This window comes from Paenibacillus sp. MCAF9, from assembly GCF_052114265.1.
GTDB lineage: Bacteria > Bacillota > Bacilli > Paenibacillales > Paenibacillaceae > Pristimantibacillus.
The window spans coordinates 461,374-519,044 of record NZ_JBFREL010000001.1 but is presented as its reverse complement, the minus strand read 5'-3'; the positions used below and the strand labels follow the sequence as shown (position 1 = coordinate 519,044).

Here is a 57,671-nt window from a genome sequence, read left to right as displayed (position 1 = left end):
AGCCCGTATTGTTCTCCATAGTGAAGTCTAATTCGGCCATGAATATTATTTAACCCGATTCTTTTCCTTTTCACTTCCACATCACTCGGTTCTGAAACTAAAATACGCTTTATTTTATCAGGTGGAATTCCCTCGCCTTGATCAATGACTTCGATGATGACGATGCTGCCCTCCCTGTACGCATGAATCGTTATCGGGCCTTCGATCCCTCCTCCGTTATAGCCATGGAAGATGCTATTCTCCACAAGGGGCTGCAGCAGCATTCGAAAAACGGGGAAATCTATTAACCCTGCTTCGATATTTTCAATCAAGTGGAAGTTTCTGTTATAGCGGATGTTCTGGATTTCGATATAGTCCGCTACATTTCGTAACTCCTGGTGTAGCGAAACCTTCTCTGAAGCGTCATCAATCCCGTATTCCAATAATGAAATGAGCGATCCGATCACCACATCTACTTTCTCTATTTGTCCGAGACGAATAACATTGCTGATCGAACCAAGCGTGTTATACAGAAAATGAGGGTTGATTTGAGACTGCAGCACTTGAATCTCCAATTTCCTCTCAAGCTCATTATGAACCTCCGCTCGTCGTATCAATTCCACAATTTGCTGCAGCATACGGTCGAAGGCTCGGGAGAGATCTCCGAACTCATCGTTTCGGTTAATCGTTATTGTCGTTGTAAGGATGCCTTGTTCCACTCGTTTCATTTTTGATTTGAGCGCAAAGAGCGGAGTCCTTATATACTTGGCAATAAAAAAAGAAACGAACAAACTTAAGAGAAGACCTGCGGCTAGAAGCTCGATATAATAGGTTTCCAATCTGGACAAGGCGGCTTTCAAGCGTGATTCATCATTGATCGAGATAATGGTCCAATTGAATTTCTCCGTCGGTTTTTTCAATAGGGAGACCGGCAGGCCATCCTTGGTATGCAGTTGAAGGGTTGTTTCTGCCGTATCCAGAATTTGTTCTGCTGACGTTTCCCCGATTGAAAAAGTATGATCTTGAACATTCAGCGGTCCTCTATTTTCCGAAAATCCGGCAATGATCTTACCCGATGCGGTGATCAGAGCCAAATTCATTTGTTCCTGCTTATTAATCTTGAACAAGGTTTCTTCAATAGCATTTAGATCCAAATCTACGGCAATGGCCATCGGAAATGGAGCGCCATTCAGATATCGAACCATCGTAACTGTCCAGCCGGAATACTTTGATTTGTAAGGATCACTGACGAAGGTCGTCCTTCTGTTCTTGTCGGCCGCATGAAATAAAGGCTCTCTTTCCGCTAACGGTTCATCAAAAATACGGGTAGGCGTGCTTCCGCCTACAATGGATAAATCGCTTTTGATCAAATAAATATTACTGACGTAATTGCTGTTGAGTTCATATAGCTCTCTTAATTGCTTTTTGATTACTTCCGTATTGTCTATGTTGGCTTTCACCGATGTTTCGACCGAGAACAGGATCGTCTGGAAGGAGGAAAAATTAACGGTGAAATACTGATCGACCTTGTCAAGTATTTGGTTGGTGTAGAAGATGTCATTGGTTCTTATTTCCTTTTGGACATAGCGATAGGACAATTGGCTTATCAAGATTATGCAGCCTAATACAAACGCAAACACGATAAAAAATAATTTTAAAGGCAAGCTGATTCTTCTTCGCATTGCGCATCTTCCTTTTTGAGTCTGTATTAAAATGACAATAAAGAGAGGGGCTGCGAATAGCCACTCTCTTCGTTCATTTACTTGATTAAGCCTGCTTCTTTAAATTGCTTGATTGCTGTTTCCTTATATTTCTTCATGTCAAACTTGGTATCCAACGTTTGGAGGAAATTGTCCCAATTGGATAGGGGATCTTTGCCTGTCATAAATTTGACTAAGCTTTCATTAATGAAACGCGAACGGTCAGTTGCCAAGGTATCGCTAGGGTCTGCGGTCAATAAGTTTCCAGGCAACGTTGGCCCCACATATTGCTGATTGTTCACGAAAGCTTCTGCCGTCTTAGGATTCTGGAAACTGAAGTACTCGGCATCGTCACCACGGCGCGGCATTCTGTAATGATCGACCCATAAGTACTTTTCTTTCATTTCCTTCGATAATTCGGACGTTTTATTTTTGATCTTGCCGTCCACTACATCCCAATGAATTCCTTTGATTCCGTATGCAAAATTCGGATAGGCTTCTTCGTCCGTAAAGAGATAATTCAGCATGGACAAGATCCGAATGATTTTGTCCTTATCCGCTTTCTTGGAGATGGCCCATGAATTGCCTTGGAACGATTTTCTCTCTACGATTTGATCGCCGTAAGGACCTACCATTGGAGGAATTACGATCCATTCCGGCACCTCTCCGCTGATTTCTTTCATTTTCTGCTGATAATCCGGCTCCAGCCTGCGCGGATCCCTGATCATGAAGCCGACTTTCCCTTTAAATAGCTTTTGGTCCAACAAATCAGGCGAGGTCATCGTCACCCAATCGGGGTCTACCACATTGGCTGCCATCATTTTATTAATGTAAGCAAGCGCTTCTTTCATTTTGGGATCGATAAATAGAAATACCGGTTCATTATCTTTTACTTCAATGGCTGATGGAGGATTGACGCCAAACATCCACATCAAGCTATCAAAGCCGTAAGTTTGCAAACTGCCCTCTTTATTCATGCCGCCGATGAATCCGTACGTATCGTTTTTGCCGTTTCCGTCCGGGTCTTTCTCTGTAAAGGCTTTCATGACTTCAAACAGCTCGTCAGGTGTCGTTGGCACTTCCATATTCAGCTTTTTCAACCAATCATTGCGGATGAAGAAGCTTCGGCTGATACCGTTTACATTATCATAACCTGGAACTCCAATGGTTTTCCCTTGATAGGACATCGCCTCCCAGGAGTCGCTGCTAAAACGTTTCTGAAGTTCAGGGAATTGATCCAGATACGGTGTCAAATCCGCAAGAACGCCTTGGTCATAATATTGCGCGAGATCGGACCGACTCTTCAAGAAAAGCAAATCCGGGATATCACCGCCTGCAATAAGCGTATTTAGTTTGGTTGTTGATTGCCCAGCCTGAGGAATCGTCATATCCAAGTCGATGTTCATTGCCTTCTCCAGCATTTGCCGTTGAATGTCTTCATCGCGTGGAGGAATCGGAGCGGCAGCGTTGAACGTGCCTTGGTTAAACATCGTGATTTTCATTTTTTTCGCAAACGGGTTATCCGTAGATGGTGAACTGCTCGAAGCTGTAGGCTTAACCTCCTCTTCTTGATCCCCACATCCCGACAATAGCGTTCCGAGCCCTACAATAGCAGCCAGAATGGCAAATGATATCTTTGTTCTTTGCATATTGACCTCTCCTTTGCTTGTATATTATCACGGTTTCCCGTAACAACCTAGATAAGATTTGCTTTTTAACCTTTAATCGATCCCATGAGCATACCCTTGGTAAAATGCTTTTGCATAAATGGATACACGATCAAAATGGGGACCGTAGTCACGACAACAGCAGCCATTTGAACAGCGAACTGGCTAACCGTTCCGGTATTGGCCATCGACTCAGCACTTTGATTTGCAATGTTAAGCAGAATGTTGCGCAAGACAACTTGAAGCGGCATTAAATTCGCATCATTGATATACACAATCGCATCGAAATAACTATTCCAATGCCCTACTGCGTAAAATAGGGAAATCGTGGCGAGGACAGGCATGGAAAGCGGTAAAATGATTTTCCATAGCGACTGAAGTTCACTTGCGCCGTCAACTCTCGCCGATTCCTCAATTTCAGCAGGCAATTGTTCAAAAAAGCCTTTAATGATCACCAGATTAAATGCACTAATGAGATGTGGAATAATTAAAACCCATGGACTATTTAACATCCCCAAAGAGCGGATTAACAAATAAGTCGGAATTAACCCCCCGCTAAACATCATGGTAAACACAATGAATAATAAAAACGGACTGCGTCCCGGCAAATATTTTTTGGATAACGGGTACGCCGCGATTACCGTAAAAAACACATTTAACGCCGTGCCTACAATCGTTCGGAACAGCGTTATTTTATACGCCTGCCCTATACCATTAGAAATGAATACTTCCTTATAGGCTGCAAAGGTAAAGGATTCTGGTATAATCACAATCCCTCTTCTTAAAACTTCCGATTCCGGTGTTACCGAAACAGCGACCACATATAAAAAGGGAAGCAAGCAAAGCAGCGATAGCACAATAAGAATAAAATAAACGGTTGATTGCCATGCCTTTTCCCCGATCGTCAGCTTAACCATATCTCATACCACCTCACCAAATTTGACCATCGAATTTTTTGGCAATCTTGTTTGCAGCCAATACTAAAATAAATCCGATGACAGCTTTAAACAATCCCACAGCAGTTGCGAGGCCAATCTTAAGACGCTCCAGCCCCTCGCGGTATACCCATGTGTCGATAATATCGATTTTTTCCTGGTTAAAAGTATTGGCAAACATGAAGATTTGGTCAAAACCAGCGTCCAGAATATGGCTTAATTTAAGAATGAGCATCAGAATAATGACTCCTCGAATGCCGGGCAACGTTACATGCCAGAGCTGTCTCGATTTGGAAGCGCCATCCATTCGAGCTGCTTCATATAAGCTTGGGTCAATCCCTGATAATGCGGCAAGGTATAGTATCGCTCCCCAACCGATGTCCTTCCATATTTCAGACGAGATGACCAGCAGTCTTCCCCAAGCAGGCTCCGTTAAGAAGGAGATGGGATCAAAACCGTTTTCCTTCAAAATCATATTGAAAAGGCCATCACCCGGAGCCAATAATGCAACCATCAATCCATAAACAATGACCCAAGACAGAAAATGGGGTAAATAAGTGATGGTTTGTACGATTTTCTTAAACCATTGGGTATGAACTTCATTAAGAAGCAAAGCAAGTGCGATGGGAGCGGAGAAACCGAACAATAGCTTATACAACGATATAATTATCGTGTTTCTCATGATGTCCCAGAAATAAACGCCGTTAATAAAATCTGTAAAATTTTTAAATCCGACCCACGGGCTATCCCATAACCCCAAAGCCAGATTGTAGTTTTTAAAAGCAATAATGATTCCGGCTAATGGGATGTATTTGAATACGGCAAAGTAAACCAATGCCGGAATTAATAGAAGGTACATCACTTTATACTTTTGTATGGTCCTTAACCACGAATTCCGCTTTTTGGAGAGGGGAATAGCTTCCGCTGCCAATTTCGATTGCATGTCATCACCTCTTCTTTATTTATATTAGTATAATAGCACCCCCCTATCTGATAAATTTCTGTCATTTCAAGAATTTCTTATAAGATATTAAGTAAGTTGGCTTTCGATAGTTCTAAGTAAAAGATTTCTACTGAGATCTGCCAAATAAAGTAATTCTCTACTGTGCTTTACAACGAAGGTGAAGGCGCCAATCGATTATTTATCCCTTAAAAATAAAAAAAACCGCCTTATAGGYGGCAAAACTTCTATTTGCACTATTCATCTGTTCGTATCAGATCAGAGGTGTTTATCAAATTCCACATCGTATTTATTGAAGATGGCCTTATATTTATTTTCGAATATAGTCCATCGCTTTTCTGTTCCGTACTTTTCCTGCAATGCCTTCAAATAATGTTTAGCCGCTGCTATATCATTGGATTGTAACAGTAAATGAAAGCTCTCTTCACCCAGATGTAAAAATCAGTATTTGGCCTCTTCGTCGACCATAAGCTCGGCTTCACACCGAAGGATATTGCTTTCATTTTCACCTTTGCATCCATTGGAGGCGCACTCATTCAGTTATCCATTTTCGGCTGGCTCATCAACCGTTTCGGCGATAAGCAAGTCATTACACTTTGTCTGCTCGCTTCAGGGGTGTTCGTCCAGCTGACGTTGTTCGTTCATTAATATTGGCTGATTTTTGCAGTTACTTTTGTTATATTTTTGTCCATTGATATTTTACGCCCCACTATTAGCACGCAAATGTCCATGGTTGCGAATGAACAGCAGGGATATGTGGCAGGACTTAACTCTGCCTTTACGAGCCTGGGCAATATTATCGGACCGATATCAGCCGGAATAGGCAAAACTAAACGGCCTCAGTCCAATGGAGTTTAGGACTAAGACCGTTTAACAGGTTTTATTATTTGTAATGTCTACTTGACGGGGTGCAGTTCATAATATCGGCAGCCTCGTTTTGTTGATTCTTACGCTATAGTATTGTTCGATTGTGGAACCAATGATTACATAAGCTTATACAACTTCCTCTTGGCGTTGAATATGCAATAAAGCGCCTTTTAATGTAAGGTTATTTCGTCAGAACCAGCGGCAAACGATTGACCCCGAACATCATCCAGCTGTCCAGCCGCTCCAGCGTGTGCGAACGATCTCTTGTATAGTCAGGAAACCTGCTAAGTAGTGTTTGAATGGCGATCTTGCTCTCCAAGCGGGCAAGCTGAGAGCCCAAGCAGAAGTGAATGCCGTGTCCCAATGCCAGATGCGGATTCGGGTTGCGATGGATATCGAATTGTTCTGGAGTATCAAATTGGTCTCCATCATGATTGGCCGACCCGATCCAGAGGTTGACCATTTGTCCGGGCGAAAGCGTTTGGCCGTGAAGAACAGTCGTCTTTTTAACGATTCGAATCATCGTTTGAACGGGAGAGCAATACCGTAGCACCTCTTCGATGGCTTGCGGAATCATGGAAGGTTCCTCGATTAGACTTTTCCTTGCCTCTCTGTCGCTATCTAGGCACAGTAAGGCTGACGTTATAAGATTGGTCGTCGTTTCATTCCCCGCCACCAGCAGCAGAATGCAGAATCCGATGATCTCCAAGTCACTTAATTGTTCGCCTTCGACCTTTGCATGAACGAGATTGCTGATGAGATCATCCTGCGGGTCAAGCCGTCTTCGATTCATGATGTCGGAGAAATAGTCGCTCATTTCCTTCTGGCATTGAAAATAACGTTCTCCGTCATTCCCAACTAGCGAATCCGACCATTCCTTGAACCGGTCACGATCCACGGACGGAATGCCCAGCATTTCGACGATGACGATGATCGGCAGAGGGCTCGCATAATCGAGAAGGGCATCCATCTCCCCCGTCTCTTCTGCTTGATCGCACAATTGCTGCGCAATCGATTCAATTTTCGGTGCGAGCGCTTCGATAGCCCGAGGCGTGAAAGCTTGTGAAACGAGCATACGCAGCTGTCGGTGTTTAGGTGGATCCTGCCTAAGAATGCTTGAGTTGATCGGCTCCATGGCGCTTTCCGTCCCTTTTGAAGAATAATGCTCATGATCGGCAAATATCTTCTTTACATCTTCGTACTTGTACACGTCCCAAGTATTTTTCTCCGAATTGAACACGACAGGGGAAGAGATTCGCATTTCTTTAAACCAAGACAAAGGTATCAGTTCGCTGTCAGTTTTCCAATTCATACGTCGCATCGCCGCTTTCCGCTTAGAATGAAATCAGTTCAACATACCATCTGGCTTGCCGCCGGGTGTCAAAAACAACCCGGTCGTAATAATCTGATAAAGAAAATGTTCAAGATCGTCGCGGTTCATACTACTGCCATAGGTTAGGAAGTAATCGCAGGAACTGTTGAGCAATCCGACAATCCCTGCAGCAGCTAAACTGCAATTGACATTGATCATTAGCCCCTCTTCCCGGCTTCCTTCTAGCACCTCTGCTATAAAACGAATATAGCCGAGCTTCAACTCATTCAATTCCTCTAGTACTTCCTGATCGATTCCGTTCGACAATTCGTTGAACACGATATGTGCGAATCCGCTGGAATCCAGAAACAAGTCGAGATTGTGCTGGATGATTCGCCTGATTTGTTCTTCCAACGAAAGATCAGTTCGCAGCTCATTCCGTATTCGATCGGTAATTACCTGCAGTCCATCCATTACGATCGTCTTAAACAGCTGTGCTTTTCCTGGAAAATGATAATACAACGTCCCTTTGGCAACCTTTGCTCTAAGTGCGATATCGTCCATACTAGCTCGGTGGTATCCATTCTCCGAGAAAACGTCTATAGCTGCTGACATGATTTTCGTTTTGCTCAATGCGAACTGTCTCTCCTTTTCGTAATAAACTGACTAGTCAGTACAACTGATATACTAATGGTAACACTTGGTAAAATGATTGTCAATCATAATTGCCTTTTTCGTTATTCGGTACAAATTCTTGACATAGCACATTGCTAAGTATATGTACCGAAAAAACAAAAAAACCACGATATACGCGGTTTTTAATAGCTTTTCTCCTATTTAGGCATGCTCAAGAATTCCCTTTAGATTTCTATTTTTTCAAGCTTATCAAAAACACTATCAACCCATTCTTGGTCATCCCATCGTTTTGAATCATGAAGTTTTCTAACAGCGGGGTGTCCAGTTACAATCGTATCTACACCGTCTTTGTTTCCAAAGTACAAATCAACGATTTTTAATATTTTATTTTCTGTTTGAACTAACATCTTAAAGCTCATACCAGATCCTTGGTTCGAAAAAGGTAAATTTACGTAGTAAAGATTTTTATCAAGTTGTTTGAATTCTGCTTCCGTAAATTCATTTTCCAGACCGAAAATAACACTAAACTCTCCCTTTAATTCTTTTCTTTGTTCTAGCTCTAGCATTTTATTTGTGTATTTTAGAAGATTATCGTTAGATATGTAATTTCTAAATGTGACTGCTTTTTGTTCTGCGATAGCACCGGTATACAAATTCACAAAAGCTTTTCCAAATGTGACAACGGTTTCTCGATCGTCATCACTAATTTGATCTCTTTTAATTGAAAATTGCAGATTGGATAGGTCACTTAATATTTCCGCTGCTGATGTCTCTGGTAGTTCCAAAGAAGCTTCTTCACTTAATGGTATATTATTTGAGTCAGCAATTTGTCCTAATGCATCTTTCCCCTTTATTACAGGATTTGATAGCAATCCAATCCCAACTGCTATCATAATGACAATTGAGAAAAAAAGTAACCAAAACCTCGGTTTTCTGTAATTCAACACGTTTTTAATCCTCCCTTTTACATTCCCCTCACCAAATGCAAGCGGACTTCCATTCAAAATATGTCTATCAGTAGCAAGCGATAATAATGATGACGCATAAGATTTTTTTATATCCATATCAGAATTCATCTTTTTCAGTACATGTTCATCACAGGAGAATTCCATATCCCTACTCATTAACATGAATGCTACCCATACAAGAGGATTAAACCAGTGCAGGGATAATATCAAGAAGGCTGCTGGCTTAATAATATGATCATATCGTTTAATATGAGTCTGTTCGTGCAACAGAATATAGCTGCGCTCCTCATCATGTAGCCCATTAGGTAAAAAAATCTTTGGTCGTAAAAAGCCAAGTACAAAAGGTGTTTTCAAATTCTAAACCTCGTAAATATTCTGCTCTGTCCATTGTGCATTTTGAGCTGTTTTTTAAGAGAAATACAGATGCCAGGCTATAAATAAGCAATGCCATCATACAGATGAACCAAAGATATGATCCAATTTGTATGTAAATCTGCAATGGATTCACACTTTCCCCATTCAGAGCAGTCAGTGCTGGAAATGTCCCGCCTACAAATGAATCGACCACTTCTATCCCACTATTAATCTCTAGGAATAGCTACTCCTATTATTTCTTGTGCTTCAGCTTTCTTTTAATGTGAACACCAATTAAACCGATAATTATAAAGCAACCTCCCGTAAATATCATGCCTAGAAAATTAGTCAAAATTAAATCAGGATTGGGACCATTTCCTACTGGACCAACTTTAGGTTTATAAGCATCAAAATAATAAAAAACAGCCATTATTGTCATTATCGCACCTATAAATATATTAAATACTGATATCCATAGTTTATATTTTTCCGGTTGTATAATGAGAAAATAAATATTTTGGATGATTACGTAAGCCAAGAATATCCCTTTGTAGATCACCTTTATATCACCTTTCCTCAAAATGGAATCGTACCTAATAAAACCTTTTATTAGTCACTATTGTTCGACTGTCTTGCCTGTTAGCTTAACGGGCTGCCGTAGAGTTATATATAAAGTTCAATGAATCCGCCCATCCAATATCCAGATGAGTGTGTTTTACAATACTATACTACCTATCCTGTTCCTTTATCACCTGCTCAATCCCCTTCAGAATCAGCTGCATGCCGAATTCAAACGCTCCATCGGTCCCTATCAGATTGAATAGCCCATTTTTGTACATCCCTCGAAACATTCCCGCATCTGTCTCGCTCATGGAGTCCAGAAGACTGGTTATCTCTCCATCGCGTAGCCCTCCCTGCTCCTCTAGCATAGTGGATACAACGCGCTCATGCTGATAATTGTCCAAAACGAAGTAGAAGACATAGTTTACCAGCGTAAGCACGGCTTGTAATTTTTGCTCTTGCTCAAGTGGCGTCGATTCCATGCAGAGCAGCATTCGGTTGGTGAACCGGATCATGTCTGGTTCGTGTGGCAGCGTCAGCATCATGAGCTGCGTGGAGCAGGGATATCGTCTGAGCACACTCCGTACGGTTACCGCAAATTCTACTAGCTGCTCCCTCCAATCCCCCTCAGAGTGAAACTCCTCCAAAATGATCTTCGATACATAGTTGGCCAGGCGCTGATAGAGATTCTGCTTGCTCTTGAAATACCAGTACAGAGAGGGAGCCTGAATGCCCAGACGATCGGCCAAGCGTCTCATGCTGAATTTCTCAATGCCTTCCTCTCCAAGAAGCTCCCACGAGGTTTCCAAAATTTTATCCTCCGAAATCTGAGGCTGCTTTTTTTTCATCGGTATCCGTCCTTTTTATCTAACAGTGTAAGTTTTTGCTTTACAGGTTTATAGGTTCATGATATCATCTAACACTGTAAGACACAAACTAACACTGTTAGATTGAAGATCGAAATAAATAAAGAAAGTAGTGATACACATGGATACAGAAAACCTCCATTATTTTGAAAAAGCACCCGTCTCAAAAGCTGTAGCTCACTTCGCTGTACCGATGATGCTAGGCATGTCAATGAGTGTCTTATACTCCATCTTGAATGCCTATTTCCTTGGTACACTCCACAATACAGCTATGTTGACTGCACTCGCACTCACCTTGCCGTTATTCGCGGCCATTATGGCACTAGGTAACTTGATTGGCATCGGTAGCGGTGCATTCATCTCTCGATTGCTGGGAGAGAAAAAATATGATGATGTTAAGCATGTGTCTTCATTCGCCTTTTACAGCAGTTTAGTTCTCGGTTTTATCGTGATGGCCGTTAGCCTCCCGTTGATTGATCAAATCGTTCATGGCCTCGGGGCAACGCCTGACTCCTTTGGATTTACAAAAGACTATGTCACGATTATGCTTATTGGTTCACCTATCGTCGTATTATTTTTCACGCTGGAGAATATTGTGCGCTCGGAAGGATCAGCTACCACGTCGATGATCGGTATGATTATCAGTGTTGTCGTAAATATTATTCTAGATGCCCTAGTCATCTTCGTTTTCCATTGGGACGTAATCGGCGTTGCGTCTGCTACAGTCATTTCTAATTTGGTTGCGAGTATATACTACGCCTTTCATATTAGATATAAAAGCCAATTTTTGACCATTTCGATAAAATGGTTTAAGGCTACCAAGGACATTCTAAGCAATGTATTCAAAATCGGAGTTCCCGTTTTTGTTATGAGTATCTTCATGGGTGCAATGTCGCTCATCTTTAACCATTTTCTTGTCGAATATGGGGAGCAAGCTATAGCGGGGTTCGGTATTTCATCGCGATTGCTGCAATTTCCAGAGTTTATTCTGATGGGATTATGTGAGGGAGTAGTGCCGATGATTGCTTTCTCTTTTACAGCGAATAAATTACGCATGAAGCATACCATTACATTCACAATTAAAGTGGTTGTTGCGTTAGCAGTCGTGTTCGGTGTTATCGTCTATCTGATTTCCGACCATTTAATTGGTATATTTACGAATGACCCGCAATTAATTGAAATGGGCAGCTACATTCTGCATGTGACGTTCTTATCCTTGTTTATTACAGGAATGACCTCGTTGTTTACGGGAATTTTCCAAGCAACAGCGCAAGGAACCGCCGCGTTTATTATGTCAATTATTCAAGGAATTACTCTGATTCCTGTGTTGTTTATAGCTAATCGCTTGAATGGCTTTCATGGGGTGGTCTGGTCGCTTGTTATAGCGGATGCCGTCGCGTTCCTTGTTGGAGCCATCATGCTGTATGTCTTACGGAATAAATTGCAGCCGGATTTGGAAAGTCTAGTGCACTAGTAACGAATAATACGCATGAGGCAGGATAAGGGCACTCCTTGATCTTGCCTTTCTTCGAGTCAAATCGTAAATTAAACCCAGTACCGATACAGTACTGGGTCGCACTTCTTCATTTAAAACCGTTTTTTATAAACCCTCATCGCAAAGAAGTAAGCTACAAACAAGATCCCAACGCACCATGCAAGCGCAATCCACAGATCATTGCCCACCGGCTGGTTTGACAGCAACGCTCGAATGGCTTCAACGATGGAAGTTACCGGCTGGTTTTCGGCAAAGGCACGAACGACCGAAGGCATCGATTCGGTAGGCACAAATGCCGAGCTAATAAACGGAAGGAAGATGATCGGGTAGGAAAAAGCGCTTGCCCCATCCACCGATTTTGCCAACAATCCTGCAATGGCAGCGACCCAGGTTAATGCCAGCGTAAACAGCATGAGTATGCCAGCTACTGCTAGCCAGTCTAGTATCCCGGCCGAAGAACGAAAACCCATAATCAACGCTACGAGAATGATAACGACAACCGAGATAGCATTGGATACCAGTGAGGTCAGCACATGCCCCCATAGTAAGGTAGAACGCGATATCGGCATGGAATGAAACCGCTCGAAAATACCTCGCTGCACATCGGTAAACAGACGAAAAGCCGTGTAGGATATCCCGCTAGCAATCGCAATGAGCAGTATTCCGGGCAATAGATAATTTACGTAGTTATCCGTACCAGTTTGAATTGCACCGCCAAACACATAGACAAACAGCAGCATCATCGCAATCGGAGTGATGCAGACCGTGACGATGGTGTCCATACTGCGGGAAATATGGCGCATGGAACGTCCGAGCATAACACCCAAATCGTTTAAAAAATGTTTTTTTACCGTCTCCATTTATGCTCCCTCCTTCTTGCCAATAATGGAGAGGAATATCTCTTCCAATGTCGGCTGCTTCTCAATATACTCCACTTTCGTTGATGGAAACATCTTTTTTAGCTCCAAAAGCGTACCGCTGGCGATGATTTTACCCTTGTGCAGAATAGCTATTCGGTCAGCGAGCTGTTCTGCCTCTTCCAAATACTGCGTAGTTAGAAATACCGTAGTGCCGCTGTCTGCAAGCTCCTTCACGATCTTCCAAACCTCGATGCGTGCCTCGGGATCAAGGCCAGTGGTCGGCTCGTCGAGGAAAATAACCTGCGGTTTCCCTACAAAGCTCAATGCGATGTCGAGCCTGCGGCGCATCCCACCCGAATAAGTAGATACCCTGCGGTTGGCGGCTTCTGTCAGGCCAAAGCGTTTAAGCAAGTCGTCCGCAACTTGCCGCGGATTACTCAGGTATCGTAGTTTGGCAATCATGATTAGGTTTTCTCGTCCGGTCATTAGTTCGTCTACGGAGGCAAATTGTCCGGTTAAACTAATCGCCTGCCTCACATGATCAGGTTTGGACGCCACATCGAACCCCTCAACGACGGCGGTTCCACTGTCTTGTTTGAGCAGCGTGGTGAGGATTTTGACAACCGTCGTTTTACCTGCACCGTTTGAACCGAGCAGTGCAAATATACTGCCCTGTTCCACTTCGAAATCTACTCCCTGAAGGACGGCAAGCTCTTTGTAAGACTTTTGCAGACCTATAACTTGAATTGATTTCTTTTTCATGTTTTTTCCCCTCCTTATCGAACTGTAACCTTAGACAATTCGGCTCCCATACCTTTAAGCGCAGCATAGGTAAGTTTATCCATGACTGCATCGTCAAAGCAGATGGTTTTAATGGAGCGGTAATACTTATTAGTCAAGGAAAAAAATGCTTGAAAAGAAACATTCTTGAGTGTAGCGCCCTTAAATGAAACTTCATTTATAGCAGACTTATCAAACTTAACGCCGATAAAGGTTTGCCCGTCAAGACATAGCCCACTCAGGTCACAATATTTGAAGTCCACGCCGTCAAAGATACAACCTTCAAAAATTGTTTTTTTAAGGTCGATCTTGTTTAGCGTAACGTCGGTTAGTTTTACACCTGTAAATTTTACTCCTTCCATCCCCGAAATGCTGAAGTTGGTACGTACAAGGATCGATTTATTGAAGCTCGCATTGGAAAGATCATTGACAGATAGGGTACAGTCGGTTAGATTTGCACCGTTAAAATTGGCTTCACGTATGTCGCTGCTCTTAAATGTGCTTCCGGTCAAATCTGCACCTGCAAAGTCAGAGCCGTGTAATGCACTCGAGGTGAAATTTCCTTTATGCGCAATAACACCTGCAAAGTCACTCTTTGGCAAATTGCTCGCGCTAAAGTTTGTCAGTACTTGCCTCTCCAGGGAGCGGGAGAGATTGGCGACTTCCAGTATCGTTTCCTCGATGTCGCCGATGCTCTCAATGGTCATATTAAACGCTGTTTCATCGTCTTTGCCCTCGGCTTTAAGTTCACGGTACCTCTCCTGTAAATCGGAGAGCAGGTCTGCTTTTAATTCGGTGACGCTTTTCACCCCATCGTATGGTGTAAAAACGTCGTTCAAATAATTCGTCAATTTCTGATTCATCACATCAAACCTCCTATAATAAGTTTTCAAGCACGCGTTTTGCATACTCCCAGTTGCTGTTGTTGCGGGCATATGTTTCCTTGCCCTTCTCGGTAATTCTAAAATATTTGCGCCGTCCGCCCTGTGATTCATCGCCCCAATACCACTCGATATCACCGTCTGTCTCAAGACGTCTGACACTGGAATACATGGTCGCTTCTTTTAGTTCATACTCCCCGCCTGAGCGCTCCGCAATCAATTTGACAATTTCGTATCCATAGCGATCAGCTTCGGATAATAGTCGCAATATCATCGTATCGGTATGTCCGCGCAGCAGGTCGGATGTAATTTTGTTCTCACTCATTTAATCACCCCGCAACTGTATAATACGATATACTACTGTGACTGTCAAGGTACTATTTTAATCAAAATACTGTTTCTGTGATTTGGGAAGTTTGGAGAGGGAATATTGTGTGTTCTTAAGATAATGAATGCCTCTAGCCATATCGATAGCAGTTGTAAAATGAAAAATGAACCCAAGGCTCCCCTTGGGTTCACGCGATTAGTTACCTTGTGTGTCTTTGCAGCATGGCATGTGACATGGTACCCCCCACAACTTAACTGTGAGAAAGTATCTTATTTCAATTCATTCTCATTCAAGCCGGTGGAATACTTTGAGGATTGTTGAACACATTATTTGGATCATACTTAGCTTTTACTCTACGCAGCCTAGGAAAGTTTTTACCATAATAAACAGGACCAGAACATTTGATGCCTTGGTCAGGCACATTGATATACGAGCCTACGATATATGGCTGCAGCTTATGCCTCGTGTTCCGTGCTAAGGCAATATTTTTAGCGGCATGAGATGGCTTAACCCATGAGCTGTTCCATTCGACATAAAATTGAGCTTTACGCCAGTAGAACGCTGTGGCTTTAGGTGCGATACGGCTTATAGCACCACCCCAGTTAAGGAAGAAGAAGCCGGCCGGAGTCCCTCCCTCAGCGTTTTCTAGAAACTCGCGCATAACTTTATAGGCTTTATCTGGAAAAGGACGTCTGCCGAAGCCGCTGGAAAACTGGTTGCTGAACTTTTGTGTCAGCACTGGATCGGGAGCTAACAAAAACTTTGTAGCTTCAATATATGGCAACAATCGGATGGTTTTTTTCGTAGGCGTCCCCACGCTTAGAATAGGCTCTAATTGACGCAGGGCTTCCGTTTTAGATCCAAGAAATAGACCGAGCATGCTAACATTTCCACCTTTTTTTGGACCGACACTTAGTTCGCTGCCCAATCTGGTGCTGGCATGAGGAGCCCAGACTTGCCATTTCTTTACGACTTTTTCGAACTGCTCCCATGGCCACGTTACGCTGAAGACGGTAGCTGTGGCTGGAGCACGCAGTACTTTGAACTTGTATTTTGTGTATACGCCAAAGTTACCGCCTCCTCCACCGCGGGAAGCCCATAGGAGATCGGAATTGCGTTTTTTGTTTGCACGGATTACTCTTCCCTTAGCGTCAACCATTTCTAGTCCGATTAGATTGTCGCTAATGAGGCCAGTCGTTCTTTGGAGCGGACCAATCCCTCCACCAAGTGTAATTCCGCCGATACCAACCGAGGGACTATCACCAAACGGTGCAATAAATCCTTGCTGTGCCAGTTTGTTTACGACTCTTCCTACCCGATTGCCCGACTCAACCACAACAGTTCTGCATTTTTTATTTAATTTAATTTTCTTCATTTCGCTAACATCGATGACAATGCCTCCGTTAACTTGAGAAAGATTGGTCTCCAAGGCGTGACGTCCACTTCTCGGGCGAATCGGAACATTATTTTTGCGAGCCCATCTTATAGCGTTTGCAACATCCTGTGTTCTTTGGGCAAAAACAAAAACTTTTGGAAATCTGTCGGTATGAGGATCCCAATTCTTACGAGCCGCTTCATAACCAGGGTTTCCCTTGAAAATCACTCGCCCCGTAAGTTTCGTTATTGATTTCATGTATCCAACTCCTTTGTTCATTTCTCCCGCAATTTAGACAGTTGCCATGTATCGTATGATGGGTTTAACCGGTTGGTATAGACTACAGCTGATAAAGTATATATAAAGCAGATCTCGAATGATCATTGTTTTCATTATTTGTTACTTTACAAGTTGTTGCTGTTCTTGTTACTGTTCCAAACTAAAAACAGTGACAGTCATGGACCTATAAATAATGTCCTAGACTGTCACTGTTTGATTGAAAATACAAGATTATCATTACGATGTTTTCTTGCACTTTATAATTAAAAAATGGATTGGAGGTGCATTTTTTGTGTTCTTATTTGGCTCGTCAATTTCTGAAATCTCTACCAGTCCATATTTTTCAAAATCCTGTTTTATGGAGTCAGCATCATAAAAATACATTTTCACGCCTTCCATTATCTCGAAATAGTCTTTAGCCAATTGTTTGCCCTTTCCAAACATTGGGGCTTTTTGTGAAACCGTTGTAAAAACCAAATATCCATTTGGCTTTAACTGATCATAACAATCTTGAATAAATTTTTCTCTCTCTCGATTATCCAATAAGTGAATAAGCGCATGACTGAATATACCATCATAGAGCTTGTTATCAAAGGGCATATCCGTTACTGAGCCATGTAAAATACTAATATCAAGCCCGTTTTCCTTCGCCAAATCAATCGCTGTTTTTGAAATTTCTATACCTGTTACATTTATTCCATTATCAATAAAAACCCTTGCATTTCTGCCATAACCAATACCTGGTATCAGTATGTCCTTAACATTCTTTTCAAGGAAAAAGTCCTTTGTTACGATTGCGGAGTCTGTAGGTTCAAATCCCCACATCGTTTGTTTTTCTATAAAACTTGATTCCCAAAATTCCGTCATATCTCTATCTCCTTAATGTYTTAAATTAAATGTTATCTTGATAGTCATTACAATATTTCGATATACCCTTCTGTTCCATGCACGCGTATTCGTTGTCCATCTTTTATCAAAGTGGTAGCATTCTCAACTCCAACCACTGCTGGTAAGCCATACTCACGCGCGATAACTGCCCCATGAGTCATCAGCCCACCAACTTCGGTAACTAGACCTTTAATGGATACAAACAAAGGTGTCCAGCCAGGGTCAGTAAAGGAAGTGACTAAAATATCTCCATCTTCTAAGTCAGCATCCTCCATACTTAAGATAACACGTGCTCGTCCCTCGATTACTCCAGAAGAAACAGGCAGACCTGCAATAGCGTCGGTTGGGAGATTTTCCCGTTCATACTTCCCTGCAATGATTTCGCCATCAGATGTAATAACACGTGGGGGAGTCAGTTTTTCATATCGTTTATATTCGTCTTTTCGATTGTTGATGATCTGGTAATCCAGTATATTTGTGGCTACGACATCGCGAAATTCTTCAAAAGTAAGATAGTATACATCATCTTTTTCATGAATAATGCCCGCTTGTACGAGCTGTTCGGCTTCTTTCAATAAAGCTTGCTTATATACGAAGTATCGACTAATCATGCCGTACTTCGGATATTCACGATATCCGCTGAAATTTTGGATTAAGCTGATCATTTGTTTGGTCTCTGCGGCTTTTTGATTACCATCCGGTAATTGTTTTAATCGGTCTAATAACTCTTGTTCTTTTTCCAAAGCTTCCTGTCGCCTTTGTTCGAATTTTCGCTTGCCGGCATTAGGCTCAAAGTTTTTGATGTTGCCTAGAATCATCGGGACAAGTGTAATTGGTTTTTCACTCCAACGAGTTTTAGTCATATCGATTTCACCGGCACATCGCATCCCATATTTGTCGAGATAAGCATAGATAGCGTCTTGGGTGTCCTTCCCACCGTTAAGCTTAACCAGATCATCCAAAAAGTTATCTTCTTTTACATGTTGCAAATAATCAATTATTTCTGGATAAGGACGAATCACATCAGCGACATCCAATAGCGCCAGACCCATTGTCGAAGTAATATTGTTTGGTACAGATTGCGAAAGCGTATCTGCTGCATTTTTTTCACCTAACCACTTGTTCATTTTTTCATTAATCCATGATGAAGCATCCATCCCAGTCATAATTACAGCAGAACTTTGTGGGTTAAATAGAATTTTCTTTAATTGCTGGATATCTTCTAAAATATAATCAAATAAATCTGATCTTGATTTCGTTTGGATGTTTTGTTTTAACTCTTCTATCGATGTTTGACTACTTTTAATTAAATCAGAAACGATTGTCGGGTTATTTTCGATTTGTGCTTGAATATCGGAAAACGTCTTACCTTTACTGCTTTTAATGGGACTAGGTACTTGTTTAACATCAGGAGTTGATTTTATAAAATCTTCTCGCTCTACGATAGTCATAAGCGCGTCTTTTATGAGGGGATCGGATTTTCCCAAGGCATCTATTACAATACTGCTACTGACAGGGGAAGCCAGGCTATGTGTGATATCAACAAACAATCTTCCACCAGCTGTTCGCATGGTTGCAGGGGTCGTTAACAGGTAGAAAGACAGTCCTAGTGGTTTCATGGGGTCGGTCATCATTTGTTGATGACCAACTGAAACATAGACATGATTTTCTTTATCCTTCGCTTCAGGGATCGGGTATAAAGTTGTGATTGGACGACTCTGTACAATATAAAATGTATCATGGGCCAAACACCATTCGATATCTTGTGGACAACCAAAATAAGCTTCGATCTTTCTTCCGATGAGTGCCAATCGTAAAATTTGTTGTTCAGTAAGTGTTTGTGTCTTCTGTAGTTCAGGATCGATTTGCTTTGTCTCTGTTCCTCCTTCTTTTAATCCATAGATAGCCACTTTTTTGGTTGCTATCCTTTTGTTGACGATTTCCCCTCCCTGTACGATATAACAATCGGCAGAAACTAGGCCAGAAACCAACGCTTCTCCAAGTCCAAAGCTGGCATCGATAGATAGCAGCTTTCGGTTAGAGGTGATCGGATCAGCGGTAAATAATATTCCCGAAACCTTTGGGAAAACCATTCTTTGAACGATAACGGATAAATAAACTTGACTGTGGTCTAATCCATTTTGCATACGGTAGATTACCGCGCGATCCGTAAATAGAGATGCCCAACATTTACTGATATGCTGAATGATTGCTTCTTTGCCGATGATATTTAAATAGGTGTCATGCTGACCAGCAAAAGAAGCATGTGGTAAATCTTCAGCAGTCGCACTAGAACGTACGGCATAAGCATGTTCATCACCAAATGGTGAGAGATAGTGTGTGATTGCTTTCACAACTTCAGAAGGAATTTCTAACTCCATAATGATTTGTCGAATCTTCCTGCTGATTTCACCAATCTGGTCTCGATCTACTACTTTTAACGTTGTCAGTTGATCCAACAATGCATGGTACGTTTCGTTATGTTCAAAGGCTTTTTGATAAACTTCAGTTGTAACGCAAAATCCCTCGGGTACTTGAATTTCTTCGATTTTTGATAATTCCCCTAAATTCAACCCTTTTCCTCCAACGAGTGAAAATTGCGTTTTTTCCATTTCCTGAAAACCGAGAACTAAATTACTCATTCAATATCTCCCCTATCCAATAAACTGAGAAAAACATTTGACAAGAGCTTACCTGCATGATACAATAAAATTGTAAGATGTAACATTTATGTTCACATTTATTTTGAAAGACGTGCAATGATTATATCATCGTGTTTGTTTATATGCAAATGTTTAGAACCTGATAATATTATCCAGGTTCTTTTTTGATTTCCCTCTAACATTATCGTATTAAAAAGCAGAGTTCGTGCCGAGCTCCGTCACTTCATATCACCTTCTTGTCCTAATAGGATATGAATTGTTCTCTTCCACTCTATCGCCACAATAATAAAAAAGTTATTGTAAAATTACCGATGATAGCCCTCTTAAAGTTAAACTCCGTTAACAGGCAGTGTACAAGCAACCAAGTGTATTGCTTCCTACGATAGGATCAAAATCATTCTATGTTATGGAAAAAGCCTACCATCTCAGAAAAGGCCTTTTGTGCTGATTGTTCATTGTATTTGCTAGAATACGGGTCACTGAAGCCGTGTTGTCCGCTGAATTTATGGATTTCATTCGCATCGTTTTTGCTTAAAATCGAAATTAAATCATCTACATGAAACGACAATTCTTCTTGTGGGAAAAATAGTATCGTTGGACATTTAGGCAATAATTCCGTGTAGTTTCTAATGCGTGAACCATAGTATGCTGCTATCCCATCAACCTCTGGTTCCTCTGAACATAACCATGCAGTTGTTGCTCCTACGCTAAATCCGGCAAGAAAAACTTTTTTATAATTAGCCCTCTTGTCGGATACGAGATGCTTAATTTGGTTCGAAGCCTTAATGAAGCCTACATTTTCTACGAAATGACGATATGCAGTTTCCTCTTCGGCATAGTCGTAAGGTACTTCTTGTTCCAAAAGATTTGGACAAATAACATCAAAACCATGATTCGCTAGTGATTGACAAATATTTTGCATATGACGGTTAATGCCATAGATTTCATGAATGACTATGATTAAAGTTTCAGAACCGTTAATTATACTAAACATTATTTCAGCCGCCTTTGTTAATTGTTTTTGTTTGGAGTGTCAACATATTGTTGAAGCTTCGAATAGTCATAAATATCAACGATAGCACCATGTTCAAAATGCTCTGTAAACAAAAACGCTATTATTTGTTGTGCGGTTTCTTCTGGTGTCGTCAGCATGCCGGCATCTTTGGCCATTCCGAATAGTTGTGCAGACGGGAAGGTTGCTTGGTCTTGAGTTCTTGTCCAATTCCTCTTGATGTGCCGGTTATTATAAAATAATTCAAAAATACACGCCTCCAATATTAAAGTTTTGAATTAGGAATTCAAAGATACCTTTCAATCAACTTCATCTAAACTAATATTTAATTCTATGGTCTTACTTTCACCATTAATGGAAAATATGGTTTGAGTGTAAAGAATTTGATCTTCAGGTGTAATACTAATCATTTTGTCCTTATCGAAATTGTATACTTCTTTCTTAGCTAATGACTTTGAGATACCAACAAAACTATAAATAATATCTGGGCGATTAGATCGCTCTCCGACGACTGCTCCAGTCAAAGGGTCACCATGGATGATCCCAATGGAATTATCGCCTGTATTCTCCAATTCGGTATGAATTTTAATTTTCGATGCTTCTTCTCTTTCTATTTTGACTCGAACTGTAATGGAATCGGACGAAACCTCCTTAATTATTGACTTGTCCTCTTTGCTTTGACATCCCATTATGAACAGAAGAAATATACATAATATGATCATAGGCTTCATGTAGTTCAATCCTTTCTGCAAAATCAAGAAATGAGACTCTAATTCCAACGCTCCATTACTGGGAACAGAAAGCCGCTTAGAATTCCGGGTACGCAGTAGAAGTAATTCCATTCTAATTTGCCGACACAGAGGGAATAAATCATCGTGGAAATCATCAACCCGGTAAATGCGTGAGCAAGCATGGACGAAATTAATCTCCTTTTTTTAATTCTGAGTAACAGATCAATTAAATAAAAAGCAGGGCATAAGCACAAAAGAATTAATATCCACAGTGACAATATCAAAAATGGCAGCACGTACACAAAGAACATTATATGGACCTCAATTAAGAAGCTCAACGGATAAATACACATAAGGATTAACGAAACAACCACTGCAACCCAGAAACTATGTAATGCAGCATCATGAACTCTCTCCAACTGTACTCCCCCTTTCATCCCAATTGAAATTTTCAATATGAAAAATTTACTTTGTGTTATTTGTTAGCCTCATGAATTATTCTAATTCTTAAGGACAAGAAGCGAAAATTGCTAAAAAAGTGTTATTGTTTCCTGAATTATATCCCCATTCCCATCGTAATGAATAGTTCTATCATTAATAGTACCCTGTCATTTTTCTCTCTCTATTCTTTAAAAATAAAAAAATAAGCAGCCCGCCGAAGCGTCTGCTCATCTACAATTATCATTGTTTTAGCTTTCCGTTTGTTCAATAAGAATCGATTTTCGAATCTCTGTCTTCTTCTATGGTGTAACACAGAAAAAGCCAGGATAATCTCCTGACTTTATCATGGTCAATGTAAGTTCTAATCGAGTATCTATTCTTCCTCTTGGTCAAGGAAGGACTGGAGATCGTCAAGCTTGCTGGACCAGAAATGACGATATGACTCCAGCCACTTATCGACTTCTTGAAGCGGCTCTGGGCGTAAGGAATAGATGTTTTTTTGGGATACAGATCGTACCTCAACCAATCCAGCTTCTCGCAATACTCTTAGATGCTTAGAAACGCCCGGTTGACTCAATTGACACTTATCTACAAGCTCCCCAACTGATCGCTCGCGAATGCGCAATAGATCCAGCATAGACCGTCTGTGCGGTTCCGACAAAACTTCAAATATATTATTACTCATCATTTGGTCCTCTCCACTCGAATGCGCAACCGACAATGGATTTTAATTTGATGTTCTAATCGCTCCAAAAGCATTAGCATTGTCTTCCTCTACAACTCAATTCATTATCGAAGCATATTTCTCGCGCAACTCTTTAAAAAGATCCGAAGAGAAGTCGACATGCTTTACATGAAGAATCATATCAATCATGTCTAGATGCACATGCCAGCCTGCCAGAAAATCAGCAACTTCAGCGGACTCGTAAAACGTATGAGTCAGGTGAAGATGGCATCCTTTATCATCGTCATGCAGCTCCCATCGAACAACTGATTCTCCTGAAGATTTCTCTATCCAAGTGTACTCGAGCTCATTTGGGGGATTGACCATAGTGAACTTTCCATGAACCAGATCCCCATTCTCCCAACGAAATGTAATCTTTCCGTTAACAATCAGATCAAATTCAGCATGCGCAGTTAACCAATTGGCAATCTGATTAGGACTTGTTATCGCCCTCCATACTTTTTCTATCGGATGATTCAGAAAACGCTCGAACCGAACTACACTTCTTCCTTCATATTGTAGAAGTTTACCGTCCATTCAATCCCCTCCAGAGCTATAATTTACATATTATATTATATACATTACCATATGGTTATATAACTGTAAAGGAATTAATATTTCTCCATAATGTAGTTTTTCAAGAAGTCGTTGCAAAACTTTCCTTGAGGATCGTTTTGAAGTAGTAATTGCCGAAAGTCAGGCAACTTCTCATATAGTGATTGAAGATGGGCTGGCGGCGTGGCAAACAGCTTTGCCCAATGTGGACGAGCATGGTAAGGCGCAATCTGTTCCTCGATCATCGGTAGAATTTGTCTGACTGCCTCCCAATCCGCCTTCCATGTAAAGTGAAAAGCAACGGATTCCTGCTTATAACAAGGACTCATCCACAAATTGTCTTCCGCAATCGTACGGACCTCTGACACATAAAGATGTGGCGATATGAAATCACGTATCCGGTCAATCGCACATAGTGCTTGATAGGCATCTTTGCGCGGCACAAAATATTCACTCTGTAGTTCCTCACCAGCACTTGGCGTGAAATCCATGCGGAAGTGCGGTAGCCTTTCATGCCATGGCCCGGGAATACCAAGCTGCTCACTGCAATTCTCTGCAGAATAACCTGGCACTGGATGTCGTGGTACTCTTGCGAGCTTGGCGCCAAAAAATTCAGATTCCACTTCAGCGTGTTCAAAACCTAGTAACTTATGCTTTTGCCAGACTTGATTGAATGTAGAAGTTTTCCAATCCGTAAAAAGACTAACACTATAAGCGCTAGAGAATATTTCGTCAAAATGGTCTTTAAGATGAACTAAAGGCAAATGATCAAATACATATTGACTCATCTGGAATGTGGGGATTATATCTAGAGTGATTTTCGTAATCACCCCGAGCCCTCCAAGCCCCACTACCGCCCCGGCAAAGAATCCATCTTGTTGTTCACGGGAGAATACGACCTTATTCCCATCCGCTTTGACAACTTCCATGGATTGAATCGCCGAAGCAAGATTAGCGTTCTGGTCACCGGAACCATGTGTGGCCGTTTGGCATGCGCCTGCAATAGTAATATGGGGCAACGACGCCAAGTTGTGCAAAGCATAACCGAATTCATACAGATATTGACACAGATCTCCGTATCTAATACCTCCCTCGACTGTAACCTTATTGTGTTTAGTGTCTAATGCAAGGATTCGGTTAAACTTTTGAAGAGAGATGAGGTTCTCGTTACAATCAGCGATTCCATTGAACGAATGACGAGTGCCAAGTGTCTTAATTCGATTGCTACGTGCTACTAACTCTTGTATTTGCTCCAATGTTTCCGGAACATGGAGTTCCGATGCGCTATACCTATAGTTACCTGCCCAATTTTGATTATTTTCCATAAACATATACCCCCACTACATCTGATGAAAGATTTGTCAAAAATATCGATATGTTATAAAAACATTCTATACATTTTGGAAGTATCCTGCACGGAGAGTAGTTCTGGTGAACATTACATCAAATACCACTGCAATGACCCTTAGGTCTCTTATGCTGTCTCTTATGCTTAAAAGCAGCTATAGAAAAAACTAAAGGTACAACTCCTCATATTTTTAGAGGGGCTATACCTTTTCTCAGAATAATTTGAGCATTAAGCTTTGGTGTACCGTTTGCAACATGAAGTATGCTAAATGCTAACACCATAATTAATTAAGCCAATGTATCTTAACATTCGTAATTCCAAATTGTGGAATTTCGTGTCTCTTATCAGAAACCAATCATTTTAAGAATAAATGGCACCTGAATGTCATCGGCCTTATAACAATTTTCAAACTTGCCTTTTAACAATAGACTTCGACAAGCAGCTCCAGATTCTTCATAAATATCGGACTTCACATTCATCTCTATATTCCGATGGTCATTATATTCCGGACTTTCATTTTTAATTTTAAGTACTTCTGCGGATTTCCAATTCATAGAAAAAATGTCTTTATGATTGCTTGAATAAATCGTTTTTTTCTTGCCCGTTTGGGTTTCTTCAACCTCGACAAGATACAAAACGCCACCTGCTGCGCCACCATAAGGGATATAATATGCACTTGCATTATATTCACCGTTCGGAGATTTGGTCGGACCACTAAATATGACAGCATTATTATTAAGAGCTTGAAAACTATAAAAGTATCTATTATAACCTATTAATAATAAAATACTGATTGCTAAAAATAGCAAGAAAGCATATCTTTTTTTCATAAATCCTCCGATCTATTTCGATTCCCGTGTAAGTTGAAGCCTTTAAAGGTTGGCAGTAACATTATTTTTCACACTCGTACTTTGATACTTTGCAATCGCCCAGTCGATAAAAAAACCTGCGCTCATAAAGAAAAGAAACACATTCGGGTAACCATACCTATTGAATGCGACAAAGGGAATATAGATCACAGTAAAGTAAGCCAATGAAAGCAATAAAAATAAATAGGCAATTTTCTTTTGCCGGAAAGCTCGTTTAAGTGTAAGCAGTAAACCTGCTGCTCCAAATAGAATAAATACGACATGATAGATGCCCGCGATCCAAATATTCACACCAAATACCGTTTTCCAATAATAAGGAGCCGCATATAATCCAAATACTTTATCAATCGTATACCATTTCAAGTATTTTAATGGTTGATTTTTAAAGCCGAAGCTTACAATCTTTTGTGCTGTTTCGGCTTGAGCAGTGTCAGAGCCTGCAAATAAATTTTTACTGATGCCCTCGTATTCTAGATGGGTGTCGAAGAAGGCCTTTGAAGGTGCCTTGTTGTTAATAAGTGCCCCTAATAACATCGGATTGCCTGCTGACTGCGTGAATGGAATGAATTTATCAAAAGTGACGTAATTCCGTATCCACCATGGTGATAGCAAAAGGATCATCGTTAGCGAAATAACTCCTGTATACTTCACTATAATTTTCCAAGATATCTTTTGCACAAGCCATAAAATGAACCAGACAACGGGAAAAAGTACCGCATGTGGTTTGAAATAACATGCTAGCCCAACAATAACGGCTGAAATAACGTAATACCTCGTTTCCTGTCTCCTTAAGGCAAGAAGGCTAAAGCAAATAAGCAATATGAACAGCGTGCGGAACATTGTCTCAGACAAAATGGCGCCAGAAGAAAAATAATCGGGCAAATAAAGCGCGGATGCGATGCTGGCTATTATTGCGGCTCTACTATTAAACAGTTGATTAGCCGCTATAAAAATCAAATAGATCGAGAACGCCTGCAGGGCTGCCATTAGGACTCGGAATGCCACAACCCCTCCATCTCCTTGTCCGAAGATGAGCATGAGACCACCCAGTACAACTGGCATTCCTGGCATGATGAAAGCAGACGGCTCATCGCCGCTGTTATAAGCAATCGTGTGCTTATTCAATAAAATTTTAGCGCTATTTACATATTTGACGTCGTCATTATTTTGTTTATCATATGACCCAATGAGAAAGTGATCGCCATACAACAAAACAGATGCGGTGCTAAACGAAAAAACGAGAATGATAATAATGAATAAAGTAGTGCGCATAGGACGAGAGACATGATTAAGCTTAAACAGGATTTACACACCTTTCTCTTACAAATACGAGTGGTACAGACCTTCTTCATCATACATCACTATGACCAAGTATTAGAGCCATACGGTCCTTTATTTTAAAAATAATAAGGAGCAGCTGCCATGGCAAACTGCTCCAGAACTAAAGTATAACTATCGATTACCCGTAATTCAAATAGTAACTATTGATATTTCTATCTCACAAAAGAAATATAATCAATGTTGACGGGTTCAAAAGCATTTGCTCGAATTTGTAAATTAATTTGTCCTCGATGATACTGACCATGTAGTGCTACATGAGTTAAAATATCTCTTGTGGAAGTTATAAACTCTTTACCTTTACTGTTTGAATATGATACTAAGTTATCTAAGTCAGCGTTTGTGATTTTAGTGAGAATATTTTTGAAGCTTTCTTCATTCTGTTTAATAAGTGTTGCACAGGTTTCTAGATCACCATCTGACCAGATAGGCATTTGTGAACTGTCCATTCCTTGTATTCTAGCAATCCAAACTTGTTCGGCATATAAAATATGAGAAAATAACCGCACGAGTTGATCCTCGACTTCTACATTTTGCAAAGTTTCTAGAATACGTTGATTTGCCCAGTTTAGATGTTCATACATCTTTTGGATTGTTTTCATTGATTCCATCCTTTCATTAACTTCACTTTATCAAAGAGTAAATGTTTGTATCATGGGCAATACCATTTTGATACATATAGTTTTTCAGAATCCCTTCTTTTTCAAAACCTAGTTTTGTTAATAATTGATTGGATTTTTTATTTTCAATAAAAACAATTGCGCCAATTCTTGTTAACCCAAGCTCGCTAAAACCATATGCTATAACTTTTGAAATGGCTTCTGTTGCATATCCATTTCCCCAATAATCAGGATGAAGCTCATAGCCTATCTCAGCTCTTTTATGTTTTAAAGACAAAACATTAAAACCGATGGTCCCGATCATTTCTTTTTTACCTTTTATTTCTATTCCCCATCGAATGCCTCGATTTTCTTGGTAGCTTTTCGCGAAAAACGCAATGAACTGTTCTGCTTGTTCGATATTTGTTAACGTATCTTGTCCATAATATCGTGTCACATCATGATTGGAAAAGCAATGAAAGATGCTGTGAGCATCTTCTTTAACGATTTCTCTCAATTGCAATCTTTCTGACTCTAGAATCGGAAACACTCTATCACTCCATTTTTATAATATTAATATGTATTCCTATTAGATGGTTAGCGCAGCAGTGATTGCTCATGCTTTGGATAATATTTAAAAAACAAATATTTCCAATCACTCATGAAGTCACTTTGATAAATTCTATTGTAAAAGCAAATCTGTTCATTCCAGAAATCTACAGAGTTGCATTTGTATTTACCTAAAATGAATGATGGATAATTATACATCTTCTCAAAAATGATAATCACCTGCTTAGTAGGAATTCTATAATTTCGAGTCCTTTGAGAAAGGCCGAAACTTCACAAAATGAGCCTATCCAGACCAATTGCACTAATTAAAAGCCGCTCTTTCCTGCTGCCTAACATATTTTGTGTCCAATCTACAAAACCGCCATCGCCAATAAAATACTCCGTTTCGCCGATTACTGTCTTTAATGTGAATTGTAATCCTTTGTAATACTGGTTTTCCATATTCGGCTCACCTGTACTTACCGACACATTCATTGACAGTTCATTTCCGTGTTTTATAATCCTTGAGACTAAGCCAGCCGAATCTTTGTAACCACTGCGTTCACTTAAAATGATCTCAATGTCAGATCCAAACAGCGTTTTAAATATACTTTGGTATACTTTTATATGCTCCCATAATGATTGTTTTTCGAAGCTATAGGAACCTTCATCTAATCCAGACGACACCATACAAAATAAATGGAAATGAGGCAGCATCCCTGGAGCATCTCCAAAGAATTGCGTTCGGACATGCCTATGGGTGGTACAGAAGCGAATAAAATTATCTCTCTTATCATTTGAATCAATTGTTTTAAGTAAATTACTGATATGCAGGGCTAAGAGGTTGGTTGCATCTGATACAACCTCCGTTCCTCTTAACGCGGAAATTGCTTTGTTTTGATCAACTGTTCCTAGCACAGAAGCACAGCCCAATGGTGCTACGGGAGATAGTTGAATTAATGAAAAAGAATGTTTTGAAGCAATATCTAAAACATCCAACTCCATCCTCTTAAGCAATAGCACATCGACGTCAGCTGGGTGTACAAAACGGTTATTCTTGTATCTTTTAAAAAGATCATTTGGAGAAGATTTTTTTGTTTTCTCGCTGAATACTTTTAAGAGAAGTGAATTCAAGTCACTGGAGGATATCCGATCAACTAAAAGATTAATTAAATCAGCTTGATCAAGTTTTCGCAGTATTCTTTCAAGATCGGCTGTAAGGGTAGGTTCCATTAACTTCACTCTCCTTGACCTCATTCTATTGGTTATTAATGGATAATTATATGGGGTGACATTACTTTAGGTCAAGAACTAAACCAATATGATAAATGATCAATCTTTTAACTTGAAAAATGACGATAAGTTTTCTTCAGTTTTTTCAACAGGGCTACTCACAAAAATCCCGACGGAGAAGATCCCGCCGGGATTTAGTGGAACATACGATTTGAATTTAAATCAATAACTAAATCGTATCCTTTACTGGTTCGAGTTATTTACTGAATTTCCAAATAATCAATGTAAACATCCCATGTCCCGTTATCGGAGGTGCAAACGAGCTCAATTTCTTGATTACCGGTTCCATGGCTGACATTGCTTAGGGTATAGACCGCGGGACTACTGCCTCCGAAGTAGAAGGTCCCTTTCGTCACCCCGCCTATTTTCAAGTCAACTCTGGCCATATTGGAGTTATTTGAAGCACCACGGAGTGAGAAGCTATGAGTTCCGCTCGTGAAATTCTGTGTGTATTTGACCAAATCATTGTTGGCGTATAAAACAACACCAGAGAACGGCGAGCTGATATTCCCGGTGTACTGACCAGCTTTGGTCATGCTTTCGGCTTCCTTTTTTGTACTTGTGCTTGGAGGAGTAGTTGTACCGCCACCGTCAGGCGCAACCGCTCGGCCGGTGCTTGTTGAAATCATTCCAGGGCAAAGTCCTCGGCTCTTAAGGTTCTGAGCAATCTGGGGGATCGCTTGAAGCGTAGTCTGGTATTGATCATGCATCAGGATGACATCGCCGTTCTGCAGTCTGCCCGCAGCGGCTACGATCTGTGCGGTGGTGGCGCCATTCCAGTCTTGTGAGTCAACGTTCCACAGCACCTCGGTTAGACCATTTTGACTCTCGATTGACTTCAAAGTTGCGTTAGTCTCGCCGTACGGCGGGCGGAACAATTTTGGTGCAGCTCCGGTAGCTGACTGGATCGCTTGTTGTGTCCGAGTAATTTCTGATGACATCTGCGAGCTGCTCAATGTGGTCATGTGAGGATGTGTATAAGAGTGGTTTCCGACCCACATGCCCGCATTCACTTGGTCCCGCACGAGTGAAGGGTTATTTTGGGCGTTTTGCCCAAGGTTGAACATCGTTGCACGCAAACCAGCCTGCTTCAGAGCATTGAGCAGAGATGTAGTGTTACTGGCATTTGGGCCATCGTCGTATGTCAGACCTACATATCCATTCGGGCAGTTGGCATCGGCAGCACTGGCAATAGGCATTATCGGGATGGAGAACAACGAACTGAAGAGTGCTAGGGCCGCTGCCCCTTTTATTAGTTTTGCTTTGAACATGGTAGTACCTCCTCGTATTAAAATACGAGTATGGTTGTTCGCGCCACTCCGTTCTGCTTAACTCTCTCTACTAGATTCGAGGTTTTTACTGAATTTCTAAATAGTCTAGGTAAGCGTCCCATGTCCCGTCATCGGAGGTTACAATTATTTCATCTGTATTCCTCCTTTTTTAAAAATTGCAATTAGTCTCACATGATGCTGTACAGCCTACAATAGGCTACTCAAGCCTCACGCCCTTCCATAAATTAAATTGAAAGCGATTACAATAATTATCTTAACAAAACGTTTCTTAATCGTTTACCTGTAAGAATTTAGTTCCTACTGTAAAAAAATTAGTTTTTTTGATCGGTCTTTTTTTGATTTATGATCGTCTATTTTATGTAATGCAGCTTGCAAAAAACCGCATCCATAGGAGGATGCGGTTAGTATGCTAACAGCAGCTAGATCAAAAATTATTGAAAATGACGTCGGCTGTTACCTTACCGCTCGTGACGTCTCCCGAGGTGAAGCCAGATACCGTGTTGCCCACTTTAAATTCCTTGCTTACCAGCTGCTCTGAAATATCAGGAGCTGTTGGGCCTGTTATGCCGTAAGTCGTTTGTTCCGTAACTGTCACCCACAATTCGCCAATTCGAAAGCTTTGGCCGTCGGTACTTACCTCATCAATCACACCATCAATGTTTACCCTGTGTTTTGCTGAGGTCGCCGGTCCAGGACCTTTATTCTCAATGGTGCCGCTTGGATTTTTCGTGACCGCACCAGGAGTAGTACTGCCTGCGTCTTGGTTTACTGCATAAATGCTTAGAGTCAATACCGCACAAGCCGCAATGCTGGTTGCCCAGATCATCACTTTGTTTTTCTTTACTTTAGAATTAATTGTTTTCATAGGAATCTCTCCATTTCGTATGCTGTTATTATTGTTGTCAATTTGTTTGTGCTTCTCCTGGCTTAAGCGTTCAAGTGTACGTTCTTGAAAGTCTTCACTTATTTTCACTTTGGACATGGCCGATTTATAACTTGATTTTTTCATTCTCACAAATCACCGCCTATCACTTCTTTAAGCTGTTTACGCCCTCGAGCGAGCCAAGTACCTACCGTCGCAGGTTTGGCATGAAGTATATCCGCTATTTCTTCCAAGGAATAACCTTCGTAATAATGCAAATGGATCGGGACCCGATATTTTTTATCCAATGATAATACAGCCTGCATGACCATGTATTCATCCTTCGGCAGGTTAGACAGGTTGTCCGGTATGGGGTTTCGACTCTTAAACCACCCCGTCTTGAGCAAGTTTTTACATTTATTGATCGTTGTACGGATTAACCAGGCTTTCTCATGTTCACCACTATCAAAGACGGGGGATTTTTGGAGATAGGCTAGAAATACTTCTTGCGCTACTTCCTCCGCGTCAGCAATATTTTTGAGATAAGCAAAAGCTATCTTGACCAGGCTGTCGGAATAGTTGACCACGGCTTTGCGGACGGATTCATTGAGCTCATATGAATCGTTCACTTGATGTCCCCCTTTCACTAGTAATACAATCGAGCAGCCCGTTATTTTTCAAGCTGTAAAAAAAATTTGGGACAATTGCTTTAAAAGGGAGCAACAAGGTTTTTATTAGTATGTCCTCTCACCAAAAACGGTAACATGCAAGCAATATTAACTGCAGCACCTATAAATTCAATAAAAAAAGAACCTTCAATCTATAACTAGATCAAAGGTTCAATATTTATTTTAATGATATTAAATAATTCACATCAGAAAAACTAACTAAAAGCCAGCTCTTTTTCACTCAGGCCTAGCGAGTCAGCTGTAGAAGTATGAATTTCGTGCAGAAGCTCTGGATTTTGCATTAGTGAAACGCCATAAGAAGGAATCATTTCTTTAATTTTGGGTTCCCACTCCTTGATATGTTGAGGGAAACATTTTTTAAATACTTCAAGCATAACGTGAACAGCAGTTGAAGCACCTGGCGATGCGCCTAGCAATGCTGCAATCGAACCATCAGCAGCCGTTATAACTTCCGTACCAAATTGAAGTGTTCCTCTGCCGCCAGCTTCAGTATCTTTGATAACTTGCACACGCTGACCAGCTGCTACTAAATCCCAGTCTTCCGTTTTGGCGTTAGGGATAAACTCGCGCAACTCATCCATGCGCTTTTCTTTGGATAGCATAACTTGTTCAATTAGGTATTTTGTCAATGACATGTTTTTTGCACCTGCGGATAACATTGTGATGAGATTATCCGGTTTTACGGAAGTAACCAAATCAAACATTGAACCGGTTTTCAAAAACTTAGGTGAGAATCCGGCAAATGGACCAAACAGCAAAGATTTTTTATTGTCGATAAATCTTGTATCCAGATGTGGGACCGACATCGGAGGAGCTCCAACTTTGGCTTTGCCGTAAACTTTTGCATGATGTTGTGCCACAACATTCGGATTATTACAAACCATAAATATTCCGCTTACTGGGAATCCGCCAATATGTTTACCTTCAGGAATACCGGATTTTTGCAATAAATGCAGGCTTCCGCCTCCGCCTCCGATAAAAACAAATTTTGCAGTATGCCGTTCGACGTTGCCGCTGCCAGTACGTACTTTCAATTCCCACGAGCCGTCGCTAGCACGTTTAATATTGTCAACGCTATGTTTATATTTGAGATCAACGTTTTTACTTTTTAAATGGTCAAACAGAATGCGCGTTAAAGCACCAAAGTTGACATCCGTACCAGAGTCAATTTTGGTTGCTGCTATAGCTTCATTTGATTTACGATCTTTTATAATAAGTGGGATCCATTCCATCAATTTTGCAGGGTCATCGGAAAATTCCATCCCTTTAAACAATGGATTAGTAGACATGGCTTCAAAACGTTTCTTTAGAAACGTTACATTTTGTTCTCCTTGGACCATACTCATATGAGGTAATGGCATAATAAAGTCTTGCGGATTACGAATTAGCTTGCTATTTACAAGGTAAGACCAAAACTGCATGGAAAGCTGGAACTGTTCATTAATTTGAATAGCTTTGCTAATATCTACAGATCCGTCTGGCTTATTTACAGTGTAGTTAAGCTCGCACAGTGCTGCATGCCCTGTTCCTGCATTATTCCACTCGTTAGAGCTTTCTTCTCCAGCACTTTCGAGCTTTTCAAACACGGTAATTTTCCATTCCGGTACCAATTCTTTCAGAAGTGTCCCTAAAGTCGCACTCATGATTCCGGCACCAATCAAGATGACGTCTGTTTTATTTTCTCCGTTGCTCATTTTTACCATCCTTATATCCTAAAATTTGCATAAAGCATGTAGGCGCTTCTGTATAGGCGTTACACTAAGCCAATGCTCGACCCAGTCACACACCTTTTCTGTTTCAATTAAAACCATATCATATTGTTTTGTAATTGATTATAGATTAAATGATCTGCGATTATCAGATAATTATAAGCTATTTGAAAGCTGGTGAAAAGTGAAAAGTCCGTTTACAAGGCTCTAGGAACACATAAAGCAAAGGCAATAACAAAGCTTAATGGATCGATTGAAGCTTTTGTTTGCCGCCATGTGTTACTAGCATCATTACATTTTTTCCGATACTTGCGGTATGGTTCACTGTATTTGATGTTAAACTAATCTTCTATTAGTTTCAATCTAAACGTTGCTACTTCTCTGCTTCTGAGATTTTCAAGTATACAAATTGTGAATAATCTGCAACGTTTATATGAAGGAGTAGATATATTTCACAAAGTTGTTCAGCTTACCCATTAAATTCCTTTAGAATTTCAACAATTTATATTCATATCTTATTGAGGCAGGAGCCTTTTTGACAACAGTTAAGGTAATTTTCTGTTTTTTTGCCTGTCGGCCGTATTCTGTATGTATCGTATATGTATTTAAGAAGAAATCATCTCTTGTATCAGTTAAAGTAATCTTGAAAACAAGCGAAAGACCCGTAAGGCGACCGCTTCATTTGCGAAGCGTTGGTACTTACGGGTCTTTTTTAATATTTAAGGACTATTTTTTGGAACGTTTTTTGGAAGATATTTTAGCACGTTTTCTGCGTTTTAAGCCTGAAACCATGACATTTTTTTCTGATTGCGTGTAATAATGCTGATAGACAGGACAACAATGATGCTTCTTCACCGTTTCAATATTTTGAATAACATTTACAAGCTGCGGATGGTAGATGTCCTCATATTGCGTAATTGGAGGATCATAAATCGTTTGCGTCGGACAATCCGGACAAAAGTTAGCCGAATTCGCACCTTCTACCATACCCATGTTACTACCCATGTTACTACCCATATTACTACCCATGTTCATGTTATTACTCATGTTATTATAATCGTTACGGTTCACAGAATTATCTCCTTCCTGTTTTGGAATACACCATATTGTATTCTCAAGAAGACAAAACGACCTGTACGATTGACATGGAAGACGATGGCCTATGCTGTTCCTGCAGGATGTAGAGCATGATATTTACCTTGTACTGATAATGTTTGAAAAAAGTGTTTCATTATGAATGAGAAGTTAATGGAAACAAAATATGTTCTGCTCTATCTTCAAATGAAGGACGAACAAACAATGTGTCCTCACTCTGTGCTAATAACTCGACATGAATGTTTTCATTATCGTAATCGGGTATAAAGTAAAAATGAATAATCTCCGTATCGGCAGTAACAAGGCTGTTCAAAATAACATCATAATCAACTTTTTGAACGCTGATGATATCATAAAGATGAAGTTGTTTATCCTCGTGCTTAAAAATAACAATGGCATCAACTTCCTCGACATAATAAATCGCATCATTGAATGCTAAGATAAAATAAAACAGCAATAGATGTTCATTGTTTTTCACACCCATTACAGGGGATACAGATATTCTTTCCTTAGCAAACTGCTCCATCAACCGATAATCATTGGCGTTATTCGTATGTAGCTTGCGGTAGGAACGGATTGCTTCTGGTTTTAATTCTAAACCTGAAATGTTTAGCGTAAAACTACTTTCTTGCGTTTTTCTAAACCCAAATCTAGGATAATAGTCTAGAACCGAATCATTAGCGAACAAGTAGATAAAGTCATATTCTTGTTCATATTTCTCGATAATATGGTTCATCAGTTTGCCTGATAATCCTTGATTTCGATAGTCGGGATGCGTCATAACGGTACCGATTTGAATGGCTTTGTACTCTTCACTGTTACATATAACCGTCATTTTGCTTGCTGAGGCATTGGCAATGACTTTACCTTTATCGATAAAGGAATAACACATATAATTTTCGTTCCAGCCCCCTTTTTCATACCATTTTTCGAAATCAAGTCCAAATACCATTTTAGCCAATTCATTAAAGCTTTCTTTGTAGGTTGAAATATCTTTATAGTCATTTATGAATTGGTAATTAGTCATATTAACCTCGCTCACTTTACTTCTCCCCTTCATTCTCATCAACTTTTGCAGACTGCTTCAAACACCATTAAAAAGTAAAAGCAGTCTCACAGTGACCATATGTCACCGATGGACTGCTGTTTGCTTATTCAAATTGTCTCATTATCTAACATGATCGCTCGAGTCTTCCTCAAGGCGTTCGAATGTAATTTAAAAATCCCGACTTATAATATAATTCAGCAGTTGCTTTAGAAAAGCTGGACTACGTGGCATCTCCTTTAATGCTTCCATTGCAAGGCAGAAGTGTTCCCACATCTCTTTTCTAGCTCCATCTAGACCAAGGATGGTCACAAAAGTCGAGTTGTTGTTCTCCACATCCTGGCCAATAGGTTTACCGAGTAAATGTAAATCTCCTTCCGAATCGAGTAAATCATCTTTAATTTGAAAGGCTATGCCTGCATGATAGGCGTACTTTTTCAGAATCGCAATCTCAGAAGGCTTAACCTGAGCGAGAATAGCAGGCATTACAAGTGAAGCTTCAAATGCAATTCCGGTTTTGTAAAAGCACATCATATTTAGCTGCTCCAATGTTAATGCTTTTCCTTTGGAATGCAAATCCATCGCCTGCCCCATGCACATATCTCCAGCTCTTTGGGACGAATATTGCATTAAAGCAAGCACGATTTTAGGGTCAAACTGTTCAAGGGATGATTGCTCTTCAATCGCCTTCTGGGTAAGGAATAGGCCGGTTAATTCCGCGGTGGCACTATTATGCACCTCGTGCAGCGTAGGACGGCCTCTGCGAGTAGAGGCATTATCCTGCGTTGGGAGATCATCGAAGATTAAAGACGCGGTATGCATGTACTCTAATGATTTTAGAAGCGGCACGATCGTCGAAGCATGCAGTCCATACTCATTAATACCCATGACCCAAGCCAATATTGGCCGTAATCGTTTGCCATCTCCTTCAAGACTGTAGTTTGCAGCATCAATAAGCAGCTCTCTCATTGGAGGTATTTCATTACTTTTGTGAATCGGCAATAGATTGTTGATTTGCTCGCGAGCAGTTTTGACAGTTGAAAGGAATTGTTCCTTTTCACTGCGATTGCTTTTTAAAACCGTTACCATCTGATCCCGAAGCAGTTTATCGAAGAAATCCACGTCATCCGCTTTTTGAACCACATGTTGGATAAGGCGATTAAAATCTGGATCTCCTGAAGCAAACACCGCCATAATTTGGTTATATTTCTCAGTACCTATACGTTCTTTCAACCTTTTTAGACCATTGAAGGCACGATCAAGAATCACTTCTCGGGTTTTGGCATCGGAGTCGTATACGTTGTGAATTAAATAAGAAATGATGGACCAGTATAACTCAAAGGGATTGATTAGATCTGAGCGCTGCTCATGGTATTTTAAATAATAGGTATAGGGCGTTACCGCCCCGTCTTCCATATCATCAAACATATCTGCTAAATCATCTGCCAGCTGGTTATAAATTCCATAATAAAATATTCGAATATCAAAGCCTTCGTCCAAAGGAGCACTAATGACGGAACGGACGATAAGCCTTGAAGATGAGGATTTTAAAATGATAGGCAGGTAAAGTTCTTTGTTAGTGTAATTTACATTCGTTAGGTCCTTGACACGGTCCAAATCCTGAGAATGAAAAAATACGTAGGATTGCTCGAAAAAGGTTTGTTGCGTCTCAGGTCGCTGGTATTTTTTAATATACTCAAAAGCGTCACTAAGCTCCGCATGTACGTATTGGACAAATTCAAAGTTATTGCCGGACCATTCACCTAATTGTGGAACAGATCCGCTTAGAAGTGAGGTACGGATCATATTGGAATATTGTTCTTTCTCGTCAGCCTTTAGGACACCAGAATCAAGCAGATCGTCAATAAAAGGATAGGTTAGTCCATAGGAGTAACCAAGTCTGATGGCTTCGTCTAATCTCCTGGCACGTTCAACAGGCAATACTTGATCATCCATTTCTTCAATTACATGCAGCATTACGCCAATTATTATTTTGATCAGCTTGCGCACCGCATGCTCGGAACTCATTTCCTTTGGGATATTAGAGGATACGGATTTTAGTTTATTTATTACCCAAATTATGCCGTTTTCTATGCCTTCCTTCTGAGCCCACCGATACAGCCCCGCCAAGGTCATAAAATCAGGCTGCTCTCCCCCGTTTGTTGATGAGGGTTGAATAAAGTGGCTTTTAACGTCAGCAATCACTCGTTGAATTCTCATTTGTGTCTCTGGAGCATCCAAAGCTTTTCCTAAATCCCTCATATAAATATAGGAAACGCTTCGATCCAAATAATCATCCAGTTTTCCTGAATAATTCAGCCACCATATATATCTATGATAATCCCGAGAATCCGGTTTTTTCTTTCCTCTCGAAAAAAAGGATAACAATGAATAATGTTGGATATGGTTCTTTTTCCACAATTGAATATCTTCGGTTAGTGTGGTTACATAAGTTTTATTCTTCACTTGTTCGTTCAATGTTTCAAAATATTGGGCTGCCTTTTGCTCTGCAAGCTGGTACCAAGTATCTGCTTGAGCTGTATACTTATCATTCATACGACGCATAACCTCGACTTATAGTTAAAATAAAATGACTGGGAAATGTAACAAAATAACTGATTTGAAGCCTTAGTATAGTTCCTGAAGTACATAAGACTAAAATATTATGTTTACTCACTTCCTCCGAGGAATTTGGAACGATATGCGTCGAGCAAATAAGTTATATTTTACACGATTGCTGGTGGTTCAACAATTTTTTGGTAAAAATATGTAGCGAGAATATCAAGCTGGACATGAAGTACAAAGTTCTGAGATACATTACGCAAAAAGGCTCGACCCCGTTCCATTTGAGACCTTCTAATAAAAAACAACAAAGGTTAGGCTGATCATCAACAATGTGAGATCAAACTAACCTTTGTCGTTAAAGTGACTGAAAATTCAAGAGGCCAATTAGCGTCAAAGGGAGCACGCACGGTATTACCTTCCTCATCAGAAAAGGAATTGGTATACACTATTTTCTCAGGGGAATTAACTTCATGATAGATAAACTTGACCCACATCTCGGTTCCGTCTGGTGCAGTCTGTTTGTAAAGAAATAAACCACCTGGGCGGAGATCGAATCTGAATCCTCCATTGCGATGATATTAACCTTTTGATACGTGTGTACTACACATCTTTTCCTCTATCATGAACGATCAAGCCTATAATGCGGGTTATTAATTATTATGACCAGAAATAAATTTTTCCAAGCCTTCTACTGATAGGACTCCGCTCCTTTTGTCAACAGGTATTCCATCTTTAAAGAGGATGGTAGTAGGTATACTCATAATTCCAAATTGTGAAGCCATCTCTTCACTAACATCCACATTTACTTTCACAATTTTTACATTATGGCTTCCTGCCGAACGAAATGTTTCAAGAATGGGCGCAAACATAAGACATGGCCCACACCAAGGTGCCCAGAAATTAACTATGGTTAGCCCCTTCTTTTGAATTTCATTTTTTAGTGTTGTATCCGTTGCATGTATAATTGTCATGGTTATGTCTTCCTCTCCAGTTGGATATTAGTTTTGTCTAATTTGAATTGCTTAAGCTGCTTATCATGTCAGTTGCTTTAATTTCCTTTAAGTATGAAATGGTACATTCATCAACTTCTAGCATCAATTTCGCTAAGTTTTCATTTATAGATGTTGTCCAATGACAGAATGTAACGGTTTGGCTTTTCTTTACCTCTCTTACTGCATCGTAAACATCAGCCAGTGTTATATCTGATTCAGGATGCTTTAGTTTATATCCGCCGTCTTGTCCTTCCTTAGCTTCAACCATCCCAGCTTTCAGCAATGTGGACATGATTTTTCGTAAATAAGCCGCATGGACATTCAGCTGTTGCGCCATTTCTGAGCTAGTCAACGTTCCACCATGCTCTGTAAGAAGCAAGATGACACATAAAGCTGCCCGAAATTTTGAAGACCCAATCAAATGATTTTTTATTTGCAAATAGCGCTCAGGCCTTCCGTATTGTGATTTCATTTATGTTTCGTTAAATGAAGTCTTCCTCTGCCAACTCCAAATTTACGCTCATCGCTATTCGACTGCCGTCTGCCGCAGCAAAAACCAATTGGGATGGCATAAAATAGGAAGCATCACCAGCGATATAAAGACCGGGTATTGAGGTTTTCCCCTTTCCATCCGTTTGAATTCCTCCCAACTCCGTTTTATCACAGCCCAATTGTTCTCCGAACCGCGTGCTTGAAATAAACTTAGGAGAAACGAAACCACCAGCTCTTTCAATGGTTGTTCCATCTGAGAAACGAATATGCTCAAGCTGCCCATTTTGTCCGACGAATGCTTCAATGGGCTGCTCCATGATTGCGACCCCCTTTCGTTGGAGCTGTTTTTTTTGTTCGTTCGACAGGTTTTCATTCCCGTTTGTACAGACAACTAAATCCTTGCTCCAATTGAGAAGCAGCTTCGCTGTATGAAAAACAGTCGGATATTCCGAAACAACGACAAGGGGCTGATCGCGCAGCTCCCAGCCGTCGCAATATGGACAATTAAACAAGCTTTTTCCATAAAGCGGGTAAAAGCCTTCGATATCGGGAAATATTTCTTTTACTCCTGTTGCCAAGATCAATTTACGTGTATGAATGCGAAATCCAGATGAATCAATAAGCTCAAATCCGGCTTCAATTTTGCTGACCGAAATCACCTCAGCTTGCATATGATCGACTGTTGGATAACTCAGCACCTCTTCATAAGCAATGCGGCGAAACTCAGCTGGTTTAACGCCATCCCTTGTTATAAAGCCATGCGATGAATGAGTAACAGCATTTCTTGGACGATTGTTGTCGATCAAAGCAACGCTTCTCCTTGCCCTGCCAAGCATAAGTGCAGCATTTAACCCTGCTGGTCCTCCGCCAATAATGGCACAATCATAATTCATGCAGCTCATCTCCTACTAATGGGATATTAAAGACTCTTTATATCTGTAATTAATTCGAAAAAAGGATTTAATACGATGTTAATTGTACTTCTCCTTTTTCAGAAAAAATGTTCTTAACTTTCAAGTTTGGTTTGTTTTTTTGCAATGTCAGCTAATTTCGTTTGTTTCAGATGTTGTTCCATCTTCTCTTCCGCTTCTTTCATTGCAGCTTGAATCAAGCATTCTTCACCATGAACAAAATCACATTCAAATAATGATGTTGTTCCTTCAATAGCGTGGATAATATCCAAAAACGTAATGTCGTCCTTTTTGCGTGATAGCCGGTAACCTCCGTTTGCCCCAGAAACGGATTCAATCATCCCAGCTTTGACGAGTCTCGTTAAAATTTTGGAAAGATAAGTAGGTGAAACGTTTTGGGATTCCGCCAGCTGCTTGACGCCTATGGGCTTCAAATTTGAAGCTTCTACAAGCATGAGCATGGTGTGAAGTGCATAATTGGTTGCTTTGGAAAATTTCATGTTCTCACCTCAATTACAGACTTATTGTGTCTATAATACCTACGAAGTCGCTAATATGTCAAGTTGTGAAATATTATTATGTAACTAAGTAGACTCTTGGTTATTACACTTTATGATTATCATTTTCTAAATGTATTTAATTATAATGCTTCAAAAAATGCTGCTAATTCTTATAAAAAAACGAATGAGTCTAACGCAAACGTCATAGAGATTTATTTGCCAAAGTTTAATGTACATAAGAAAAACCTCGCTACGAATAGCGAGGTTTATTTTTTAATGAGATGCTGAATATTCTTCTAGCTCGGAAGTTGGATCAAACTTCTCCTTGCTCATAGCAAAGGCAGCTAAAAGAGCAATGACGGATGGAATGATGGCCCAAGCAAAAGTATGAACGAGTGACGAGGAAAGAGCTTCCGTTATTTTATCAAGAATCTGAGAAGGAATGCTCTCCCTTGTATCTGGTGTCAAAATTTTACTTGGATCACTTAGATCAATGAACTCCGACGTTTGACCGCCGCTGCCGAACGATGAAGAAAGCTTATTTGCAAATAAGTGACTTTGAATAATACCAAATACCGTAATTCCAAGCGTCATTCCCAGTTCCCGAGTGAAGCTAAGTGTAGAGCTTGCAGAGCCTCGCTGCCTAGCAGTAAATCCATGTATGGCAGAATTGCTTAGAACAGAAAACGATGAGCCGATGCCAAGACCAACTAAAATCATAAAGATTGTAACCGTAAATCGGGATGAATCGGGTGTTAAAGTAGTCAGTAAAGCCATGCCGCCCACTAGCAGAAACAACGTCGAAATCATGATGGAGCGATAACTAAACTTGGAGAGCAGAATACCGCCGCCAGCAGCGGTGACAACAGATCCGACCATCATAGGAAGCAACACGAGCCCCGAGTTTGTAGCTGAGCCTCCAAGTACCCCTTGAACGTAGATTGGGATGTAAACGGAAGCTGTTATAAATGCTGCACCGCTAAAAATAGCCATTAAATTGCTCGTGGAATAAAGCCGATTTTTGAACATGCTGAAGGTGATGATCGGTTCTTCTGCGCGGCGTTCAATAAATATAAAAGTGACCAATAATACGACAAAAGCTAAAAACAAACCTATAATCGTGAAGGAGTCCCAATCGTATTTTTTTCCTCCTAGCTCCAGCGCGAACATGAGACAAAGAATTGAGGTTACGAGCGTTATTGCGCCCATGTAGTCGATTTTTTGTTTAGAATGCTCAACAGACTCTTTGTAAAAATATGCGATCATTACAAATGCAATGATTCCTATTGGCAAATTGATGTAGAATATCCATGACCAATGAACATAATCTGCAATATAAGCGCCAATTAGAGGTCCAAATATGCTGGAAATACCATATGCAGCGCCAAATAATCCGCCTATCTTCCCCCGTTTTTCAGGTGCTACCACATCGAACATAATTGTAAATGCAATAGGTACTAGAGCTCCGCCGCCAATACCCTGTATCGCGCGATAAATACTCAGCTGTACAATAGATTCCGCTGTACCGCATAAAGCTGAACCGATCATAAATACGATAATTCCGAAAATAAAGAAACGCTTGCGACCATACATATCCGATAATTTACCGAATATTGGCATACCAGCCATCTCTGCAATCATATAAGCAGACGTTACCCACATTAATTTGTCAAACCCGCCAAGATCCCCAACGATTGTCCCCATCGCCGTTGCTAATATGGTGTTATCCATCGATGCCATAAGTGTAGCCAGCAGAAGTGCTGCAATGATTACACCTACTTTATTTCCTTTTGCCATTTCCATTGTTTCTTGTTCCCTCCACTTTGTTCAATTGACAATGTAATTGCCACTCCCTTTTTTTATCTCGACGATCGATTGTCTTGAATAAATATAGTTATATTTATAAGTATCTTGATGATCGAGATAATATTATAGTAAGAGGAGCTTTATTTTTTGTCAAGCTAACAATAACTACCGTCAGTTGAATTTTATTGGATGGGAGATATCAGATTGGATTGGAGGGTCACAAGGTTTGAGGGTCACTGTACGATTGATGTAATCACGATTAGAAAGGATGACAACATATGATTTCCTTCTTAACTTTATGTGCGTGCTTCGTTGGCGGCATTATTTATATTTTATACGCAGGAGTAGGTATCATTAGAGATGACGAAATTCAGCAAGATCAAATAATTAGCAATTTTAAATGATAAAGAAGCAAGCCCTGAGGGCTTGCTTCTTTTGTATTATAGCTATAAATGGCATAAAAACAGTTCCTAAATCCTCGAATATATTCGAAAGAACATAATTATTACTGTTTGTTACTTCCCTTCCTTCACAAACAACTCAACTCGATTTTTTATCGAATCACGGACCTCTGCGAATGCAGTATTGATTTCTTCTTCTGTACCTGTCGCTTTTGCGGGGTCGTCGAAGCCCCAATGCCATCTTTGCGCTTTGTCGTTACTTACAACCGGACAGTTATCGTTAGCATGACCGCAAAGCGTGATGATATAATCTGCTTGTTTTAAAATTTCAGGATCAATGACATCCGAAGTATGATTGGAGATATCAATGCCTGCTTCTTTCATGGTTTGAACCGCACGGGGATTTAAGCCATGAGCTTCTAGACCGGCACTCCTCACTTCATATTTGCCGCTGCCCAGTGCCTTCAAAAATCCATCGGCGATCTGGCTTCTGCAAGAGTTTCCAGTACACAAAAAATAAACGAGTGGTTTGTTGTTCATTATTATCGGTCTCCTATATTCTCGAGTTAACTTTTACGATCTCTTCTTGAAATTTCGTTTTGCCCATTTTCGAGCTAATCCAAGCATTTATCCATATGGCGATTAGAACCAATATTGCGGTAATTACGGCAATCAACACCCATACATTAATGCTTGTTGAATGGATGAAATGCAGCCACAAATACAACCCTGTTAACGTGATAAAGAGTGTTGGGATCGTGAGAATGATACCCGTTTTAAAATAATTTCCCCATGTGATTTTTACACCCTTACGTGATAATACGTGCAGCCACAAAAGTGTCGCGAGTGAGCCTATTGGTGTCATCTTAGGTCCCAAATTACTGCCTATAACGTTGGCATACACCAAAGATTCACGAATGACGCCTTGCGTTGCTGTTCCTTTTATGGCTAATGCATCGATCATCACAGTTGGCATATTGTTCATGATCGAAGACAATATCGCAGCAAGGAATCCCATACCGATAGTGGAGATGAATAGCCCCTTGTCGGCGATGGCTTGAATGACTTTTCCTAGTTCATCTGTCAGTCCCACATTACGAAGTCCGTAAACAACCACGTACATGCCAATGGAGAAGATGACAACTGCCCAAGGAGCGCCCTTGACCAGCTTCCAAGTTTGAATAGCCGGGCTGCGGCGAGCAGCTAAAATAAACAAGATTGCAGCGACGCCTGCTATGACGGAAATTGGAACATGAATGTATTGAATTACAAGATATGCGAGAAGTAACAAGGCTAAGATTACCCACGAAATTTGGAACATCTTCTTATCTTTTATGGCTTCAGACGGCTTCTTGAGCTGTTTTAAATCGTAGTGACCTGGAATGCTTTTATGGAAGAACATATACAAGACCAGAAGGCTCGCCAGCAGCGAAAAAAAGTTCGGAATAATCATCCGGCTAGCATATTCGATAAAGCCGATTCCAAAAAAATCAACAGAAACGATATTAACGAGGTTACTGATTACAAACGGGAGTGAAGTCGTGTCTGCGATAAAACCGCTGGCCATAATGAATGGTAAAATCATTTTCTGATCAAATTTAAGTGCACGCACCATCGCAAGCACAATAGGTGTTAGAATAAGCGCGGCGCCGTCATTGGCAAAGAATGCCGATACTGCTGCACCAAGAAGAACAACATAAACAAACATAAGCTTTCCATTGCCTTGTGCGAGCCGCGCCATGTGAAGCGCCGCCCATTCAAAAAAGCCGATTTCATCTAAAAGAAGCGATATTACGATAATGGCTACAAAGGCAAGCGTAGCATTCCAAACAATACCCGTAACCGTACCAACATCAGCAAAGGTTACGACTCCAAACAGAAGTGCCAGAATAGCTCCGGCAGCTGCCGACCAACCAATACTAAGTCCTTTTGGTTGCCAGATTACAAACGTGAGCGTAAGTAAAAAGATTAAAATGGCAATAAGTGTCATGCTTCCCCCTGTGTATCACAGCTGTTATTTTTTAAGCCTGCTATTTTTTCTTTCATGGAAGGCAGATATGGATACACGCACTGAACATAGGCTTCCGCATCCGGATTAAGGGAGTAATATACCCACTGCCCTTTTTTCTTTTCATTTAGAAGTCCGGCTGATTTTAGCTTTCGTAGATGCTGGCTGGCATTTGGCTGAGACATCCCGATAATATCAGTGATATCACATACACATAGTTCCTTTTCTTTGAGCAGTGCTACGATGGTTAACCTCGTTTTATCGGCTAATAATTTATAAGCCTCGGCCATTTCCTGTATCTTTTGCTCCATATGTAGTACCTCCATCTGTTTTCTCCCGTTGGCTTCTTTCAATTTCATAATTATATAACCAATTACTTATATAATCAATGGCGAATATGATGGACCGAACAGGATTTCGAATACCTGCAACAATGCAAGCAGATGAACACAAAAAAACCAGTAACAACAAGGATTTTGTCATCACTGATTTCCACTTCCTGTGCTATTTGTTGTTTTAACTCAGACTTTTTCGTTTAATTATTTAGGTTGCTGTCATCATGATCTTCCCAACGTCTTGAATACGCTTTGTTCGTGATCCAAAATGTAATCCATGAAAGAATGGCTACGATTATAAAAGATACGATCCATACGCCGATAGGTACTTGCATATGATTTCCCCCTATATGTTAGCAGTATATTTTTGATTTCGAATACGAGCAGTTCATTGAAATGTGAATTAACGTTTATCATAAAATAAAAAGCGAAAAAACGAACCATCCAAATCGGATGAATTACTACCATCCAATTCGATTGGTTTTCATTTAACTGTCATAGTTAGGTTGAAAACAGCCTCTTTCAGTTTGAAAATCAGTGTTATGATAATCATGACTATAATGTTTTATTTACAAGCAAGGATGTGAACTTGATGTGGGAACTTGAGAGGAAAAGTAAAATTCCTATTTATAAACAAATTACCGATCATCTAGAAAGACGGATTTCCTACGGTGAATTCCCTCCTGGCAGCTTGCTTCCATCTGAGAGAAAATTGGCTGAACAACTGGGCGTAAACCGCAGTACTGTCATTTTGGCGTTTGCCGAGCTTCGATCGATGGGGATTATTGAAAGTCAGACAGGCAGTGGAACGCGTGTATCCAAAACAAAATGGGGAGCCACTCCCAAGCACACGCCAAATTGGAGCCGGTACGCTGAAGGCGGAAGCTTTCTACCTAACTTGCCCTTTATGCGAAGAATTCGTGAAGCGCTCAATCAAAACCCCTCTCTCATCGATTTTGCTAGCGGTGAGCTGTCGGCTGATTTGGCTCCTAATGATGAAATTACAACGTTGATGAGCGAAAATAAATACACTTCATATTTGGGTTATGATAATCCTCAAGGGTATATTCCGCTTAGACAAGCGTTGGTATCCTATCTTGATCAACATCGGGGTATTAAGACAACGGAATCATCAATTTTAATCACATCGGGATCTCAGCAATCATTATATTTAATAACCCAGTGTTTGTTGTCGCCTGGCGACGCGGTTGCGATTGAAGATCCTTCCTACTGCTATTCTCTGCCTATGTTTCAATCAGCGGGGCTTAGGTTGTTCCGACTTCCTGTTGACAACCAAGGGGTATGTCCAGAGGATATTCGAGCCTTATACAAAAAACATCGGATCAAAATGGTGTTCATGAACCCCAACTATCAGAACCCAACAGGTACAGTGTTGGGTACTGAACGTCGCAAACAGCTGCTTAATGTTGCAAGCGAGTTGGCGCTGCCGATTGTCGAGGATGATCCATTTAGCTTAACGGACTATGAAGGTTCACCGCCTTCTCCGCTGAAATCAATGGATTCAATTGGGTCTGTCCTCTATATCGGTTCTTTTTCCAAAATAGCTGCTTCTGGCATGCGAATTGGTTGGATGGTTGCCCCTAACTCCATTGTGGAGAGACTTGCTGACGCAAGGCAGCAAATGGATTTTGGACTTAGCGTTATACCGCAGCAGGTAGCGGCACAATTTTTGAAGTCCAATTACTTTGAACCTCATCTAGACCGCTTGCGTATGCAGCTTCAATATAAACGAGATTTACTTATTGAAGCATTGCAGAAGGAACTTCCAGGATTGATTACGTTCACTGCTCCACAAGGTGGACTTCATCTATGGTGTAAGCTAGTTCCGGATGTTCACGATGGAAAGCTCCTGGAGGAGTCCATTAAAAGAGGGATTGTTTTTGTTCCTGGTAGTGTGTATGGATCGGATTCTGGTTTCGTAAGATTTACTTTTGCTCGAGCAAAAGAAGCTGAAATTGGTTTAGGAATCTCCAAATTTGCAGATGCGCTGCGTGAGCTTATGAATAGCAAATAGCCATATAGTAATTAGAAATAACCGCCGAGGTCTATGCCTCCGCGGTTATTATCAACTCGTTAACATGATTTGGCAAGGCGAAACCCAAGGTCGTCAATACAAAATGACGGATGACTGCGACGACGACAAGTAGCTCCGCAGCCTCTCGCTTCTTCAGCCCAGCTGCCGCCTCGAAAAATGCGATATGAGCCATATACCTGCTCATCATATAAATCCCAGCACCATTCCCAGACATTTCCTAACATATCATATAAACCCCATGCGTTGGGTTCTTTTTTACCTACTTCATGAATGCTGTCTCCCGAATTTCCATTGTACCAAGCGATTTTATCAATTTCTCCGTATTGATAGCCAGCTGTTCCTGCTTTACACGCATATTGCCACTCTGCCTCTGTCGGAAGGCGATAGCCATCAGATTCCCAATCACATTCAATATGATCTCCATCCTGACTGAATGAGTAACACTCTTTTAGTCCTGCATTCAGGGACAGTAAATTACAAAAATAAATAGCTTCATTCCAAGAGATATTGACCACTGGTCTTTGATCATCACTCAAAGAAAGAGGAGATTTTCTGGTTACAGCTAAATACAACTCCATCGTTACGGGATAAGGTGAAAGATAGAAGGGTTTAATATCAGACTTCCATTTTCGCTTCGTCCGGTCATCTCTTAATTCAATTACTCCAGCTGGAATGCTTACCATTGGGTATTCATTATGTTTATTTAGAGCATTAGAAACGGTGATCTCCTCCTTTGATTTAAATGTTGCACTACTGTAATTTACCATAAATTAGTGATTCCTTATAATAGTAATTGAATTTTCCTCTCCATTTGGAATAGTTAACAAAAAAAAGGTACTGTCAGCATGACAGTACGTGCACTACGTATTGATTTAGCAATAGATTGGCAAGCTATAATTACTGCCTTTTAGCCAACATTTCCTTTAAGAACATACCCGTATACGACTCTGCCACTTCCGCTACACGCTCAGGCGTGCCTTCTGCTACTAATTTTCCGCCAGCTGCGCCCCCTTCTGGGCCGATATCGATAACCCAATCGGATTCTCGTATCAGTTCCAGACTATGCTCAACAACGATTACCGTATTGCCTGTATCAACCAGCTTGCTGAGTAATGTATGGAGCTGCTTAATGTCAGATGGATGGAGGCCTGTCGTCGGTTCATCCAGCAGATAAAGCGTATGGTTTTTGGAAGGCTTGCTCAGCTCTTTCGCCAGTCTGATCCGCTGTCCTTCGCCGCCAGATAACGTTTTGACCGATTGCCCCCATTTCAAGTAGCCTAGTCCGACTTCACAAAGCATCTCGATAATACCTGTTATTTTAGTTTCGTTTTTGAGAATAGCTAGGCTCTCCTGCACAGACATATTCAGCAAATCCGATATAGAGCAGCCTTCATACTGAACCTGCAAAACCTCATCCGTAAATCGTTTTCCTTTGCAGTCAGGACACTTTACCTCCAGATCAGGCAGGAAGTTCATATCAACGGAAAGCACACCTAGCCCCTGACAGGTCTCACAACGACCACCAGAGGTGTTAAATGAGAAATGTTTGGTTGTCAGTTTTCTTTTTTTAGCTTCAGGCAAACCAGCGAACAACTGGCGCAGCTGCGTAAACACATCCGTATACGTTGCTACGTTGGAGCGCTGCACTCGTCCCATGGGTGTCTGGTCAAATATAACGACATTTCCGACATGCTCCAAGCCCGTTATTTCCTTGCACCCTATTCGCTCCAATTCCTTCTGACTTCCTTCTGCAAGGATATCAAAAACAAGCGTGGATTTGCCGGAGCCAGATACTCCTGTAACTGAAACGAGACAGCCAAGCGGGAATGACGCAGTTGGAATATCAACATTGCGGAGTTTAGCCTGCTCGATTGTAATAAACTGACCGTTGCCTGTTCTGCGAACGCGTAAAGGATTCGAGTCATTCTCTTCTCTCAAATAAGCGCCAGTAACTGAAAGCTTACTCGACATTAAATCCTCCAGACTTCCTTCGCCTACGACGGTTCCACCGTGCAACCCAGCGCCAGGACCTATATCGATGATATGGTCTGCAGCACGCATCATTTCAACATCGTGCTCGATTACGAGTACTGTATTGCCTAAATCACGAAGCTGCTGAAGTACTCGTATGAGACCGGATGTATCACGGGGATGAAGACCCGTGGTCGGTTCATCCAAAATATAAAGTACACCGGTTAGGCCAGACCCGAGCAGCGAAGCGAGCCGCAGCCGCTGTGCTTCGCCGCCTGATAACGAAACGGTTTGCCGATTCAGGGAAAGATAGCCTAGGCCAACATCAATGATTCGTTTTAGCCTAGTAGGCATATCATTCAGAATGGGCTCCAGCAGATAATGACCTTTAGGCGGGAGCGTCTCTTGTAATTCCTCTGTCCACTTAAAAACATCACTGAGCGACCATTCCGATACATCGGAGATGGTTGAGCCGGCTACTTGAACAAGACGAACCTCTTTCTTAAGGCGTGCGCCTAGGCATTCCGGGCAAAGCTGTTCATGAAAAAAACTTCCCTCTTTTTCCGATGCGCCTGTTTCCCCTTCTTTTTCTTTGTATCGCCGCCATAAACCAGGGATGACTCCTTCGAATTTTGTACCTTGGACAGGCTTCACATTTGGATAATGGCGCTTGAAGGCTTCACTCTCGACACCATAATATAACAAATCACGCTGTACCTCTCCGAAATCCTTTAAAGGCTGATCCGGATCAAATGCCAAGCCGTAATGCTTTCCTGCCGCCAACAAAATACGAATTTGAATATCGCGATGAACCCCGTTCAGAGAAGCCACTCCCCCATCGCGCAGACTGAGCTCTGAATTGAAAACGGCTGCTTCATTAATGCTTGCCACATGTCCAAGCCCACTGCAAGCTCCGCAGGCTCCTTCTGGCTTATTGAAGGAAAAGTGCGACATTCCTAACTGCTCAAGCGCTGCTCCGCAGTGAGGACAGCCTATCATTTGATGATCCATTTCCTCATCTTCATCGGCCATTGCACCTATGCGCTCTAATGAAGGAGCTATATGACCGCTGCAAGAAGGGCAAATTCGCTCCCCTAGTCGCGAAAAGATAAACCTTACAAACGTATAGATATCGGTTACTGTTCCGACTGTTGAGCGTGGATTTCGATTGGTAACATGCTGTCCAACACTGATGGACGGTGACAATCCTTCGATAGACTCAACCTTCGGCCTCCCTATCGAATCCGAGGTCATGCCCATGGAGTCCAAATACTGCCTTTGGCATTCTCTTTGAAGTGTATCCATAGCCAAAGTTGATTTGCCAGATCCTGATGGACCTGTAAGAACGATCAGCTTGTACTTTGGAATTGAAAGGGAAACATTTTTCAGGTTGTTTTCTCGTGCACCTTTAATAAAAATGGTATCTTTCATAAAAATCCTCCTCATAATAAATAATTATTCTATGTCTTATAGCATTCTGATCTCAAATATGGATTAAATTGTTTAGCCATCATGACTAAAATTTTTGCAAATTATGAATGATTTCGATAGAATGAACTTGATTAAATTCATTTCATCTAATATCTTTATAACAAAGTATCTCGAAATCCGAGATACCCATATCTTAAAAGGAGGTTTGTCCTTTGTCAAGCGAGCAACAAGTGCAAGCGACCAATCAGCAGGAACAATTCGTCGCACGTATGCGCGGACTAGGAAGCCGAACAGTTTTGTACCAACAAAATGTAGCTGCTGCTCTCGGCTTATATAATAATGATTTTTTATCTGTGGATATTTTACGTGAAAAAGGTCCGATCACAGCCGGTGAGTTGTCCAAACTAACTGGGCTTGCTACTGGAAGTGTGACAGCATTAATTGACCGCCTTGAAAAATTCGGTTATGTACGCAGGCAAAACGATCCCAATGACCGTCGCAAAGTGATTATTGTTCCTCTCTATGAGGAGAAAGAAGATGTCAGCAATACGTATATTCCCCTTCACAACGAGATGGTGAAGCTGGCTTCCTCCTATACGGATGCTGAGCTGGAACTGATTACACAGTTTTTAGCGAGAGCCAGCAAAGTACTCGATAATCAAATTGATCGCCTCAGCTCTGCAAAAAGCACTAAATCTTCATCTTAAATTAGGGTACACCAATTGAAAAGGACGATATCCAGAAGTCTAATGACCTCAGGATACCGTCCTTTATTGTAACTCACATTATTATTCGTCTCTTACTCGTGTACATGAGCAGCCTTTAATCGAAGTAGATCGTTTTACCGGTTTCGGCTGATAAGTAAACCGCTTCCAGAATAGCCGATACCACAATCGCCTCTTCAGGCTTAACGAGCGGATCGGTGTCGTTCACAATACTGCTGATCCACTGCTTGGCTTCATACTCAAAATCAGTCAGGTTTTCTCCATGGAATTGCTCTCTCTCGGTCGCTTTCACGTCGATGACGTTTAGAAATAAGCTGCCGTCCCTCTCGCCGTTAATGCGCAGACCGTCGTGAAAATCAGCACCGCCCTTCGTACCGCACAAATATGATCCTTCAGATTTGGCGATATTAAGTGCCCAGCTGGTTTCAATTGAAACGACAGCACCGTTTTTGAATTTTACATAACCAAAAGCGGAATCTTCTACTTCAAACTCCTCTGGGTCCCATGATCCCCATTCATTTGCTGCATTTTCTGTATCCTTCAGCTTCTGGAACACACTGCCTACTACACTGTGAGGTTCATAATTGTTCATCAGCCATAGGATGAGATCCAGTGAATGGGTGCCAATATCGATCAAAGGTCCGCCGCCTTGTTTCTCTTTATCCAGAAATACTCCCCATGTAGGAACCCCTCTACGCCTTGTTGCAACCGCTTTGGCATAATAGATCTCGCCAAGCTCATCATTCTCGATCATTTTTTTTAAGAGCAACGACTGAGCTTTGCTTCGGTTCTGGTAGCCGACCGTCAGCTTCTTACCGGTTCTAACATGAGCTTCGTACATCGCTTTCGCTTCGGCACTGGTCTTGGCCATCGGCTTCTCACACATAACGTGTTTGCCTGTTTCCATGGCATCGATTGAAATGACGGCATGCGAAATATTTGGCGTCAATACATGAATGACTTCAATATCCTCCATCGCTAATAGCTGCTTATAATCGGTAAAAACCTTCGCGCCGGGAACTCCATACTGCTCAGCAGCTTCGAGCGCTCTTTCTTCGATTAGATCGCAGAATGCGACCATCTCTACATTACCCACCTTGGCTAAGCTTGGCATATGTTTGCCGCCTGCAATCATGCCGCATCCGATAATACCGACCTTTACTGTTCGCATCTCATTAATTTCCTCCTTGCCGTTTAAAATCTACCGTTCTTCTCTCGCGATGAGCGATATATGCCGTTTCAAGAAGTTCCGTCAGCTTTGTTCCGTCTTCGAGTCCAAATGGCATCGGCTTGTCGTTCAGAATGCCATCTACCCATTGTGTTAGTGGAAGCGGCTGCTCCTTTGGAAGCTGTCGAGGTGAAATCCAGCCTTGGAGCGGTGAATCGGTATGTTTGGAAACAAATTTAACATCTTCCCCGGATATGATCAGTGTCCCTTCCGTACCGTATAGTTCAAACGCAGATGGCGTCGAGTAAGTAACAAGGCTAGTTTCCAGCAGCGCAACCGCGTTGTTAGCAAACTCAATCGAGCATTGTGCATTATCTTCAACAGCCCGGCCCGTAAAATAATTAAACATAGATGTAATTCGTCTCGGCTCACCAAGCAGCCAGCTTGCCAAGAACATCGGATGGCAACCAAGATCCATCATAGCTCCGCCGCCTTCCTGTTTCTCATCGTACCAGTATTCAGGCAGCCAATTGTTTAATGCTCCGTCGTGACCATTTCGGATACGCAGCAGCGTAATGGCGCCAAGCAGCCCATCGTCCAGAAGCTGTTTAGCGAATAAATGGTGAGGCCTTGTTCGAGCGGGAAAAGATATACAAAACTTCACGCCGGATTTTTGTACAGCAGCCGTAATTTTGTCGCATTCGGCTACCGTAAGCGCCATCGATTTCTCGGTGAAAATATGTTTTCCAGCTTGCGCAGCAGCAACCATGACTTCCGCGTGCATGCTGGTAGGGGCATCGATGACGACAGCATCTACGTCTGCCCTTTGAAGCAGCGTATCCAGATCAGATTCAAAAGCAGCTCCTAGCTCTGCTGCCCACGTTCGCCCTCTCTCTGTTATTTCATCCCAAACTGCTGTTATGTTTACGTTTCCAAGTGATTGCAGGTGTTTTGCATATCCATCAGCATGAACATGCCATTTGCTAATCATCGCGACATTTAACATTCGAAAATCCCTCCATTATTCAAATATTTGTTTAAGCGGCGAATTGCTAATCTTTAAAAGCCGTTGCGGGGTACCCGGCGCCAAATGGCGCGTCTGGCCGCTCATATTCTCCTGCTAAATAACGGCGCATAGGCGTTGTACGCTCCAAATAGTCCTTGTTGTTTGCAAAGCGATCGGAGAATCGAACCCAAGGCGGACTATAAATATAATGTGCGGTATAACGGTCGTAATCTCCGTCATGATAATATGTACGATGCCAAACCGCGTTATGGAAGAGCAATACAGATCCGGCAGGCGCACAAATGACATGTCCTACAGGCAAATCACCTTTATCGCGGCGGATGTCTGCCGGGAGTGGAACTTGGGCTCTGTGGCTGCCTGGAATCATCTCCATGTTGCCCATCCTAGGCAGCGATTGGTCAGTAAGCAAATAGGAAGCGCGCAGCTGCAGCAGAGGAATCGGATAAGCTAGTTGATTAAAATCGTAGGCTCCTGAGCCATCCTGATGCCAGCCGCCTGCTCCTCCAAATGCCGGCTGCTTCGTGCACCAAGCGGATTGAAGAATAAAACGATCGCCATATAATGCTCTCACTTTTGGGAGCACTGCAGGGTGATCAATCAACTGGTCCAGCGTGGGTTCACTTTCAAATCCTCGGCCAACCTGAGCCCATCCGGTTTTCCCTTCTCTCTCATGCAGGCGAATAGATGCCTCCAAACAATGCTGTGCTTGGTCAGCGGTTAATACATTTGGAATGATCAAATAACCCCAAGATTCGAACATGAAACGGTCAAGCTCTGTGAATTCACCGGGTTGCGAAATGGCATTAAGTCCTTGACTGTGCTCGGCATTCATGCGATAACCTCCTGCTTTCTGGAGTGAATTGCTTCTTTTATATATAAAATATGAACGGTAATTCATTTAATGCATAGAATGCTTGGATTATTCCGATTATTTTTATTTAAATCATGAACATTTTGGTTAACTAATCGCTTTATGTTATCTAATAAACGATGTTTTCAACTAATTGCTCATACAATTGTTCCTTTTTCTCATTCATTTTCTAAAATCGTATATATTTAATATGTATTTTGTGTTTCGCCATTTTGGTTGTATCGCTTTGATAAACATAAAAAAAGTGGAGGAGTTCCGAAGAACTCCCCCACACAGCCATTTCTTATTGTTACTGAATGATCAATCTGTTACTGAATGATCAAACCAAATCCATTCTGGATGTAATTCGTGTTGGGATGAGCGATATTGCTAGTCGTCAGGTTGTTGAACGTTGCTGATCCATTCCCCGTATAGGTGTAAATTGCCGCACCTGGATGCGGTGATGTGAACCGCGATGTAAGGATTCCATCACGTCCCGTACCATTAATATTGATATTGTTGAACACGATATTTTCAAAGCCGCCGCCATATCCAAACTGGATCGCACTGCGCTGCGTATTGATAATATCAATGTTGGTAAACGTCACGTTTTTGATGGAATCGTTAGATGCCTCCAAATCGATAGCTCCGCGTTCGCCATTGTAGAGGTCTTTACTAGTTCCGCTGTTTATAATCGTTGTATCCGAGAACAGAATGCCGGTATTGTTCTGGAAATGGTAGCCTGGGAATACAGTGTTCATTCGAATGCCAGATCCGCCTACAGTGTCGATGATCAAGTTGTTAGTAGCCTTATGTCCTCCCCCGCCGAAAAATGCAATAGCAGCCGCACGCCAGTTATTCTCAATCGTATTAAACGAGAAGGTATTGTTGACACCCGCGCGGGCACCATTTACATTACTCGTCCATACGGCAAGACCATCATCACCGTTATTTCGTACGCTGCTGTTGCGAACAGTCGAATTGCTCGTTCCTTGGGCGAAGTTGACACCGTCAGCAAGATTATTTCGGATCCGGCTATTTTCAATCACAAGCCCATCCGCATAAATTGCTGGTGTATGTGCATAATCCCCTACCCAAAAACCGCATTCAAAATGCTCAACCCATACATTGTGTACCTTTGAATTTTTTCCGAAATTGTCCATAAAGCCCTTGTAAATAGCACCCTCGTGATAGCGCGACCGCAGCTTGGAATTCATATAGATATTGCTAAAATCAAGCTTGCCTTCGACACGGAATGAAATGCCGCCCGATGCTACATTAGGTTTGGTAAACTGGATGTTTGTATGCCAGATGCCGGCACCCATGATTGTAATATCATTAATCATGTTACTGACAGAACCGACCTTCCACATGTTTCCGAGATGGAATGTTCCTTCCGGTATATACATGATTTTTCCAGTAGAAACCGCTGATGTTACAGCAGCTTCGAAAGCTGCAAGATCGTCGAGGCCATCGTTTGCAACAGCGCCAAAATCCGTTACAGAAACCGAGTTGGCCGGGCGGGCAATCGCAGCTGGAACCTGCTCGATTTCAAGGAAGTCTACACCATATTCGAGATTGTCAGCATTGCTTTTTTGGATACGTATGGTATCGCCAGGTTGTAGGGCTGTATCCAGTTTCCAATGCACCTCATCAAATCGGAAGAGCGGACGTCCTCCGGATGGAGTGTCAGCTGGTTGATCACTTGCGAAATACTGCCAGTTGTAGTAGGAAGTGAGCGGGATGGTCTTGGCTTTGACTCCATTAACGTAAACATCAAGTGATCCGCTGAGCCCCATACCATCCGCTGAGTCTGGCATCGTAAATCTCATCGTAACGCCTGCTCCACCCTCCCCTTGCCTTACGTTCCACTGAAGATATGAGCCATTCGATGGAAGTGACACGTAGCTCTGACCAGATGCCTCGG

General features: G+C 41.3%; 52 protein-coding genes and 2 pseudogenes (2 of these 54 only partly in view). 4 read left to right on the top strand and 50 right to left on the bottom strand.

What is annotated here, in order from left to right; translation table 11 throughout:
• From AB4Z45_RS02440 to AB4Z45_RS02425, 4 genes are all read right to left on the bottom strand, one after another.
• Positions 1–1,661 carry the 5' portion of a sensor histidine kinase gene (locus tag AB4Z45_RS02440; RefSeq protein ID WP_076266053.1) on the bottom strand. Its footprint begins 79 nt before the window's first position, so only the first 1,661 of its 1,740 coding nucleotides appear in the window; its start codon is at positions 1,659–1,661; its stop codon lies beyond the left edge, outside the window.
• A 77-nt stretch (positions 1,662–1,738) separates the two neighbouring features.
• Positions 1,739–3,328, bottom strand: coding sequence for an extracellular solute-binding protein (locus AB4Z45_RS02435; protein ID WP_441907725.1), 1,590 nt, complete (start codon positions 3,326–3,328; stop codon positions 1,739–1,741).
• A gap of 65 nt (positions 3,329–3,393) precedes the next feature.
• Positions 3,394–4,263 (bottom strand): carbohydrate ABC transporter permease, encoded by an 870-nt coding sequence (locus AB4Z45_RS02430; RefSeq protein WP_076266051.1) that lies wholly within the window; start codon positions 4,261–4,263, stop codon positions 3,394–3,396.
• 13 nt (positions 4,264–4,276) lie between these two features.
• A complete protein-coding gene (locus tag AB4Z45_RS02425) occupies positions 4,277–5,224 on the bottom strand; it encodes an ABC transporter permease (RefSeq protein WP_441907724.1) in 948 nt (315 codons plus the stop codon).
• Positions 5,225–5,680: 456 nt separating this feature from the next.
• On the opposite strand from AB4Z45_RS02425, the pseudogene AB4Z45_RS02420 reads away from it, so the two are divergent.
• A pseudogene (locus tag AB4Z45_RS02420) lies at positions 5,681–6,061 on the top strand (MFS transporter); the annotation flags it as partial.
• 229 nt (positions 6,062–6,290) lie between these two features.
• On the opposite strand, the gene AB4Z45_RS02415 reads toward AB4Z45_RS02420, so the two are convergent.
• The 5 genes from AB4Z45_RS02415 to AB4Z45_RS02395 all read right to left on the bottom strand — a co-directional run bounded on the left by AB4Z45_RS02415 (position 6,291) and on the right by AB4Z45_RS02395 (position 10,788).
• Complete coding sequence (locus tag AB4Z45_RS02415) at positions 6,291–7,421, bottom strand: cytochrome P450 (RefSeq protein ID WP_441907723.1); 1,131 nt, start codon at positions 7,419–7,421, stop codon at positions 6,291–6,293.
• 33 nt (positions 7,422–7,454) lie between these two features.
• Positions 7,455–8,054 carry a TetR/AcrR family transcriptional regulator gene (locus tag AB4Z45_RS02410; protein ID WP_441907722.1) on the bottom strand — a complete coding sequence of 200 codons (600 nt, stop codon included), beginning with the start codon at positions 8,052–8,054 and terminating at the stop codon, positions 7,455–7,457.
• Positions 8,055–8,281: 227 nt separating this feature from the next.
• A complete protein-coding gene (locus AB4Z45_RS02405) occupies positions 8,282–9,379 on the bottom strand; it encodes a M56 family metallopeptidase (RefSeq protein WP_441907721.1) in 1,098 nt (365 codons plus the stop codon).
• Positions 9,380–9,632: 253 nt separating this feature from the next.
• Complete coding sequence (locus tag AB4Z45_RS02400) at positions 9,633–9,938, bottom strand: hypothetical protein (RefSeq protein WP_441907720.1); 306 nt, start codon at positions 9,936–9,938, stop codon at positions 9,633–9,635.
• Between the two features lie 169 nt (positions 9,939–10,107).
• Positions 10,108–10,788: a TetR/AcrR family transcriptional regulator gene (locus tag AB4Z45_RS02395; protein ID WP_076266043.1), complete on the bottom strand. Its 681-nt coding sequence runs from the start codon at positions 10,786–10,788 to the stop codon at positions 10,108–10,110.
• A gap of 139 nt (positions 10,789–10,927) precedes the next feature.
• Here AB4Z45_RS02395 and AB4Z45_RS02390 point away from each other — a divergent pair, with 139 nt between their 5' ends.
• Entirely contained in the window at positions 10,928–12,280 is a 1,353-nt protein-coding gene (locus AB4Z45_RS02390) for an MATE family efflux transporter (RefSeq protein ID WP_441907719.1), read from the top strand.
• Positions 12,281–12,393: 113 nt separating this feature from the next.
• Here the strand turns inward: AB4Z45_RS02390 and AB4Z45_RS02385 are convergent, their stop codons facing one another.
• The 35 genes and pseudogenes from AB4Z45_RS02385 to AB4Z45_RS02215 form a co-directional block, all read right to left on the bottom strand.
• Positions 12,394–13,161 carry an ABC transporter permease gene (locus AB4Z45_RS02385; protein WP_441907718.1) on the bottom strand — a complete coding sequence of 256 codons (768 nt, stop codon included), beginning with the start codon at positions 13,159–13,161 and terminating at the stop codon, positions 12,394–12,396.
• Positions 13,162–13,923, bottom strand: coding sequence for an ABC transporter ATP-binding protein (locus AB4Z45_RS02380; RefSeq protein WP_441907717.1), 762 nt, complete (start codon positions 13,921–13,923; stop codon positions 13,162–13,164).
• A 14-nt stretch (positions 13,924–13,937) separates the two neighbouring features.
• Positions 13,938–14,804, bottom strand: a complete 867-nt coding sequence (locus AB4Z45_RS02375) for a pentapeptide repeat-containing protein (RefSeq protein ID WP_441907716.1) — start codon at positions 14,802–14,804, stop codon at positions 13,938–13,940.
• 13 nt (positions 14,805–14,817) lie between these two features.
• The gene (locus AB4Z45_RS02370; protein ID WP_076266038.1) at positions 14,818–15,147 is read right to left on the bottom strand and encodes a PadR family transcriptional regulator; all 330 of its coding nucleotides are present in this window, start codon (positions 15,145–15,147) and stop codon (positions 14,818–14,820) included.
• Positions 15,148–15,439: 292 nt separating this feature from the next.
• On the bottom strand, positions 15,440–16,783 hold the full coding sequence (locus AB4Z45_RS02365; RefSeq protein WP_441907715.1) for an FAD-binding oxidoreductase: 1,344 nt from the start codon (positions 16,781–16,783) through the stop codon (positions 15,440–15,442).
• Between the two features lie 258 nt (positions 16,784–17,041).
• A complete protein-coding gene (locus AB4Z45_RS02360) occupies positions 17,042–17,671 on the bottom strand; it encodes a class I SAM-dependent methyltransferase (protein ID WP_441907714.1) in 630 nt (209 codons plus the stop codon).
• Positions 17,672–17,718: 47 nt separating this feature from the next.
• Complete coding sequence (gene ppsA, locus AB4Z45_RS02355; protein ID WP_441907713.1) at positions 17,719–20,334, bottom strand: phosphoenolpyruvate synthase; 2,616 nt, start codon at positions 20,332–20,334, stop codon at positions 17,719–17,721.
• Positions 20,335–20,749: 415 nt separating this feature from the next.
• Positions 20,750–21,349 carry a dienelactone hydrolase family protein gene (locus AB4Z45_RS02350; protein ID WP_441907712.1) on the bottom strand — a complete coding sequence of 200 codons (600 nt, stop codon included), beginning with the start codon at positions 21,347–21,349 and terminating at the stop codon, positions 20,750–20,752.
• 17 nt (positions 21,350–21,366) lie between these two features.
• A complete protein-coding gene (locus AB4Z45_RS02345; protein WP_441907711.1) occupies positions 21,367–21,507 on the bottom strand; it encodes a hypothetical protein in 141 nt (46 codons plus the stop codon).
• Positions 21,508–21,666: 159 nt separating this feature from the next.
• Complete coding sequence (locus AB4Z45_RS02340; RefSeq protein WP_441907710.1) at positions 21,667–22,098, bottom strand: hypothetical protein; 432 nt, start codon at positions 22,096–22,098, stop codon at positions 21,667–21,669.
• 814 nt (positions 22,099–22,912) lie between these two features.
• Positions 22,913–23,227, bottom strand: a complete 315-nt coding sequence (locus AB4Z45_RS02335) for an ArsR/SmtB family transcription factor (protein ID WP_441907709.1) — start codon at positions 23,225–23,227, stop codon at positions 22,913–22,915.
• Between the two features lie 93 nt (positions 23,228–23,320).
• The gene (locus AB4Z45_RS02330) at positions 23,321–23,800 is read right to left on the bottom strand and encodes an SRPBCC family protein (protein WP_441907708.1); all 480 of its coding nucleotides are present in this window, start codon (positions 23,798–23,800) and stop codon (positions 23,321–23,323) included.
• Between the two features lie 74 nt (positions 23,801–23,874).
• Positions 23,875–25,143, bottom strand: a complete 1,269-nt coding sequence (locus tag AB4Z45_RS02325) for an FAD-binding protein (RefSeq protein WP_441907707.1) — start codon at positions 25,141–25,143, stop codon at positions 23,875–23,877.
• Between the two features lie 367 nt (positions 25,144–25,510).
• Positions 25,511–25,996 (bottom strand): DUF5412 family protein, encoded by a 486-nt coding sequence (locus tag AB4Z45_RS02320; RefSeq protein ID WP_441907706.1) that lies wholly within the window; start codon positions 25,994–25,996, stop codon positions 25,511–25,513.
• A gap of 42 nt (positions 25,997–26,038) precedes the next feature.
• A complete protein-coding gene (locus AB4Z45_RS02315) occupies positions 26,039–27,307 on the bottom strand; it encodes a glycosyltransferase family 39 protein (RefSeq protein ID WP_441907705.1) in 1,269 nt (422 codons plus the stop codon).
• A 221-nt stretch (positions 27,308–27,528) separates the two neighbouring features.
• Positions 27,529–27,975, bottom strand: coding sequence for a DinB family protein (locus tag AB4Z45_RS02310; protein ID WP_441907704.1), 447 nt, complete (start codon positions 27,973–27,975; stop codon positions 27,529–27,531).
• A gap of 22 nt (positions 27,976–27,997) precedes the next feature.
• Complete coding sequence (locus AB4Z45_RS02305) at positions 27,998–28,522, bottom strand: GNAT family N-acetyltransferase (RefSeq protein ID WP_441907703.1); 525 nt, start codon at positions 28,520–28,522, stop codon at positions 27,998–28,000.
• Between the two features lie 290 nt (positions 28,523–28,812).
• Entirely contained in the window at positions 28,813–29,754 is a 942-nt protein-coding gene (locus tag AB4Z45_RS02300) for a hypothetical protein (protein WP_441907702.1), read from the bottom strand.
• Positions 29,755–30,014: 260 nt separating this feature from the next.
• Entirely contained in the window at positions 30,015–31,085 is a 1,071-nt protein-coding gene (locus tag AB4Z45_RS02295; protein ID WP_441907701.1) for a polysaccharide deacetylase family protein, read from the bottom strand.
• A gap of 445 nt (positions 31,086–31,530) precedes the next feature.
• Positions 31,531–32,115 carry a hypothetical protein gene (locus AB4Z45_RS02290; RefSeq protein WP_441907700.1) on the bottom strand — a complete coding sequence of 195 codons (585 nt, stop codon included), beginning with the start codon at positions 32,113–32,115 and terminating at the stop codon, positions 31,531–31,533.
• 2 nt (positions 32,116–32,117) lie between these two features.
• On the bottom strand, positions 32,118–32,597 hold the full coding sequence (locus tag AB4Z45_RS02285; protein ID WP_441907699.1) for an RNA polymerase sigma factor: 480 nt from the start codon (positions 32,595–32,597) through the stop codon (positions 32,118–32,120).
• A 254-nt stretch (positions 32,598–32,851) separates the two neighbouring features.
• Positions 32,852–34,351 carry a malate:quinone oxidoreductase gene (locus AB4Z45_RS02280; RefSeq protein ID WP_441907698.1) on the bottom strand — a complete coding sequence of 500 codons (1,500 nt, stop codon included), beginning with the start codon at positions 34,349–34,351 and terminating at the stop codon, positions 32,852–32,854.
• A 741-nt stretch (positions 34,352–35,092) separates the two neighbouring features.
• Entirely contained in the window at positions 35,093–35,371 is a 279-nt protein-coding gene (locus AB4Z45_RS02275) for a hypothetical protein (RefSeq protein WP_441907697.1), read from the bottom strand.
• Between the two features lie 226 nt (positions 35,372–35,597).
• Positions 35,598–36,527, bottom strand: a complete 930-nt coding sequence (locus AB4Z45_RS02270) for a GNAT family N-acetyltransferase (protein ID WP_441907857.1) — start codon at positions 36,525–36,527, stop codon at positions 35,598–35,600.
• 150 nt (positions 36,528–36,677) lie between these two features.
• Positions 36,678–39,071: a polyprenyl synthetase family protein gene (locus AB4Z45_RS02265; RefSeq protein ID WP_441907696.1), complete on the bottom strand. Its 2,394-nt coding sequence runs from the start codon at positions 39,069–39,071 to the stop codon at positions 36,678–36,680.
• 323 nt (positions 39,072–39,394) lie between these two features.
• Positions 39,395–39,616, bottom strand: a pseudogene (locus AB4Z45_RS02260) (SRPBCC family protein); the annotation flags it as partial.
• Positions 39,617–39,721: 105 nt separating this feature from the next.
• Positions 39,722–40,042 carry a thioredoxin gene (gene trxA / locus AB4Z45_RS02255; protein ID WP_441907695.1) on the bottom strand — a complete coding sequence of 107 codons (321 nt, stop codon included), beginning with the start codon at positions 40,040–40,042 and terminating at the stop codon, positions 39,722–39,724.
• Positions 40,043–40,079: 37 nt separating this feature from the next.
• Positions 40,080–40,535, bottom strand: coding sequence for an RrF2 family transcriptional regulator (locus tag AB4Z45_RS02250; protein ID WP_441907694.1), 456 nt, complete (start codon positions 40,533–40,535; stop codon positions 40,080–40,082).
• A 10-nt stretch (positions 40,536–40,545) separates the two neighbouring features.
• On the bottom strand, positions 40,546–41,448 hold the full coding sequence (locus tag AB4Z45_RS02245) for an NAD(P)/FAD-dependent oxidoreductase (protein WP_441907693.1): 903 nt from the start codon (positions 41,446–41,448) through the stop codon (positions 40,546–40,548).
• 113 nt (positions 41,449–41,561) lie between these two features.
• Entirely contained in the window at positions 41,562–41,966 is a 405-nt protein-coding gene (locus AB4Z45_RS02240; protein ID WP_441907692.1) for an Rrf2 family transcriptional regulator, read from the bottom strand.
• A 273-nt stretch (positions 41,967–42,239) separates the two neighbouring features.
• Positions 42,240–43,763, bottom strand: coding sequence for an MDR family MFS transporter (locus AB4Z45_RS02235; RefSeq protein ID WP_441907856.1), 1,524 nt, complete (start codon positions 43,761–43,763; stop codon positions 42,240–42,242).
• Between the two features lie 524 nt (positions 43,764–44,287).
• Entirely contained in the window at positions 44,288–44,713 is a 426-nt protein-coding gene (gene arsC, locus AB4Z45_RS02230) for an arsenate reductase (thioredoxin) (RefSeq protein ID WP_441907691.1), read from the bottom strand.
• 13 nt (positions 44,714–44,726) lie between these two features.
• Positions 44,727–46,163 carry an arsenic transporter gene (locus AB4Z45_RS02225; RefSeq protein ID WP_441907690.1) on the bottom strand — a complete coding sequence of 479 codons (1,437 nt, stop codon included), beginning with the start codon at positions 46,161–46,163 and terminating at the stop codon, positions 44,727–44,729.
• Complete coding sequence (locus AB4Z45_RS02220; protein WP_339209287.1) at positions 46,160–46,492, bottom strand: ArsR/SmtB family transcription factor; 333 nt, start codon at positions 46,490–46,492, stop codon at positions 46,160–46,162. The genes AB4Z45_RS02225 and AB4Z45_RS02220 overlap by 4 nt, the downstream gene beginning before the upstream one ends.
• A gap of 224 nt (positions 46,493–46,716) precedes the next feature.
• Complete coding sequence (locus tag AB4Z45_RS02215; protein WP_256710766.1) at positions 46,717–46,851, bottom strand: hypothetical protein; 135 nt, start codon at positions 46,849–46,851, stop codon at positions 46,717–46,719.
• Positions 46,852–47,108: 257 nt separating this feature from the next.
• On the opposite strand from AB4Z45_RS02215, the gene pdxR reads away from it, so the two are divergent.
• Complete coding sequence (gene pdxR, locus AB4Z45_RS02210) at positions 47,109–48,551, top strand: MocR-like pyridoxine biosynthesis transcription factor PdxR (RefSeq protein WP_441907689.1); 1,443 nt, start codon at positions 47,109–47,111, stop codon at positions 48,549–48,551.
• A gap of 59 nt (positions 48,552–48,610) precedes the next feature.
• Here the strand turns inward: pdxR and AB4Z45_RS02205 are convergent, their stop codons facing one another.
• Complete coding sequence (locus tag AB4Z45_RS02205; protein WP_441907855.1) at positions 48,611–49,255, bottom strand: formylglycine-generating enzyme family protein; 645 nt, start codon at positions 49,253–49,255, stop codon at positions 48,611–48,613.
• Positions 49,256–49,469: 214 nt separating this feature from the next.
• Complete coding sequence (gene uvrA, locus AB4Z45_RS02200) at positions 49,470–51,974, bottom strand: excinuclease ABC subunit UvrA (RefSeq protein WP_441907688.1); 2,505 nt, start codon at positions 51,972–51,974, stop codon at positions 49,470–49,472.
• Positions 51,975–52,243: 269 nt separating this feature from the next.
• Here uvrA and AB4Z45_RS02195 point away from each other — a divergent pair, with 269 nt between their 5' ends.
• The gene (locus AB4Z45_RS02195; RefSeq protein ID WP_441907854.1) at positions 52,244–52,681 is read left to right on the top strand and encodes a MarR family winged helix-turn-helix transcriptional regulator; all 438 of its coding nucleotides are present in this window, start codon (positions 52,244–52,246) and stop codon (positions 52,679–52,681) included.
• Between the two features lie 115 nt (positions 52,682–52,796).
• Here the strand turns inward: AB4Z45_RS02195 and AB4Z45_RS02190 are convergent, their stop codons facing one another.
• From AB4Z45_RS02190 to AB4Z45_RS02175, 4 genes are all read right to left on the bottom strand, one after another.
• Positions 52,797–53,870, bottom strand: a complete 1,074-nt coding sequence (locus tag AB4Z45_RS02190; protein WP_441907687.1) for a Gfo/Idh/MocA family protein — start codon at positions 53,868–53,870, stop codon at positions 52,797–52,799.
• A gap of 4 nt (positions 53,871–53,874) precedes the next feature.
• Positions 53,875–54,873: a Gfo/Idh/MocA family protein gene (locus AB4Z45_RS02185; protein WP_441907686.1), complete on the bottom strand. Its 999-nt coding sequence runs from the start codon at positions 54,871–54,873 to the stop codon at positions 53,875–53,877.
• Positions 54,874–54,919: 46 nt separating this feature from the next.
• A complete protein-coding gene (locus AB4Z45_RS02180; RefSeq protein ID WP_441907685.1) occupies positions 54,920–55,726 on the bottom strand; it encodes a phytanoyl-CoA dioxygenase family protein in 807 nt (268 codons plus the stop codon).
• A gap of 347 nt (positions 55,727–56,073) precedes the next feature.
• Positions 56,074–57,671, bottom strand: partial view of a discoidin domain-containing protein gene (locus AB4Z45_RS02175; protein ID WP_441907684.1) — the 3' end only. Its footprint extends 2,293 nt past the window's final position; the window shows 1,598 of its 3,891 coding nt (coding positions 2,294–3,891); the start codon falls outside the window, past its right edge; the stop codon is at positions 56,074–56,076.

Bases quoted from the DNA above. Each gene is read 5' to 3' on its own strand.
- AB4Z45_RS02435 (WP_441907725.1), bottom strand. From the start codon at position 3,328: ATGCAAAGAACAAAGATATCATTTGCCATTCTGGCTGCTATTGTAGGG.
- AB4Z45_RS02430 (WP_076266051.1), bottom strand. From the start codon at position 4,263: ATGGTTAAGCTGACGATCGGGGAAAAGGCATGGCAATCAACCGTTTAT.
- AB4Z45_RS02425 (WP_441907724.1), bottom strand. From the start codon at position 5,224: ATGCAATCGAAATTGGCAGCGGAAGCTATTCCCCTCTCCAAAAAGCGG.
- AB4Z45_RS02415 (WP_441907723.1), bottom strand. From the start codon at position 7,421: ATGAATTGGAAAACTGACAGCGAACTGATACCTTTGTCTTGGTTTAAA.
- AB4Z45_RS02395 (WP_076266043.1), bottom strand. From the start codon at position 10,788: ATGAAAAAAAAGCAGCCTCAGATTTCGGAGGATAAAATTTTGGAAACC.
- AB4Z45_RS02390 (WP_441907719.1), top strand. From the start codon at position 10,928: ATGGATACAGAAAACCTCCATTATTTTGAAAAAGCACCCGTCTCAAAA.
- AB4Z45_RS02385 (WP_441907718.1), bottom strand. From the start codon at position 13,161: ATGGAGACGGTAAAAAAACATTTTTTAAACGATTTGGGTGTTATGCTC.
- AB4Z45_RS02380 (WP_441907717.1), bottom strand. From the start codon at position 13,923: ATGAAAAAGAAATCAATTCAAGTTATAGGTCTGCAAAAGTCTTACAAA.
- AB4Z45_RS02375 (WP_441907716.1), bottom strand. From the start codon at position 14,804: ATGAATCAGAAATTGACGAATTATTTGAACGACGTTTTTACACCATAC.
- AB4Z45_RS02370 (WP_076266038.1), bottom strand. From the start codon at position 15,147: ATGAGTGAGAACAAAATTACATCCGACCTGCTGCGCGGACATACCGAT.
- AB4Z45_RS02365 (WP_441907715.1), bottom strand. From the start codon at position 16,783: ATGAAATCAATAACGAAACTTACGGGGCGAGTGATTTTCAAGGGAAAC.
- AB4Z45_RS02360 (WP_441907714.1), bottom strand. From the start codon at position 17,671: ATGACGGAATTTTGGGAATCAAGTTTTATAGAAAAACAAACGATGTGG.
- ppsA (WP_441907713.1), bottom strand. From the start codon at position 20,334: ATGAGTAATTTAGTTCTCGGTTTTCAGGAAATGGAAAAAACGCAATTT.
- AB4Z45_RS02350 (WP_441907712.1), bottom strand. From the start codon at position 21,349: ATGTTTAGTATAATTAACGGTTCTGAAACTTTAATCATAGTCATTCAT.
- AB4Z45_RS02345 (WP_441907711.1), bottom strand. From the start codon at position 21,507: ATGCTGACGACACCAGAAGAAACCGCACAACAAATAATAGCGTTTTTG.
- AB4Z45_RS02340 (WP_441907710.1), bottom strand. From the start codon at position 22,098: ATGAAGCCTATGATCATATTATGTATATTTCTTCTGTTCATAATGGGA.
- AB4Z45_RS02335 (WP_441907709.1), bottom strand. From the start codon at position 23,227: ATGATGAGTAATAATATATTTGAAGTTTTGTCGGAACCGCACAGACGG.
- AB4Z45_RS02330 (WP_441907708.1), bottom strand. From the start codon at position 23,800: ATGGACGGTAAACTTCTACAATATGAAGGAAGAAGTGTAGTTCGGTTC.
- AB4Z45_RS02325 (WP_441907707.1), bottom strand. From the start codon at position 25,143: ATGGAAAATAATCAAAATTGGGCAGGTAACTATAGGTATAGCGCATCG.
- AB4Z45_RS02320 (WP_441907706.1), bottom strand. From the start codon at position 25,996: ATGAAAAAAAGATATGCTTTCTTGCTATTTTTAGCAATCAGTATTTTA.
- AB4Z45_RS02315 (WP_441907705.1), bottom strand. From the start codon at position 27,307: ATGCGCACTACTTTATTCATTATTATCATTCTCGTTTTTTCGTTTAGC.
- AB4Z45_RS02310 (WP_441907704.1), bottom strand. From the start codon at position 27,975: ATGAAAACAATCCAAAAGATGTATGAACATCTAAACTGGGCAAATCAA.
- AB4Z45_RS02300 (WP_441907702.1), bottom strand. From the start codon at position 29,754: ATGGAACCTACCCTTACAGCCGATCTTGAAAGAATACTGCGAAAACTT.
- AB4Z45_RS02295 (WP_441907701.1), bottom strand. From the start codon at position 31,085: ATGTTCAAAGCAAAACTAATAAAAGGGGCAGCGGCCCTAGCACTCTTC.
- AB4Z45_RS02290 (WP_441907700.1), bottom strand. From the start codon at position 32,115: ATGAAAAAATCAAGTTATAAATCGGCCATGTCCAAAGTGAAAATAAGT.
- AB4Z45_RS02280 (WP_441907698.1), bottom strand. From the start codon at position 34,351: ATGAGCAACGGAGAAAATAAAACAGACGTCATCTTGATTGGTGCCGGA.
- AB4Z45_RS02275 (WP_441907697.1), bottom strand. From the start codon at position 35,371: ATGGGTAGTAACATGGGTATGGTAGAAGGTGCGAATTCGGCTAACTTT.
- AB4Z45_RS02270 (WP_441907857.1), bottom strand. From the start codon at position 36,527: ATGAGAATGAAGGGGAGAAGTAAAGTGAGCGAGGTTAATATGACTAAT.
- AB4Z45_RS02265 (WP_441907696.1), bottom strand. From the start codon at position 39,071: ATGCGTCGTATGAATGATAAGTATACAGCTCAAGCAGATACTTGGTAC.
- trxA (WP_441907695.1), bottom strand. From the start codon at position 40,042: ATGACAATTATACATGCAACGGATACAACACTAAAAAATGAAATTCAA.
- AB4Z45_RS02250 (WP_441907694.1), bottom strand. From the start codon at position 40,535: ATGAAATCACAATACGGAAGGCCTGAGCGCTATTTGCAAATAAAAAAT.
- AB4Z45_RS02245 (WP_441907693.1), bottom strand. From the start codon at position 41,448: ATGAATTATGATTGTGCCATTATTGGCGGAGGACCAGCAGGGTTAAAT.
- AB4Z45_RS02240 (WP_441907692.1), bottom strand. From the start codon at position 41,966: ATGAAATTTTCCAAAGCAACCAATTATGCACTTCACACCATGCTCATG.
- AB4Z45_RS02235 (WP_441907856.1), bottom strand. From the start codon at position 43,763: ATGGCAAAAGGAAATAAAGTAGGTGTAATCATTGCAGCACTTCTGCTG.
- arsC (WP_441907691.1), bottom strand. From the start codon at position 44,713: ATGAACAACAAACCACTCGTTTATTTTTTGTGTACTGGAAACTCTTGC.
- AB4Z45_RS02225 (WP_441907690.1), bottom strand. From the start codon at position 46,163: ATGACACTTATTGCCATTTTAATCTTTTTACTTACGCTCACGTTTGTA.
- AB4Z45_RS02220 (WP_339209287.1), bottom strand. From the start codon at position 46,492: ATGGAGCAAAAGATACAGGAAATGGCCGAGGCTTATAAATTATTAGCC.
- AB4Z45_RS02215 (WP_256710766.1), bottom strand. From the start codon at position 46,851: ATGCAAGTACCTATCGGCGTATGGATCGTATCTTTTATAATCGTAGCC.
- pdxR (WP_441907689.1), top strand. From the start codon at position 47,109: ATGTGGGAACTTGAGAGGAAAAGTAAAATTCCTATTTATAAACAAATT.
- AB4Z45_RS02205 (WP_441907855.1), bottom strand. From the start codon at position 49,255: ATGGTAAGCATTCCAGCTGGAGTAATTGAATTAAGAGATGACCGGACG.
- uvrA (WP_441907688.1), bottom strand. From the start codon at position 51,974: ATGAAAGATACCATTTTTATTAAAGGTGCACGAGAAAACAACCTGAAA.
- AB4Z45_RS02195 (WP_441907854.1), top strand. From the start codon at position 52,244: ATGCGCGGACTAGGAAGCCGAACAGTTTTGTACCAACAAAATGTAGCT.
- AB4Z45_RS02190 (WP_441907687.1), bottom strand. From the start codon at position 53,870: ATGCGAACAGTAAAGGTCGGTATTATCGGATGCGGCATGATTGCAGGC.
- AB4Z45_RS02185 (WP_441907686.1), bottom strand. From the start codon at position 54,873: ATGTTAAATGTCGCGATGATTAGCAAATGGCATGTTCATGCTGATGGA.
- AB4Z45_RS02180 (WP_441907685.1), bottom strand. From the start codon at position 55,726: ATGAATGCCGAGCACAGTCAAGGACTTAATGCCATTTCGCAACCCGGT.